Consider the following 56,496-nt stretch of genomic DNA (forward strand, 5'->3'; position numbering starts at 1 on the left):
CTCCGCCACTGCGACCTTCAGGTGGCCGTACATCTTGCCCTCGAACTCGGTGACCAGCGCCGGGATCGGGGTTCCGGTCACTGCCGAGAGGATCTCCAGCAGGTTCGTGACCCCGGGCTTGTTGGCCCGGTCGTGGGCCACGACGGTGTCGGCGTCGGTGACGGCGGACTTGATGCGCTTGGCCACCAGCTTCGGCTCGTCCAGGATGTTGATCAGGCCGTTGGGGCTGGAGGCGGACTTGGACATCTTGGAGGTCGGGGCCTGCAGGTCGTAGATGCGGGCGCCTTCCTTCTTGATGAAGGCCTCCGGCACCACGAAGGTCTCGCCAAAGCGGTGGTTGAAGCGGGTGGCCAGGTCGCGGGCCAGCTCCACGTGCTGGCGCTGGTCATCGCCCACCGGGACGCCCTGGGGCTGGTACAGGAGGATGTCCGCGGCCATGAGCACCGGGTAGGTGAACAGCCCCACCGACGCGACGTCGGCACCGCCCTTGGAGCTCTTGTCCTTGAACTGCGTCATCCGGCTGGCCTCGCCGAAGCCGGTGATGCAGTTCAGCACCCAGGCAAGCTGCGCGTGCTCGGGCACCTGCGACTGGACGAAGAGCGTTGACTTCTCCAGGTCGATGCCGCCGGCGATGTACTGGGCGGCGGTGACCCGGGTGCGGTTGCGCAAGTCGGCCGGATCCTGCGGCACTGTGATGGCGTGCATGTCCGGGATGAAGAAGAACGCCTCGTAGTCGTCCTGGGCCTTGACCCAGTTGACCAGGGCGCCCAGGTAGTTGCCCAGGTGCAGGGAATCGGCCGAGGGCTGCATGCCCGACAGGACGCGCGGACGGGTGGTGGTGGCCAGTGTTTCGCTCATGCGTGGGGTGGGTCCTTTAAAACTGGTAGTCGACGACCAGCGGAGCGTGGTCGGAGAAGCGCAAATCGTAGGCCGAGGCGCGATCCACATGGGACTTGATGGCCTTCGCCGTGAGGTCTGCGGTGGCCATGTGGTAGTCGATGCGCCACCCGGCATCGTTGTCGAAGGCCTGCCCGCGGAAGGACCACCAGGTGTAAGGGCCCTGTGCGTCGGGGCCGGCCAGTTCGCGGGCCACGTCCTTGTAGCCGATCTCGGCGCCAAAGAATCCGTCGAAGTAGGCGATCTCCTCGTCCATGACACCGGCGCGCTTATTGTGGTTCGGCTTCCAGTTCTTGATGTCCTTCTCGGTGTGCACGACGTTCAAGTCGCCCACCACCAGCACGTGGTCTTTCTCGCTCTTCAGCTCGACCAGGCGCACATTCATGCGCTCGAGGAAGCGGTACTTGTCCACCTGCTTCTGCGTGTTCAGCTCACCGGAGTGCACATAGGCGGAGACAACGCACAGCGTGCTGCCGTCCTCCATGGTGAAGTCCGCTTCCACCCAGCGCCCGGACTCGGCGAAGTACTCCTCGCCGATGTGCCCGCGCACGGCGGTCGGCTCGGCACGCGAAAGCACCGCGACCCCGGCGCGACCCTTGTCCTTGGCCTCGGCGTGCAGAATGTGCCAGCCCTCGCCGACCAGCTCGCGCACGATCGCATCCGGCGCGCGCACCTCCTGCAGGCAGAGGATGTCAGTGTCGCGGGCGTCGATCCAGTCGGCCATGTTGCGCTTGTAGGCAGCACGGATGCCGTTGACGTTCACCGAGGCAACGCGCACCGCACGCTCGGACTTGGCCAGGATCTCTTCTGAGGTAGGTATCACGCCATCCACCTTATCGATATTTGTTCGAGGGGTTGTCCCCGGCACTGCCGGGGTGTCGCCGTGCCGGCGAGGGCTCCGAATATTTAGTCGATGACCTCGCCGGTCATGGGCTCTCCGCGGCCAGAGGGCTTCATCATGTCACGGGCGTTGGAAGCGGTGATCTCAATGGTTTCCAGGGCGCGGTCAACCATGCCCTTGGCATCCTCGCCGCCCTGCGCCCGGTACTCGTTCACCACGCCGACCTGCACCTGAATGATCTTGAAGGAGTGGTCAAGCTTCAGGTCGCGATTCCGCGTTGCCTCGTCCATGACGACGGGGCTGGTGCTTGGACCTCCCTGGCCGCGGGTGGCGGCTGCCGCTGTGGCGGCCTTCAGCTGGGTACTCATCTTCGCCGCACCCCGCTTGAGTCCAAGGACCAGGAACGCCGACAGCAGGAGCCAACCCAAGGAAATCACCACAACGAGCCAGCCGATGACATCGTTCTGGTTCGCTGCGAAGACGACTGCCACCAAGAAGATGGTGACCATGACGGCGAAGGAGAGGGTCGAGGCGTTGATGGTTATTTTTTTGCCCTGCGCGCGGGCCGAGCTACTACCGAGGGGTTCCATGGTTATATTCTCTCAAACACGCAGCGGCAGGACCGAATCCGGGCACGAATTACGCTTGTCAGCTTAATTGCCGAAATCCTGCACTCAAGCCACATACGAGAGAATGGGGACTTGGCGCGGCCAAGGTCGCACGCGCAGATTCGTGGGGAAAAATCGTGGCACTGTCGTTTGGATTTTGGGGCCCGGTAGGCGCAGGCACGCGCATCCTAACCATTCCAAGGGCACTCTTTCTCCCCCGGCCAGGAAATCCCGGCGTTTTCTCACGTTGGCCAGTGCACTGGCCATGGGCACAGTCACCCTGACGGCCCCCAGCTCGTTGGCGGCAGATCCTTGTGCGCCCGGGGCCATCATGATTGTTTGCGAATACTTCCAGCCAGAAGCGGATCCGGACGAATGGGACATCGTGGGCCGGGCGATGCCATCATCCAGGGTTTTGCGACCGGCATCAGCGACTCTGTCGGATCCCGGGTTGATTTCAAGATCGGCACCAACGCCGACGCCTACACCATCGACATCTACCGCACCGGGCGGAACCCGGGGCTCGGTGCCCGCAAGGTCGCCTCGGTGAGCCCCAGTGCGTCGCTGCCGCAGAACCAGCCGGACTGCTGCAACGATATGACCACCGAATTGGTGGACTGCGGAAACTGGGGGGTGTCTGCCAGCTGGAACGTGCCGGTCGATGCGGTATCGGGCGTCTACGTGGCCAAGCTCGACTGGGCCGAGCGCGATAACCAGAGCCACATCACCTTCATTGTTCGCGACGATTCCAGCCAATCCGACGTAGCCTTCCAGACCTCGAATCCTAACGGACACGCCCACAATACGTACGGCGGATCCAGCTTCGACCGGGGCGCAGCCAACGGGCGCGCCCACAAGGTCAGCTACAACCGCCCATTCAACACCGGCGGCGGGATCGAGGCGCGCGACTTCTACTTCGGGAGCGAACACCCGCAGGTGCGGTTCCTCGAGCGCAACGGCTACGTCGTGAGCTACTTCAGCGGAGTCGACACCAAACGCCGCGGAAACCTGTCGACCAACCACACGGCGTTCCTCTCGGTGGGCACGACGATTACTGGCCCTTCAAGCAGTGGGACAACATCGAAGGTGCGCGTGATACCGGGATGAACCTGCAGTTCCTCTCGGGCAACGAAGCCTACAGGCGAACTCGGTACGAGGCCTCGATCACTGACGGCCCTGCCTACCGGACATTGGTCAGCTACAAGGAAACCTGGGCCAACGCCGAGATCGACCCCGACCCGCAGTGGACCGTGACCACCCGGGATCCGCGCATTACCTCGGCGAGCGCCGGTGCAGGACAGCCCGAGAACGCGTTGACCGGTTCCCTGTGATTCGTGAACAACGGCGAATCGCCGTTCACTGTCGATGCAAGCGAGGGATAGACCCGGCTCTGGCGCAACACTCCCCTTACCGGCCCGGCACCCGGGACCAGCCAGGACCTGGCACCGCATACCGTGGGCTATGAATCCAACGAGTCCCCCGACAACGGGTCAGGCCCGCCGGCCATATGTTCCTGTCCAGAGCAGCCCATTAATGGCAATCCTTGCCCCCATGAGCACGGTGATGACGGCGAGCGCCCAAGCAAGCCATTACTTAACCCGTCGTTTGGCGAACTAAACCCCGGGATGGCGGCTCTCAGTTTCGATCCGATCAGACTTAGTTTCAACCCTGCCGGTCCGGTGGCCCTGACGTCAGGGCCAAGAGCCCCGTCCGTAAATTGCTTGCGGACCGCGTGCACTAAGAATTTCCGGCTTGGAGTCGGCACTCCCGTCGTCGGTATCGGGGCGGGCAATGTCGTGGACTTAGGCACAACGATAGTTGGGACAGGCACTTGAACGGCTTGATTCTTGAGCACGGCCAGGGCACAGTGGTCTCTCAAGAAGGCACCCAAGGTCTTGGACCCGCAGGCCTTGTAACTGAGTTGGGGGTACTCGCTCTGAAGGCGGAGACTCAAGGCACCCGTATTGACTTGATTCGAGACCACGAGATCCGGGTTACTCTTGATGATCACCAGAATCGCACGGCGTAAAACTTTTGTGTCTGCAATCTTCGCCAGCTCTGAAGCCGGCTTTTCTGGGGCTTTATTGGGTGTGGGTCTGGGCTTCACTTTCTCGGGCGTTTTCTTGACGACGACCTTCGGAAGCACCTTGGCCCGCGAAGCGATCGGATGTGCAGACGCATACACTGGCTACATCTGGGATTTCACAGACACCTGTGACATTGGAACCTGGTGATATTCATCGGCAACCGTTTTCAGGAGGGCATTGACCACCCCGGATTCCGGGTCATCGGTCGACACCACCACCACGTACTTGTTCAGCGCATGGAGCCTGCGGACCAACGGAATGAACCCGCCATCACCGGTCGCGATGACAAACACTTCGATCCAGGGCGACTCGTGAGCCAACGACAAACGTCAACACACAATTCGATGTCGGCGGCATTTTTGACGTTCTTGTCAAACGAAAAGATCTGGACCGGATCCACCCCGAATTTCAGGATCTCGCGCTGGAACCCGGCCATCACAGGGCTTCCCCAATGCTCATAGGCGCGCACCACGGCGGTCTGCGAAGCCACGTCCGATTTCCGCACGATGTTTTCAATTCCGGTAACCAGCTCACCGAGCCGCAGCCCGGTCGCTTCCGCTGCCTTGCCTCCCACAAGGTTTTCCATGTCAAGGAAAACGGCGACATTGCGCCTGACAGATTTGGCATCCCCCATGCCCATGCTTCCAATCCCCCATTCGTTCGCACGATGGATATCTTCCCCAAGGCCCACTGCGCGCGATTCGTCGTTTCATCATCTTGGCAGAGAATCCGCAAAAAACCACCGGCCGTCCCCACGACGTTGGATTTGAAAATAGGTGCTGCCACATTCCGGGGCGACGCGGGCCCCACCAAGCATCATCTCCGCACTGAGAGGTGCCTGAGGGGGGCCAAGACGCCACACCAGAAGTCGTAGCCGAGATTGAATGCACTGCCATCAGGAGAAGACCGCCCGCCCCGTTCTGATTCAGGACAATGCTCGAGATTCAGTAGTCCGTCGCCCCCGTGAATTGCAAGTGCTGACGAAGCTCAGCGCGGGGCACACTACCAATGAAATCGGGCGCAGTCTCCACAGCAACGACCGTGAAAACGTTCGCCTACTCGTCATGGGCAGGCTTGGGCGTCACACCCTGATGGTGTACGCGACATTTGAGGACGCTTATCGAGCTACTCCTCCGCCGCCGGCCGGAGGGTTTCCACCACGTCGGGGATCACCAGCTGACCAAGCAAAAAGGATGCTTCTGCGGATCGAGATAGACACGGTAAGTCTTCGAGCCAGTTCCCATGGACGTTGCACCCATGGACAGAACTTCAGTTTCGGCCAGGTCAAGGTCCTTGACCCTGACGTCAATGTGGGCCTGCTGCGGATGAAGATGCCCAGGCCACTCCGGTGCGACGTATGGATCCACACGTTGGAAGGCTATTGCCGGGCGATTCGGGGCATCGCCAATGCCTACCCAATCGTCGTCGTTTTCCACGCGAACCATGCCCAGCAGCTCCTCGTAAAAACTGGCCAAGCTATCGGGGTCTTCGCAGTCAATAACCAATGCTTGCCATGAGCCAACCATGTCCGCACCCTTCCAGGTTCTGGTTTGTGTGGGTTTTCCTGCCCCACCAGTATGCGCCGCAGGTTCATTCGCGGCCAGAGTCAGTTCAGTCGAAAATAGTTGTTCGCGAATGCCTGGTCCATACTCATGGGCTCGAGTCTTGAGCCCGATCAGCCGGCGGAGTGCGTTCCTTGCCGAGCAAGGCTTGAAGTATTTGACTAGCGATTGCCACGGATGGGGGCAAGGGAACGAAGGCCGAAGTAATACCGTGGCCGCCCCTTGGCCACCGATTGCAGAAGCTCGTACACTCGACGCTCCCCCACGCGCAGCGGTACCGATGGCTACGGCCGACCCGGTTAGCAGATCACCCAGGATTCGCCCGTTCATGCCCTGCTGCCGATTCTCGATGCTCACTGTCTCATCTCGCCGGCGCGAATCATTTCAAGCGCAGAAGACTAAACACTAGCGAGCTCAAAACTTCGAACTGCTTCCCATCCAAACCGATCACCCTGTGGTAAATCAATGTTCCCAACACAAAAAAATGAACAGAGAATAAATCTTGAAGCCATGTCAAGATGCTCGCGAAAGGCACGCACCCCATTTCGCGAGCACTTTTCATGAGTCAACACGAAGGCTTTACAAGTTCAAACAACTCTCCTAGACTCCAAATCAGATGCCAGCGGTTGGGGAACCGCCTGGGGGGATTACAAAACGTAATTGGCATCTAATGGGGTCTAATTTATCTTGGGGACCACTTCATTCCGCCAAAATTTCTCATCAAGAATGATTCGCTGGGGGCGAAAGAATTTCGCACCTTCTTGACGTAGAAAATGGAGTTTCATCATGAACACCTTGTTCGCAAACATCTACATTGGCCTGTCCACCGTCGCCGGCAGGCTGCGCCGCGAGGAAAAGGGGGCCACCGCCGTTGAGTACGGCATCATGGTCGGGCTGATCGCGGTTGTGATCATTGCGGCGGTGGGGTTCCTCGGCGAGGACATCAGAGGGCTGTTCCAACAGGTAGTCACCGCCATCCCCGGGGGTAACGCTTAGGAACTGCGGTAGCAGACGTGGTTCACCGGGTTGCTGGTCATGTAAAGGCGCCCGGCGAACCACTCCATCCTATTTCCATCGCGAACCACTCCACATAACGAACCTCGGGAGACGACTATGCGGCACATCTACAGACGGGAGGAGGGTGCTTCAGCCGTAGAATTCGCCTTGGTCCTCCCATTACTCCTTGCCTTGCTGCTGGGGATTATTGAGTTTGGGTTTCTGTTCAATCAACAGGTCTCCGCAACTCAGGTTGCCCGAGAAGTAGCACGCGCAGTCGCTGTCCATACTGAAACAACACCGCTGAATTTGAACGCGCTCCTGCCACAAATGGCTCCGTTGCTAGATCCGGCGAACGTAACGATCCTGCCGGCAACGCCGGTATGCACAGCCAGTACGACCGACTCGCGGGTCACCATCACTGTCCAGGTAACGAATTCGTCCTTGTTGGGCATTGGGCCCGACACGATAACGGGGAAGGCGTCAATGCGATGCGGTGGATAACCAGGACTCCCACATCCAACCAACGGGACAGCGAGCGCGGTGCAAGTGCAATTATCGTCGCAATCGTGATGGTCGCACTACTAGGATTCGCTGCTATCTCAATCGATGTGGGGCGCATCTACTGGGAACGAGTCCAGCTGCAAAACGGCGCTGATTCCGCAGCGATTTCGGTTGCTCTGGATTGCTCGAAAGGCGCATGTACTGCCGGGGAAGCGACGGCTCCCGGGTTCGCCAATGACAACGCCAACGATGCTCACACGAAGATTGAATCGATCACTTATCCGAAACCCGGAACCGTGCGCGTCACAACAGGTGCCTTGTCAGCGTCGGGGAACGAGGGCTTGGGCATGACGTTCGCAAACATTTTTGGCCTCTCCGAAGTTTCTGTTCCGGCCACTGCGGAGGCTTCCTGGGGGCCACCCAAGACCACTGCCTCCTTCCCATGGACGGCCCCGTTGTGTGCGTTCAAGAGTCTCCTCAGCCAAGAGCAGCTGGATGACCTTGCGGAATTTGGGCACTTTGACGGCGCGCCGAGCAACGAGCGGATCACGCTTCGATCGGATAAGAACGCACCGGAGATTCCCGAGTGTGTCGGCCAGCCGGGTTATGTGAACGGTGGTTTCGCATGGATCGATTACGACGCCGCCAATTGTCAAGCAACGATCGACCTGTCCAGCGGCGACCCTGTAGCCGGCAGTGACCCAGGAAACAACATCCCTCAGACCTGCAAGGACGCGCTGGATAATGCGATGGACCATCCAATCCTGTTTCCTATTTTCGACACGTCCAGCGGCACGGGGAATACCGGAACGTACGACATCTACGGGCACGGCGCATTCCAAATTACCGGGTACCAATTTTCCGGCTACACAAAAATCGACCCATTGGCGCCACCTTGCGACGGCGGAAACGCACGTTGCCTACAGGGCTTTTTCACTCTCTATTCGGAGATGGGAGACGGCGGAGAAATCTCAACCGGTCCTTCACTCGGGGGGACCGTTGTCCGCCTAACGAAGTAACTGAATACATTCAAAGAAGCATTAGCCTTGGGGGCACACAATGAAAACTCGGCTGCTTGGGGGCATAGCAGCACTGGTACTGGCAATCGTCGGTACGGTTCTACTCCTCACCTACGTGCAAGGCGCGGACGCCCGCGCACAATCCTCGCTCGATCCCGTAAAGGTCCTCATCGCCACACGCGACGTGCCTGCCGGCACCCCGGTCGCCGAACTGGCCACAGCATTCAAGGAGCAGAGCCTGCCGGCGGTCGCCGTGCCGAAGGATGCGCTGGACACGCTCGCGGACCAGGACGGCAAGGTCTTGGCGCAGGCGGTTACCGCTGGTGAACAGCTCCTCGCGGCCAAACTCGTCACAGAGGATTCGCTCCTCACCCCCGGGACCGTCGAGGTCCCCAAAGGAAAACAGGAGATCACCGTCCTTCTGGAGCCCGAGCGCGTGGCCGGCGGCAACCTCCGCGCCGGGGACACCGTGGGTGTCTTCGGCAGCTTCACCGTCAAGGAAAAGAACGACAAGGACGCCGATGAAGTCGAGATCACCAAGCTCCTCGACGAGCAGGTCCTGGTCACCGCCATCCAGATCGCGGCAGGCGAGGCGGAAAGCACCGCCGAGGGAGCTGCGGCACTGCCGGTAGGTTCGGCCTATGTCACCTTCGGCGTCGACTCCGCCCAAGCGGCCAAGATCATCCACACCCGCGAGTTCGGCCTGGTCTGGCTGACCAAGCAGAACGAGGACACCGCCAAGGGCGACACCCGCGTCTGGGAAATCAACCAGGTGCTGAAATGAGCCGCTTTCTGCTCCTGACCGACTCCGCCGAGTTCGAACGCCGCGTCCTGGCCGCCGTCAAGGGTGCCATGCCCGGCGCCGTCCAGCGCATCCCAGCCGGGGCCGCCAACCTCTCGCCGCACGATCTGCTCGCTCGCAGCATCGGCGAGACGACCGACGTCGTCCTCCTGGGCCCGGACACTGACCGTGAGGCCGCCCTCCGACTGGCCACCGCGCTGGACCTGCTGAACCCCGACATCTCCGTGGTGCTCACCGCCGGCGCGGATCCGCAGCTGGTCATGCTTGCCATGCGTGCCGGTGTCCGGGATATCACGGAACCCGATGCCGATCCCGCCACCCTGCGCGTGCTCCTGGAGCGCGCCTGCCTGTCCACGGACGGGCGGCGGCGCCAGTCCGGCGAAGGCGGTTCCAATGAACGACGCCGGGGTCGCGTCGTTGCGGTCATGTCGCCCAAGGGCGGCGTGGGCAAGACCACGGTGGCGACCAACCTTGCCGTCGGGCTGGCGAAGACCGCCCCGATGGGGGTAGTGATCGTGGACCTGGACCTGCAGTTCGGCGACGTCGCCGGCGCCCTTAACGTGGATCCCGAGCACACCATCACAGACGCCGTCTTCGGCGCAGCCGTCCAGGACTCAATGGTCCTCAAGGCCTTCCTGACGGTCGACGACACAGGTGTCTACGCGCTATGCGGGCCCAAGAGCCCGGCCGACGCGGACCTCATCACCCCGGAACAGGTCGCCGTGCTGATCAACCAGCTCGCGGCCGAGTTTCGGTACGTGGTCCTGGACACGGCACCCGGCCTCGGCGAACACCTGCTCGCGGCGCTCGAACAGGCCACCGACGCCGTGTGGGTGTGCGGCATGGACGTGCCCAGCATCCGCGGGCTGAACACGGGGTTCGGCGTCCTGCGCGAGCTCCAGCTCATCCCACAGGGGCGCCACGTGGTGCTGAACTTCGCGGACCGTCGCAGCGGCCTCACTGTCCAGGACGTCGAGGCCTCCATCGGGGTCCCGGTCGACGCCGTGGTCCCCCGGTCCCGCGCCGTCCCGCTCAGCACCAACAAGGGGACGCCGTTGCTGACCGACCACTCGCACGATGCCGCGGCACGCGGACTGATGAAGCTTGCGCGCCGCTTCGACGCCGACCAATCAGCCAGCAACCGCAAGATCCACCGCAGGGAAGTGGTCCGATGAACCTCGCCAGCCGCCTCACAGCAGCCCGCCGCGGCGCGCCGGAGCCCGCCACGAAGCCTGACGGCCGAATCCCTGTCGACGCCGGGGCGCTGCCGCCGATCTCGGCTTCCGTCCCCGCGGAGCCCGGTCCAGTCGATGCCCACCCGGGGAACTCGCCGCACGGTGGCGAGGAACCCGGCGTCGTGCCGGCGCCCGAATCCGACCTCCCTGCGTTTGCCGACGCGCCTGCCGCACCGGCGCGACGAGGGACCGTGGACGCCCTGTCCGGCCTCAAGGCACGTTCCGCCGAGGCCCTGTTCGAGCGCCTCGGCTCGCGCATCACCGACCCGTCGCTCACCGAAGAACAGCTGCGCAAGCTGGCCCGCGACGAACTCAGCCAGGTGATCGACGCCGAGCAAGTGCCGCTCTCCCCCGAGGAACGACGGCGGCTGATCCGGGACATCGGCGACGAGGTCCTCGGGTTGGGTCCACTGCAGCGCATGCTGGACGACCCCGAGGTCAGTGAAATCATGGTGAACCGCCGCGATCAGATCTACGTGGAACGCAACGGCAAGCTCGAGGCGACCGACGCCACGTTCAGTTCTGAGGACCAGTTGCGCCGCGTCATCGAGCGTATTGTGTCCAAGGTTGGACGGCGCATCGACGAGTCCTCGCCGTTGGTGGACGCCCGGCTCGAGGACGGAAGCCGAGTCAACGCGATCATCCCGCCGCTGGCTGTCAACGGACCGTCGATCACGATCCGCAAGTTCTCCAAGGATCCGCTGACAGTACGGAACTTGATCGAGTTCGGTACCTTGACCCCGGACATGGCCCACCTGCTGGAGGCCTGCGTCAAGGCACGGCTGAACATCATCGTCTCCGGCGGCACCGGTACTGGCAAGACCACGCTGCTCAACGTCCTGTCCGGCTTCATTCCATTGGACGAGCGCATCGTCACCATCGAGGACGCCGTGGAATTGCAACTCCAGCAGGACCACGTCGTCCGGCTGGAGAGTCGTCCGGCGAACATCGAGGGCAAGGGCGCCGTCACCATCCGCGACCTGGTCAAGAACTCCCTCCGCATGCGGCCGGACCGCATCGTGGTGGGCGAGGTCCGCGGCGGCGAAGCGCTCGACATGCTGCAGGCCATGAACACCGGCCACGACGGCTCCATCTCCACCGTCCACGCCAACACCCCGCGCGACGCCGTCGCCCGCCTCGAGACGCTGGTCCTGATGGCCGGCATGGATCTGCCGCTACGCGCCATCCGCGAGCAGGTGGCCTCCGCCGTGCACCTGATCGTGCACCTCACAAGGCTCCGCGACGGCACTCGCCGCGTGACGCACCTGACCGAGGTTCAGGGCATGGAGGGTGAGGTTGTCACGCTCCAGGATGCGTTCCTCTTCGACTATTCGGCCGGCATGGACGCCCAAGGACGCTTCCTCGGCAAACCGGTTCCGACCGGCGTGCGGCCCCGCTTCCTAGACCACTTCCACGAGGTCGGCGTCAAACTTCCGCCGGGGATCTTCGGCGCGTCGGGCGGCGCCGGAGCGGGAACCGGTGCCCAAGCGGGCGCCAGCAAGGGCCGGTGGTGACCATGGAGGGGATCCTGCTCGCAGCCGGTCTACTCGCTGGGCTCACCGCCATGTTGTTGCTGTTGTTGGTGGTGCTGAGGCCCGTCAGCGCCGAGGTGCCCATCGAACGACGCCGGATGGGCGAGGCGGCCCTTCAGTCGCCGTCCCTGCTCAGCCGCTTCAGCGGTGCGACGGTCAGGGCCGTGGAGCGCAACGCGACCGCAAGGGCGGGCGGGCCCTTTGGACGGGGCGCGCTGCAGGCCGCGGGCGTCAAACAGGATCCGGCGGAATTCCTGGTCCTCGTAGGGTCCGCGGCCCTGGCCGCCGGCGTGCTCGGCCTGCTCCTGGGCGGAGCCGGTCTCGCCGTGCTCCTGGCGTTCCTGACCCCGGCCGGCGCCTGGGCTTTCCTGCAAATACGCGCAGAACGACGTAGGACCAAATTCGAAGACCAACTGCCGGACATGATCATGACCATCTCCGGCAGCCTGCGTGCGGGACACTCGGTGTTGCGCGCCCTCGACGGCGCAGCACAGGAGTTCGATTCGCCGATGGCCGAGGAATTGGGCCGAATCGTCAATGAGTCACGGGTGGGGCGCGACGCCGAACAGACGATGTTGGAGACCGCGGTGCGCATGAGGTCTGAGGACTTCTCCTGGGTGGCCGGGGCGATCCAGATCAACCGCGAGGTCGGCGGAGACCTGGCCGTGGTGTTGGACCAGGTCGGCGAGACGATCCGCGAGCGTTCCCAAATCAAGGGACAGGTGAGGGCCCTGTCCGCTGAGGGCAAGTTCTCGGCGTACATCCTGGTGGGACTGCCGTTCGGGATCAGCGGCCTGTTGTTCCTTATGAATCCGGGCTACATCGGGACACTATTCAGCCATCCACTGGGCATCGGCATGCTCGTGGTGGGTGGCATCATGATGGCGATCGGCTCCTTCTGGATGAGCCGCATGGTCAAGATCAAGTTCTAGGGGGAAGACCATGGGAATAACAGCCATCGGATGGATATCCATAGCGCTGGTGGTGCTGCCGCTCTCGTTCATCGTGTGGGGATTCGTCTCGGTGGACCGCAACCAACTGGTGCTGGTGCGGCAAAACCTTTCGAGGTCCGCAGTGGCAACCGGCGAAGAAATCAAAAGCAGCGGCGACAACGAATTCGCGGCACTGGCCCGGCGTCTGACACCCGGCAGCTACGCGGCGAAACTGGACCGCATGCTGGCCATGGCCGGCCGGACGGCATCGTGGCCGTTGGATCGCGTGTTGATGATGAAGCCGTTGTTGGCGCTGGGCGGTGCCCTGATGGGTGTCCTCCTGTTTTCGTCCAACCCGGGAACGGGCATATTCGTTCTCGGCGTGGCCCTGACGGCATTCGGTTATTTCCTGCCGGACCTCCTGGTCTACAACAACGGCATCAAGCGCCAGCAGGCGATCCAGTTGGAGCTGCCCAACACGCTGGACCAACTGCTGATCTCTGTTGAGGCGGGGCTGGGTCTGGAATCCGCCATGGCACGTGTGGCCGCGGGAGGACAGGGTCCTCTGGCGGAGGAAATGGGACGCACACTCCAGGAGATGCAGGTGGGTCGTTCGCGCAGGGAAGCCTACGCCGCGATGGCCGACCGCTCCTCCGTTGCGGACCTCAAGTCCTTCGTCCGGGCGGTAGCCCAGGCAGACAAGTACGGGATTGGCATCGCAAGGGTGTTGCGGACGCAGGCGGGCCAAATGCGCATCAAGCGCCGGCAGCGGGCCGAGGAAACGGCGATGAAGTTGCCGGTCAAGATCCTGTTTCCGCTTTTGGTTTTCATTTTCCCGACGCTGTTCATCGTGATCCTGGGGCCGGCGGCCATCAACATCATGAAGAGCGGGATCTTTGGCTGATCCAGGCCACCCCGTTTTTTGGTAAATCCTCCACCGGAATCCAGGAGGAGGGATTGGGTCTCGACCTTGACGGACCAATGCACACAATGGCGGCGGAAGGGCGCGCACCAACGGCTGGCCTCGGAGTTCAAACCCAGGCAATCATGGATCGTTTCCCCGTTCACTCTTGCTGCTGTATCGGTTCCAGGTCCTCCCCGGCAATCGGTTTTCCTCACTCTGGTGCGTTGTGGGCGCGTTTGGCGAGGTTCTCTGTTCGCAGCTACCGTCGGTGCAACTCGAGTGAAAGTTCGAGCATCGCCTCGGCGCTCCTGGACAGCCGAACCCCTTCGCTCCAAACCATGGATATCGGTACGTGGCGCACGGCCGGATGGATCTGGCGAACCACCAACGGTCGCCCCTCGTAGGAAACGTCTACGGCCGGACGCTGGACCAGGATCGCATACCCCATGCCACGGGCGACCATCGAACGGGTCACCTCGAAGTCGGTGGTGCGGAAGCGGATCCAAGGTGTCAGCTCAGCCGCGGAAAACATCATCTCGGTGTTCTCGCGACTCGGGTTCACGTCAAGCAAGATCATGGGCTCGTCGACAAGTTCGGCGAGCGCTACCGTATCCAGTGCCGCGAGCGGGTGGTCCGCCGGCAGCACGACAACGGGCACGGCTTCTCGTAACCGTTTGCGGGTCAGCCCCGGGGGAACAGTGAGATCGTAGGCAATGGCCAGGTCCAGTTCGCCTGAAAGCAGTTTCTCGTGGATTTCCTGCTGGGTTCCCGCGAAAAAATCCAGCTCCACGTCCGGGTGTCGGTTTCCATACTCCGCCATGAGCTCGGTCAACAGCGTGGGAGCCAAAGACGAATAGCATCCGATGACAACCTTGCCCCGCAAGGTTTTGCCAGCGTCGGCTGCCATGACCTGCAGGTCCGTGGCGGCATGCAGCAGCCCCCGGGCCTGGGACAGAACGTACTGGCCCGACGGGGTCAGGCTGACGCCGTGGGCTTTCCGCCTGATCGTCAACTGCGCATTGAATGCGCGTTCCAGCTCGTTCAGTGCTCCGGTGATCGCCGACGGTGAGAGCATCAATGCCGCCGCGGCCCCGGCAATGGACCCCTGCTCCCCCACGGCGACAAAGCATTCCAACTGCCTCAATGTGTACCGGGCCACAATACCTCGCTAAAAACGTGGATATACCGTTAGAACTCGTACTTTACCCGATGTTATGCAGTGGCTCACACTGGAGGAAACCAGCCGACCTTTCATACAGGAGTCCACCGCCATGAGTGCATCGAACACCCCGACCGCCACTTGCCCCTTCAGTGGCGCAACCAGTGCCTCATCGGCCGTCGAGGAATCTGCAGGGGGAACCGCGGCGGGCGCATCGCCTGCAGCAGCCATGACCGGAGTTGAAGCACCCGTGGCGGATTGGGTGACCATCCCGGATCTGCACGCCGACCCGTTTCCGATCTACCAGCGCATGCGCTCGGAGTCACCCGTCCACTGGGTCCCCGCGGTCAACCGCTACATGGTGACGTCCTACGCCGCGTGCCATGAAATCGAACAGGACGAGGAACGCTTCTCCGCCGATGAAAACAACTCGCTGATGAAGCGCGCCATGGGCCATTCCATGCTGCGCAAGGACAACCCGAAGCACCAGGTGGACCGGGACTCCTACGGCTCCACGCTGCGTCCCGGCACCATCAAGAAGCACTGGAACGAGATCTTTGCTGTCAACCACGAGAAGTACCTGAGCGAGCTGGTCGCAAAGGGTCCGGGCGCGGACTTCGTCTGGGACTACGCGGCTCCCTACACCGCGGAGAACCTGCGGTTGATCTGCGGATTCCACAACGCATCGCAACAAGACATGCAGCGCTGGAGCCAGACCATGATCGACGGAACCGGAAACTACGCCGATGACCCGGAGATCTGGGACAAAAGCGCCGCATCCTCCGCAGAGGTCGATGCCGCCATTGACGAGATGCTCCCCTACCTGGCCAAGAATCCCGACCACTCGCTGCTCTCCGGGCTGGCGTCCATGCCCATCCCGCTCGAGGCCATCCGCGCCAACCTGAAAATGACCATCGGCGGAGGACTGAACGAACCACGCGACGTCCTGGCCACCACCATCTGGGCCCTGCTGAACCACCCCGAGCAACTGGAAGCCGTGAAGAACGACGCCAAGCTGCATGCGGTGGCCTTCGAGGAATCCGTGCGCTGGGTCGCCCCGATTGGCATGTACCCCCGCGAAACCACCCAGGACGTCGTGCTCGAAGGCGTGCATCTGCCCAAGGGTTCCCGGCTCGGCGTGGTTCTTGGAGCCGCCAACCGCGATCCGGAGGTCTTCGAGGATCCCGAGTCCTTCAACATCTTCCGCCCCAAGAAGCCGCACCTTGGCTTTGGCGGAGGCGTGCACTTCTGTGCCGGGACCTGGATCGCCCGTGCCCAGGTCGCCCAGATCGCCATGCCTGCACTGCTGGAGCGCATCCCCGACCTGCGTCTGGACCCCACCGCTCCCAGCATCGACGCCGGTTGGGTCTTCCGCGGCATGACCAAGATGCCGGTCACCTGGGGTTAGGCCCGCCGGCCTGCCCACACTCCACCGACCCCACATTTCTCGACCACCCAAAGGAACCATCCCCCATGCCCACGATCACCTTCGCCCAGGCAACCGGCGAGTCCACCGAAGTCACCGTCGAGGAAGGCACCTCGCTCATGCGCGCCGCCGTCACCAACGGCATCGAAGGCATCGTCGGGGAATGCGGCGGCCAGGCCATGTGCGCCACCTGCCATGTCTACGTCCGCCCCGAATTCGCTTCCGAGCTGCCCTCCGTCAGCGACGACGAAGACGAAATGCTCGACTGCACCACCGCCGAGCGCACCGATGCCTCGCGCCTGGGATGCCAGGTCAAGATGTCCGGTTCACTGGCCAGCATCGTCGTCGACGTTCCCTCGGACCAGGTGTAAGCGCCATGGAAGACAACAACACCGAACACACCGTCGTCATCGGCGCCGGGCAGGCAGGCATCCAGGTCGCCGATTCCCTGCGCGCCGAGGGCTTCGACGGGGCAATCACCATCCTCAACGACGAGGTGGCATTTCCCTACCAACGCCCGCCGCTGTCCAAGGACTATCTGGGTGTCGATTCGCCCGCCGCTCCCCTGCCGTTGCGCGGGCCGGACTTCTTCACCGCCAAGGAGATCACGCTGCACGCCTCCGCCGCCACAGCGGTGGACACCGAGGCGCGGAACATTTCCTTGGCTGACGGCACCACACTTCGCTATACGCATGTGGTCTTTGCCACCGGCGCCGCCAACCGGCCCTTGCCGTGCCCGGGCGCAACCCTCCCGGGTGTCCATGCCCTGCGAACTCTCGACGACGCGCAAGACCTGCAGCGTGCACTGTCCGACGCGCGCAGGGTGGTGGTGATTGGGGCCGGCTTCATCGGTCTGGAATTCGCGGCGGCTGCACGGGCCCGCGGGCTTGAAGTCACGGTGCTCGAATTCGCGCCGCGCCCCATGGGACGAGCGCTCTCGGCGACCGCCTCGGAGTGGTTTGCCGCCCGGCACAGGGCCGACGGCATCGAGCTGCGACTGAACGAGGGAGTGTCCTCCATCCACCGGGACGGAAACGGATTGCTCGTCGAATCCACTGGCGGCGGACGCTACCCGGCGGACCTGGTGCTCTACGGGGTGGGCGTGCTACCGCGCACCGAACTTGCCGAGACGGCCGGGCTGGCCACCGACAACGGGATCCTGGTGGACTCTGCGCTGCGCACCAACGCGGATGGCGTGTTGGCCGTCGGCGACTGCGCTTCCTTCCCCAACGCCCACACCGGTTCCCGCACCCGACTCGAATCGGTCCAAAACGCCACCGACCACGGTCGCCATGCCGCCCGCAGCATTATGGGGCACCACACCCACTACGCCGAGACGCCGTGGTTCTGGAGCACCCAGGGCAGCATCCGCCTGCAGATCGCCGGCATCTCGGATCCCGGAGACGAGCCGGTGGTACTTGGGGACCCGTCCGGTGGCAAGTTTTCCATTGCGCTGCTGCGCGATGGTGTGCTGGCGGCAGTGGAATCGGTCAACAGCCCTGCCGACCACATTGCCGCTCGCAGGCTCGTGGGCCGGGGCATCACGCTGGACGCCGAGACCCTTGCCGATCCGGGATTCAGCCTCAAGGCCCTGGCCAAGACATGCATCCCGATACCGGCATGAGCCGCCATGCCTCAGACCCGGCCCCAGGCCCCGTCCATCGCGGCAATGCAATGTTCCAGCAGGGCCTCGGCCCGGGGTCCGGGCGTGGAGTTGCGTGGCCAGATGGCCACGACCGCACTCGGGCTATTCGGCGGCTCGAGGTCCCTGATGGCCACCGGCAAACCGTCCAGCGTGTGCGGCGGATTATTGGGCCGTGCATACAGCAGCCCGTAGCCCAGGCCGCGTCCCACCATGGCATTGACCAGCACCACCTGCGGCAGTGAATAGGCGACGTTGGGATGGAGCCCAGCCTCGGCAAAGAGCCTGCGGGTGTTTTCGGTGCTTGGACTGGATTCGTAGTTGATCAGCGGTTCGTCCTCCAGCTCCGTCAGCGTGATCGAGTCCTTGGCGGCCAGCGGGTGCTCCGGGTGCAACACCACTTCGAGCCGCGTCTCATAGATGACGCGCTTGGCGAATCCGGTGGGCAGCAACAGGTCATAGACCAGAGCCAGATCCAGCTCACCGTTCTCCAGGGCCGGGAGCAGGTCATCGTGGGTGCCGACGCGCACCGTCACGTCGATGCCCGGATGCAGGGTGCGAAAGCCTTCGAGCATCGAGGGCACCACGTGGCTGGCAAAGGACGCGAAGCACCCAATGGACACCGGACCGCGCAGGGCTCCATCGGAGCGGGGAAAGGATTCGGCCAGTTCCTCTGAATCTGCAACGATACGCGCAGCCTTGGCCGCAAAGTACTGGCCGGCCGGGGTCATGCGCACCCCATGGGACTTGCGCCGGACGCAGAGTTGTTCCCCGGCGATCTTCTCGACTGCGGTGATCGCCTGGGAAAGCGCCGATTCCGAGATGTTCAGTTCGGTCGCAGCCGACCCCAGGGTTGAATGCCGAGGAAGTTCGGCCAGCAGTTCAAGCTGGCGCAGGGAGAAGCGGGCCATTCTTCAGTCCAATCAATAATGTTATACAACTAATTGAAGTTTACTCAATCTATGTGGCCTGCAACACTGGTTCGTGACCTGGCATACAAAATCCGGATTGCCACAGGCAGTCCCGGGGCACCAATGACCGAGTCGAGCCAGTCCGAGCAGTCCGCTCAAAGAGGAGCACCATGAGCATTGCCCATAGCCAGACGCCGGCCCAGCGCGCCAACCAGCGCCGGGTGGCCTTTGCCACGATCATCGGCACCACCATCGAGTGGTACGACTTCTTCATCTATGCCACGGCTGCGGGCCTGATCTTCGCCGAGCTGTTCTTCAAGCCGGCCGGTGCACAGATCGGCCTGTTGCTCTCCTTCGCCTCGGTGGGCATCTCCTTCCTCTTCCGTCCGCTCGGCGCCTTCCTGGCCGGCCACTTCGGGGACAAGATCGGCCGCCGCGCCATGCTGGTGATCACCCTGATCCTCATGGGTGCTGCAACAACCCTGATCGGCGTGCTGCCGACCTACGCCACGGCCGGGGTCATGGCTCCGATCATGCTGCTGCTGTTGCGCATCCTGCAGGGCATCTCCGCCGGCGGCGAGTGGGGAGGCGCGGTCCTTATGGCCGTCGAGCACGCACCCAAGGACCGCCGCGGCCGCGCCGGGGCCTTCCCGCAGCTCGGTGTCCCGCTGGGCATGCTCCTGGCCTCCGGCGTCATGGCACTGATGACCGGCGTCATCTCCCCCGGTGAGCAGTTCCTGCAGTGGGGCTGGCGTGTGCCGTTCCTCTTGAGCATTGTGCTGATCGTCGTTGGCTTTCTGGTGCGCCGCGCGGTGGACGAATCCCCGATCTTCGAGGAAATCGCCGCCAAGAAGCAGCAGACCAAGGTCCCGATCGTGGAGCTCTTCCGCAAGCACTGGCTCCTCGTCATCCTGGCCGCCCTGGTGTTCGCCGGCAACAACGCGGCCGGCTACATGACCACCGGCGGGTTCCTGCAGGCCTACACCACCAATCCCGAGGGACCGATCGGCTTCGAGCGCACCGACGTCCTGGTTGCCGTCGCCTTCGCCGCGGCCATGTGGTTCATCTTCACGCTGTTTTCGGGCTACCTGGCGGACAAGATCGGGCGCAAGCGCACGTACCAGATCGGCTTCACCTGCCAGGCACTGGTGGTCTTCCCGCTGTTCTGGATGGTGAACACCGCTTCGCTGCCCATGCTGTACCTGGCCTTCGCGCTCTTCGCGGTCGGTTTGGGCCTGGGTTACGGCCCGCAGGCGGCCCTGTACTCCGAGCTGTTCCCGGCATCGGTGCGATTCTCCGGCGTGTCCATTTCCTACGCCCTGGGCGCCATCATCGGCGGCGCATTCGCCCCGATGATTGCCACGGCCCTGGTCCAGGCAACCGGCACGACCACGTCGGTGTCGATCTATCTCTTGTTCATGACCCTGATTTCACTCACGGCGGTGTCCTTGCTGCGTGACCGCAAGGGAATCGACCTCTCGATCAACAACCAGGCCGAGCAGGAAATCGGTGCCACGGTCTTCGACAAGCGCCGCCCGGCACTCGAGTCTCCGGCCGTTCCGGTCAAGTAGAGGACCGAAGACAAGGATCCCCGCGCTCCGCGGGTCCCACCGCCAGACACGAATGGTCGGTGTCCCCCCTCCCTATCTGGGAGTCGGACACCGACCATTTTTCGTTTGGATCTATGCAGTGAAGCTCGGAACGCGACTGCCTCGTAAATGGCCAGCAGGTTCAGCTCCATGCCGGGGAGCGGCATCGCGGCGTTCCAAGCACGGCCTTCCAAGCGAGGTGGAGATGGCTTCGTCACCGACCTCGAGTCCGAAGTATTGGCCAGAGCCTGATCCGCCCGGTTTCCGGCCGGCCCGGCCTGACTAATCAAGAGCAAGCGATGGACCTGCATATCGCTTCAGGCACGGCCGTTGGGTTCAATCCACGGTGCAAGCACCGCAATGCAAAACGACAGCCGGTCACAACGGTATCTAGCGGGTAGGGCTCATCCGCTTGCTTATCCGGCATGCTTGGAGCGCCGCAGCCGGCCGATCCCGAAAAGCCGTGACGAATCCGTTTTACAGGCCGCAAGAAGACCGCACCCCAACAAACGCATTGCCCCCGGAGCCGATCAATCGGATCCGGGGGCAATGCGAAGTATTCAGTGAGGGCCGCCAAGCCGAGCAATCTCTCGAAGACGTCAGTATCCGCCTACTTGTAGGGGCGGAACTCGCCAACCATCGGGCAGTCAAACGGGTCGCGCGCCGAGAGGCCGACCTTGTTCAGGTACGTGATGACCTGGGCGTAGGACTGGGAGACCGAGGTGACCGTGTAGGGGACCTTGAGCTCGTGGCAGTATTCACGCACGATCGCAGCCACGCCCGCGAGGTTGGCGCGGGGCATTGACGGGAACAGGTGGTGCTCGACCTGGTAGTTCAAGCCGCCGAAGACGTGTGAAAGGACGCGGTTGCCAAAGGTCGTACGGGCCATGACGTTGCGGCTGGTCAATACCTGGCGTGAGAAGAAGTCGATGCGCGACTCCTTGGGAATCAGCGGCATGCCCTTGTGGTTCGGAGCGAACGAGGCACCCATGTACACACCAAAGACGGCAAGCTGAACGCCAATGAAGGCCGAGGCGATGCCCACCGGGAGGAAGATGTAAATGGCCGCCACATAAAGGGACAACCGGATGATGATGGAGATGATCTCGCGCCTGCGATCCTTGACTCGCTCGCTCGTGAACAAATAGATCATGGAACGCATATGCAGGTTGAAACCCTCAAGGGTCAGCAGCGGGAAGAACAGGTAGCCCTGGCGCTCGGTGATCCATTTCAGGAACCCCTTCTGCTTCTGGGCGTCCTCCGTCTGGAACGAAATGGTGTCCCACTCGATATCCGGATCCTTGCCGACCGTGTTGGGCATGGCATGGTGCTTGTTGTGCTTGTTCATCCACCACTGGTAGCTGATGCCCACCACGAAGTTGGCCAGAAAGCGGCCGATCCTGTCATTGGCCGGGCCCGAGGTCAGGATCTGGCGGTGCGAGGCCTCATGGGCAAGAAATGCGAACTGGGTCAGGATGACACCAACGGCAGCGGCAATGAGCAGCTGGTACCAACTGTCCCCTAGCAGAACAAAACCGGTGACGGCTCCGCCAAGCATGGCCACAAGGACGCTGATGAGCCCCAGGTAGTGGCCTTTGCGGCGGCCCAGCAGGCCAGCGTCACGAACGCGGATTTTGAGGTGGCGGTAATTGTTGGCTCCGGCCGAACCACGCGATACACGTTGTTCCGGGGCCGAGGGGGTCAAAGTGGAACTCATACTACTCAAGGGTCACTCCCGGTAAACGGTTAGGGCGGCGGTTTCAGTCGCAAGAACTGAAAATCTCGGTTCCTATCTACAAGAGCTTACGTGCTACGCATGTGAAATGCCTGATCGTTGCGCATTGACACCAATTAGCTGAATTCATTTTCGGGCATGGACTGTGCATGATCATGCGGCAATCCGCCCCTGGCCCCGTCGTTCCGGGACTTTTCCCAGGCTCGATCAAATCCCTACATATAGCCGAAAGGGCATATGTGGGCTATGTCATGCCCCCAATAAGCAGGATTCGACCGAGCCGAACCACGGGTCCTTGGACCCGCGGTTGTGCTCGGTCGGAGTTGTTGCCGGGCCTATTTCCGGTTGGCCCGTAGCACCTCGAGCCGCTGCCGGTACTCGGTTTCATCGATTTCACCACGTGCATAGCGCTCGCGCAGCACGCCTTCGGCGCCCATGGGGTCGCCCTGGACACGGTGGCGCCAGTACATGCGGCGGCTGAAGAAGATAAAGAATCCAATGAGCAAGATCCAGAAGAGCGGGAACAGGAAGAACCATACGGGGCCATGTCCCGGTCCCCAGACGTGGGCTGGCATGGATGCAAGTGCCGGAAGAATCGCGGTTGTCATGATGGGTTGCTCCTCAAAGAGTGAATAGCGGGATTCCGAGGCTCTATGCCTCATGTATCCACTTTCACCCTTGGGAATCCTTCGCCGCATCGGCCAGGTGGAGACACCTAGGGGTCCGGGGCGTACTCCGGCCGGTGCAGGCGCGGGTGGAGCCGGGATTAGTCGGGATTCCGTCGGGAGGTCTGCGGAGCGGGCTGTGCACCGGGGGTGATGAGTCCGCTTTCATAGGCGATGACCACGAGCCCGGTCCGGTCGCGCACTCCCATTTTCCCGATGATGCGTGAGACATGGGTCTTGGCGGTCAGCGGGGTGATGAAAAGCTCCTCGGCGATTTCGGAGTTGCTCTTGCCCGTGCCGATGAGCATCAGGACCTCGCGTTCGCGTTCGGTCAGCACGTCGAACGCCGCCGGTTGCCGCGACGTCGGCACGGGCTTGGTGGCGGCAACTTGTGCCAGCAGCTTTCGGGTCACCGAGGGCGAGAGCAGCGAGTCCCCCGCCGCGACGATGCGCACGGCCGCGATGAGCTCCTCGGGTTCGGTGTCCTTGACAAGGAACCCGGAGGCGCCGGCCCGAATGGAATCGAGGATGTAGTCGTCTAGTTCGAACGTCGTGAGCATGATGATCCGGGTGTGTGCAAGCGACGGGTCCGAGGCGATGGCCGCAGCGGCAGTGATGCCATCGCCCTGGGGCATGCGGATATCCATCAGCACGATGTCGGGTTCCAGGGCGCGCCTGTGCAAGTGCCTGCACGCCGTTGGAAGCCTGACCAAGCACCTGCATGTCGTCCTCGGCCCCCAAGAGCGCGGAAAATCCCGCCCTGATCAGCGATTGGTCATCAACGACGAGAATGCCGATCATGTGGCTCCCTGGTGTCGGTTCGGGGGGTGTCGGGGTTTCAGTCATGCGGCTTCCCGGGTGCCGGCAGCCAGGCATCGATGCGCGTTCCGACCCTGCCCGCTCCGCCGGCTCCTCCGGTGGTGATGGTGAGCTTTCCGCCCTGGGCGCCCAGGCGTTCGCGCATCCCGCCAATCCCGTTGCCCTCGTCCCCGGTGCCCATGCCGATCCCGTTGTCCGTCACGGCGACCGCGGCATGCACGTCATCAAGTTCGACGGCCACGGTCACGCGGCTGGCCTTCGCGTGCCGCACGATGTTGGTCAGGGATTCCTGCACCACCCGGTAGAGAATGTTCTCCACGCGCTCATCGATCCATTCCGGGGGCGGCAGCACCGGCGGGGTAAAGGAGATGGTCAGGTTCGCTCCGCGGACCCTCGCGATGAGTTCGTCGAGTTGCTCCAGCCGTTGGCTGGGAACCCGCGGCGCGTCTTGTCGCAGGACGGCAAGGACGTCGCGGACCTCGGAGAGCGCGTCCTTGGAGCCGGTCTTGATGTTTTCCAGTGCTGCGAGCATCCCGGAGGTGTCGCCGTCCTTCTTGGCCAAGTGCAGCGCCACGGAAGCCTGTACGTTGATCATGGACAGCGAATGCGCCACAACGTCGTGGATGTCCCGTGCCAGCACCAGGCGTTCCTCGTCGCGCTGGTGCCTGGCCCGCTCGTTGGCTGCCCGACGGAACTCGTCGCGGCGGGCTTTGGCACTGCGCCCCAGCTCCCCTGCCAACAGGACGACTATCAACCACACGAGCACGAAGAGGACCGGGGTGCTTTCCCCCTGTTGCAGGGCAAGCAGCAGGAACACGATTCCGGCGGCCGCGGCACTCCCCCAGGCCCACCAGCGGGCTCCGGCGAGGACGGCAAGGACCAACCCAATGGCAAACGACACAGGGAACGGACCCCAGGGGAAGCCTGCCACGACGTAGCCCACGGTCACCACCCCGATGCCGGCAACCATGGGACCGGGCGCTCGGCGGCGCAACAACAGCAGGGCCGGGCCCGCCAGCAGGAGCAGTACCGCGCCCCACGGCAGGGACTCGTCAAACCGCCGTGCGGCGAAGTGGGTTCCGATCAATTGCACGACCGCCACGGCCACCGGCAGGATGCCCAGTGGAGGACGGCGTCGGTTGATCATGAGACGAGACTACTCGTTCTCACTCTCCGCAATCATCCGGCCGTGGCCGTAGGCACGCATACTCCGCCGGGAGTACGAACCGCCGCCTAACCCGCGGGGTTGTCCTAGTGAGTGCCCGCCAGGATCACGTCAAACCCCTGGCAGGTCAGGATCCAAGGCCGGACGTCCGCATTCAGGGAGCAGTCCTTCGTCTCAATATTCGTTTCTGTCGGGAAGCCGCTGTTGGGTGCCTCCACATACATGTTGGGCGAGTCCGGAACCCAGACGGACACAATGTCTTGGTCGCCAATGCTGCGGTCAAGGAGTACCCGCTGTCCATTCGGGGCGGTGACCGAATCCATCGCGCCCATCCCGGCGCCGAGCATGGCAAAGAAGAGCACCAAAATCCAAAACAGTAGCAGCACGGTACCGGCAGCCAAAAGCACGAGCTGCACGAGAACGAACAAGGCATTGCTCCGGATTCGTGAAACCGGCGGTGCGATCAATAGAACCAACGCGGTTCCCAACGCCAAGCCGCCGAGCAGACACGCAAGGACTGCGAACTCTCCGTCATGCCAGCCCGCGTATAAGACCAGCCGGTTGCCTGCCCCATCATGGAATGGCCGATCGAACAGCCAACCCATCACCGCGAAGCAGGCCATCGCGAACACCGTCAGACCGATGACCCACCGGATACGCACCGAGATGGTGGGCCGCGAAGCGGATGAGGTGTCAGGGGTCATGGCGACCATCGTATGCAGGCAAGCCAACGATTGCCTGGCAAATGACAAACGGCCCGGGCGTTCCGTCCTTCACTTGAAGGACGGAACGCCCGGACCGTCGTTGCTTGGTGGCGAACCGGTTAGATTCCGGCAGCGCGCTCCGCGGATTCGACCACATTGGCCAGCAGCATGGCGCGGGTCATCGGCCCCACGCCGCCCGGGTTCGGGGAGATCCAGGAGGCAACCTCATGGGCTGCAGGTTCCACGTCGCCGGTGACAACGGCCTTGCCGTTCTCGTCATTGACGCGCGAGACGCCCACGTCCAGCACGATCGCGCCGGGCTTGAGGTCCTTGGCCTTGATCATGTGTGGCTGGCCGGCTGCTGCGATGACCACGTCGGCCTCCGCCAGGTGCTGGGCCAGGTCCTTGGTACCGGTGTGGGCCAGCGTGACCGTCGCATTGACGTCGCGGCGTGTCAGCAGCAGCCCGATTGGACGTCCGATGGTCACTCCGCGACCGACGACCAACACGTTCTTGCCGTTCAGGTCGATGTCGTGGCGGGCCAGCAGCTCAACGCAGCCCTTGGGGGTGCACGGCAGCGGCGAGGTCATCGGGCGGTTGACGTTGGCGACCAAGCGGCCCAGGTTCATCGGGTGCAGGCCGTCGGCATCCTTGGCCGGGTCCATGGCCTCGAGGATGACGTCCTGGTCGATCTGCTTGGGCAGCGGCAGCTGGACGATGTAGCCGGTGCATTCCGGGTTCTCGTTCAGCTCGCGGACCTTGGCCAGCAGCTCGTCCTGGGTGGTCTCCTCGGGCAGGTCCACGCGGATCGACTTGATGCCGACTTCGGCGCAGTCCTTGTGCTTGCCGCCGACGTACCAGGTCGAGCCCGGGTCGGATCCGACCAGGATGGTGCCCAGGCCCGGGGTGACGCCGCGCTCGGCGAGTTTGGCCACGCGTTCGGTCAGTTCGGCCTTGAGGGCCTTTGCCGTTGCCTTGCCGTCAAGAATCTGTGCAGTCATGTGTTTGTGGTGCTCCGTTTCAAGAGTTAGTTCCCGTGCGCGCATGGTGCGGGCGGTGTTCGGTGGCCGGCGGCCGTTTACCAGTCTTCGAGACCCTCATAGAGCGGGAAGGCCTTTGCCAGGGTGTTCACGCGCTTGGCCAGCGCGTCCTTGTCAGCCTTCTGTCCGTCACGCAGTGCCTCGCCGATGATGTCGGCGACTTCGGCGAAGGCAGCGGCGTCGAAACCGCGGGTGGCCAGCGCCGGGGTGCCGATGCGCAGGCCCGACGTGGTCATCGGCGGGCGCGGGTCGAACGGCACCGAGTTGCGGTTCACGGTGATGCCGATTTCATGCAGCAGGTCCTCGGCTTGCTTGCCGTCCAGCTCCGAATTGCGCAGGTCCACCAGGACCAGGTGCACGTCGGTGCCGCCGGTGAGCACCGAGACGCCCGCCGCGGTGACATCCTCGGCGGTGAGGCGCTCGGCCAGCAGCTTGGCACCTTCCAGGGTGAGCTCCTGGCGTGCCTTGAATTCCTCGCCGGCTGCGATCTTGAAGGCAACCGCCTTGCCGGCGATGGCGTGCATCAGCGGCCCGCCCTGGTGGCCCGGGAAGACGTTGGAGTTGATCTTCTTGGCCAGTGCCTCGTCGTTGGTCAGGATCAACCCCGAGCGCGGACCTGCAAGGGTCTTGTGCACGGTGGAGGTCACCACGTCGGCAAAGGGCACCGGGTTGGGGTGCAGTCCTGCCGCGACCAGGCCGGCAAAGTGGGCCATGTCGACCCAGAGCTTGGCGCCGACCTCGTCGGCGATGGCACGGAAGGCGGCGAAATCGAGCTGGCGCGGGTAGGCGGACCAGCCGGCGATGATGACCTGCGGCTTCTCGGCGATCGCCTGGGCACGAAGCTTGTCCATGTCCACGCGGAAGGTTTCCGGGTCGACCTCGTAGGCGGCAACCTTGTAGAGCTTGCCGGAGAAGTTCAGCTTCATGCCGTGGGTCAGGTGTCCGCCGTGGGCCAGGGAAAGGCCAAGGATCTTGTCCCCGGGTTCGATCATGGCCGAGAGGGCAGCGGCGTTGGCGCTGGCGCCGGAGTGCGGCTGGACGTTGGCGAACTTGGAGCCGAAGAGGGATTTCACGCGCTCGATGGCCAGGTTCTCGGCCACGTCCACGTGCTCGCAGCCGCCGTAGTAGCGGCGGCCCGGGTAGCCCTCGGCGTACTTGTTGGTCAGCACCGAGCCCTGGGCCTCGAGCACCGCGCGCGGCGCAAAGTTCTCGGAGGCGATCATTTCCAGGGTGTCGCGCTGGCGGCCAAGCTCAAGCTTCAGGACCTCGGCGATTTCCGGGTCGAGCTCGGCGAGGGATTGGTTGGTCACGGGATTCTTGCTCATGATGTTGAACTCCAGTGGGTGAGGGTTGTTCTTCGGGCAGGGTCACATTGCGAATCATTCAACCCCCGGACCCAGGCGCGCGGTCCGTGGTTAGCTCATGTGCCGCTCCCCGGTGGTTCACCCCACCCAACGCCAGTTGCGACACCCTTCGATATTAGTCGGAATAGGCCCGCGGGTCAGACTGTTACACCGGGTGACACTTGAATCTTCAATTACCACGTCCTCAAGGAGGGCCAGCCGACATGCAGTCCATGGGTGAGCAGTTGCGTACGGTCGTCATTGGTGCAGGCCAGGCGGGACTTTCCGCGGCGCACCACCTGCGGCGCAAGGGCTTGGTCCCCTTTCAGGACTTCGTGGTGCTGGATGCCAACGAGGGCCCCGGCGGCGCGTGGCGCCATCGCTGGGACTCGCTGACCTTTGACCGCGCCCACGGATTGCACTCCCTTCCCGGCATGGAATTGGACACACCCGCCCCATCCGAACCAGCCTCCGCGGTGGTCACCCGCTACTACGGGGACTATGAATCGGCGTTCGCACTGCCGGTGATCCGGCCCTTCAAGGCCAAGACCGTCACCGGCTCGCTGACCGAAGGCTTCACCATCATCTCCACCGACGGCCGCCAGGTCCACGCCGCTACGCTCATCAACGCCACCGGAACCTGGGACAAGCCGTACTGGCCCTACTACCCCGGAGCACGGGAGTTCGCCGGACGCCAGTTGCACACCCACGACTTCGTGGCGCCGGAGCAATTCCTGGGCAAGCGGGTGCTGGTGGTCGGCGGCGGGACCAGCGCCGAGCAATTCCTGCTGCAGTTCGCCTCCTTGGGCATCGACACCCTGTGGTCCACCCGACAGGCACCGCAGTGGCGGGAAGCACCCCAGAACAAGTCCTGGGGCATCGAGGTGGAGATGAATGTCAACAGCCGCACCCGGGCGGGCCTGACTCCGAGATCCGTGGTCTCGGTAACGGGACTTCCGCTCACTGATTTCTACCGCGAGGGCATCGACTCCGGTGTGCTGGTCTCCCGCGGCGGGATTGATTCAATTTCTGCCCATGCCGTTACCTTCACCGACGGAACCACCGAGGACGTCGACGTCATCCTGTGGGCCACCGGGTTCCGGGCCTCGCTTGACCACCTGGCTCCGCTGGGCCTGCGCGAACCCGGCGGCGGCATCGTCATGGGCGAGGAATCGGTCACCGTCGACAAGGTCCCCGGCCTCTTCCTGGTGGGCTACGGCGCCTCAGCCTCCACCATCGGGGCAACGCGCGCCGGCCGGGCCGCGGCGGTTGCCGCGCAACGGCTGCTGGATGCACGCGTCGCGGCGGTCGGTGCCGACTAGGAATGCTTCATTTAACTGCGGGATTCAGCCGCGGCGAGGGCTGCCTGTAGCGTAATCCCCGTGAGCACCAACGATTTCATTGTGTCCCTGTCATGCCCCGACCGCCCGGGCATCGTCCATGCCGTCTCGGGAGCGTTGCTGAGCGCCGGTTGCAACATCACCGAGTCGCAGCAGTTCGAGAGCCCGGAGACCCACAACTTCTTCATGCGCATCGCCGTGGCCACCGGCCAGGATCTCGAGACCGTGCGCGGATCACTGGGCCCGGTCAAGGAACGGTTCGGGATGGAGCTGAAGGTAACCGCCGCGGGTTCCCGGGTACGCACCATGATCATGGTGTCCAAGGAAGGCCACGCCCTCAACGACCTGCTCTACTCCCAGCGTGCAGGGACCTTGCCGGTGGATATCCCGGTCATTGTCTCCAATCACCTGGATCTGAAGCCCATGGCCGATTTCCATGGCATCGAATTCATCCACATACCCGTCACCGCTGCAACCAAGGCCGAGGCCGAGGCCCGGTTGCTGGCTCTGGTTGACGAGCACGACATCGAGCTGGTGGTGCTGGCCCGCTACATGCAGATCCTGTCGGATGACTTGTGCCGCGCACTGAACGGCCGTGCCATCAACATCCACCACTCGTTCCTGCCATCTTTCAAGGGGGCCAAGCCCTACCACCAGGCGCACGCGCGCGGCGTGAAGATCATTGGCGCCACCGCCCACTACGTGACGGCTGACCTGGACGAGGGACCGATCATCGAGCAAGAGGTCATCCGCGTGGACCATGCACGCACCGCCGAGCAGTTCGTGGCGATGGGCCGGGATGTGGAGGGCCGCACCTTGACCCGGGCAGTGGCCTGGCATGCCGAGCGCCGCGTCATGCTCGACGGCTACCGCACCGTCGTCTTCTCCTAGTCTGGCGGGCCGGCACCAGTACCTGGTGCCGGCTTTTCTTCCCAGCCCCTTTCGGCGCTGGCCCCAGGTAGCTGCTAAGGAAGTGCTAGTGCTCAGCGGCCCACTGGTCATGTTCGTCCAGATGCTGGCGTTCGCTGGCCTCTGGTTGGGTCCCCGAATCGGCCAGCTGTTGCATGCGCCCCATCAGGTCCACGGCAACCGTCCAGGTTTCCAAGGTGGAGGGTGGATTGACGCCAGCGGCCCTGGCGATCTTGTTGCGCCATTTGTTGCTAAAGCCCAAAACCTGGTCACCGCCGATATCCCGGTCCCAGAGCCAGCGGGCCAGTTGCCTGGCCTTAAGCATCCTGTTGGCCTCGGCGTGGGCGCCATGGCGGAAGGGATCGACCGCGGTGCTCGCCGCGGCCGGGGCGGAATCGACCGATGTCTCTTCGGCCACCACGGGCTCGAGAACTTCGGGCTCGAGAACGTCGGGCTCGATGTCCGGCAGGCCCACCGCCACGATTTCCGGACTGGTGTCGATGGAGTGAACCGCTGACCTGATGATCCCGTTCAGTCGTTCCAGGATCTCTGCCGGGATATTCTCCGACTGCTCCTCAAGTGTGTGCCGGAGGGCCGCGACCATTTGCTCGTATACCTCAACCTTGTGCTGCGGCCACATCGTCCCAGCTGCTCCCGTTCTTTTGCATCCGAACACCGTCTCAGGTTCCGCAGCCCCAAGGCGCGGAGCCGAAGGACAACACTATCCGGTTGCCCAATGCCGTGGCCACCGCATGCCGTCCCCACGCTAACCAGCCAAGCCCCGTTGGCAAGAATGCCGGCCCACGGCCTCGTCCATGTCATTGCCCGGACTTCCGCATCCGCAGGGTGCCACCATCAGCCGAACCGATGGATGACCACGGGACACCTCCCTGGCCCGGGCCTCGCAAATTCCCGAAAACGGCTTCGCGCCTTGTTGTGTCGCACAGCCAAAATGGGCGCAGGGCACAGGCTACAGTGGGTGTCATGGCCCACATCATCACCATTGACTCGATCACACCAACCGTCGACCCCACCGCTTTTGTGGCACCGACGGCCACGCTTTCCGGGGACGTCTCCATGGCCGCAAACACCAGCGCCTTTTACGGCGTCTCGGCCCGCGGGGACTCGGACACCATTACCGTCAAGGAAGGCACCAATCTCCAGGACAACGTGGTCCTGCACGCGGATACCGGTTTTCCCTGCACCATCGGCGAGCGCGTCTCGGTGGGCCATTCGGCCGTGGTCCACGGCGCCACCGTGGGCAACGACTGCCTCATCGGCATGAGCGCGACCATCATGAACGGTGCCGTCATCGGGGAGAACTCCCTGGTGGCCGCAGGCGCGCTGGTGCTCGAGGGAACGCAGGTTCCCCCGCGCTCGCTGGTTGCCGGGGTCCCGGCCAAGGTCCGCCGCGAACTGAGCGACGAGGAGGTGGAAAACCTGAAGGAAAACGCCGCCCACTACCTGGTGCTGGCGGCAAAGCACCGTGAGGCCAACGCCTCACGCTAGGTCCACACCCGCCCACGAAATAGGGAGCACACAAGCGATGGTCAGTTATATCCAGGCACCACCCACCGCACACCCAGGAGCCCCCTCGCCCCTCAAGGCCACGGGCCGCACACTGAACTGGGGCGTCGTTTCCACCGGACGCATCGTCGGAAGGGTCATTGCCGACCTGCAATCACTCGAGGACGCCAACGTAATGGCGGTGTCCTCCCGCAGCGAGAAACGCGCCCGCGCCTTCGCCGACGAACATGACATCGAATGGGCCTACGGCTCCCACGACGCCATGTTTGCCGAGCCGGAAATCGACGCCGTGTACATCGGCACCCCGCACGGGCAGCACTTTGAGATCGCCATGTCCGCGCTGAAATCCGGTAAACACGTGGTCTGCGAAAAGTCCCTGACCGTCAATGCGGACGAGGCCCGCGCCCTGGTCGCCGAGGCCCATGAGCGCGATCTTTTCCTCATGGAAGCCGTCTGGTCCCGCTTCACCCCGGCGTTTGGCCGTGCCCTGGACATCCTGGAATCCGGCGAGCTCGGGGAACCTTCCTGGGTCCAGGCGGACCTTGGTTTCCTGGCCCCCTACGACCCGACGTGGCGGCTCTACGATCCGGCTGCCGGCGGCGGCGCCCTGCTGGACATGGGCGTGTATCCCCTCACCTGGGCCATCGGCGCCTTCGGTTTCCCGACCTCGGTGCAGGCCAGCTGCGACCTCAACGAGGACGGCGTGGACATCCAGACCGCCATCACACTGGGCTACTCCGGCGTGCGCCATGCCCAGCTCATGGTGTCGCTGACCAGTTCCCCCACCAAGGAAGCGCGGATCGCCTGCACCAATGGCTGGCTGGGGACCAACGCTCCGCTGCACAACCCCACGAAGCTCTTCATCCACCCGGCCGACGGCCCGGCACGGACCGAGGTCTTCGAGCCCGTGGGCGAGAACTTCACGTTTGAATTCCGCGAGGCGACCAGGTGCATCCAGCAGGGGCTCAACGAATCCCCCACCATGCCCTGGGAACACTCGATCAACACCATGGCCATCTTCGACGGGATCCGCCACCAATTGGGAATCCGCTACCCGAACGATCTCGTCGCGAGGTAGACCGGTCAGTAGGGCCATAACAAGGGTTTCGTGGTGCCGGAGGATCCTCCGGCACCACGTAACCCTTTCTTCATGCTCGAAAGATCCAGGTGGGCGAAGCGATCGCCTGCAGGCTGTCCGCCCCCTCCGGATCCCACGCAGCCATCGGTTCCGATCAGTTTCGCCCGGTACTCGGGCAGGCGGCATGCTGCGGCGAACCGTCTCCTACGCTGGTTCCCAGACGGCCAGGACCTGGCGCAGCCGCGGATCGTTATCCGGACGCATATCCACCAGTGCTGCCTGCCGGATGCTGACTTGGTCCCCGGGAAACAGTCGTGTGGCGGCATGGGTGACGTGCGGGCGGTAATTCGAGCGGCTGTGCTGGGCGCCGGGCAGGTGGACCTGCGGTCCCAGCGCTTCCAGCGCGTCAATATGGAGCCGATGCAGCGCCGGCTCCGGTTCCACCAGGGAGACCGGCACGGACGCGTTGCGGCCGAACTGGGCATCCGGGCCGATGCGCACGCCAAAGCCCAGCAGCGCCGGCAGCACACCGTCGAACCTGGAGCGTACGACGTCGGCGGTTTCCCGGGTGTCGAAGCGCACCAAGGTGATGTGCAGCGGCCAGCCGGACCGGGGGAAGACCAGACCGGCCTGCACGGGTACGACAAAGGCAACGAGGACATATGCGCCCATGGTTCAGGATAGGCACACGGTCCCGGATTCCGCAGGGCCTCGAGTTGCCGGTGACGATGCCGAAAGGATCCCTAGGCCCGACGATTACCGTCCGGCCTAGGGATCCTTGTGTGACTACGGGATACCGGTTACTTGGCTGCAAGCTGCGATTCTGCGTCAAAGGCGGCGTTCTTGGCGCTGCTGCGGCGCCAGTAAGCCGCGATGAAGGCTCCGGAGAGGTTGTGCCAGACCGAGAACACGGCGCCTGGCAACGCGGCTTCGGGGGTGAAGTAGGTCTTGGCCAGACCCGAGGCCAGACCCGAGTTCTGCATGCCGACCTCGATGGCCATCGTGCGGCGGCTGGCAATGGGTTGCTTGAAGAGCTTTGCGGTTCCATAGCCCAAGGCAATGCCACCGGCGTTGTGCAGGATGACTGCCAGCAGGATCAACAGGCCGGCACTGAAGATGGCGGCTGCACTGCCGGCAACCACGATGAGCACCACACCGGTGATGGCGAGAACCGAGACCCAGGGAAGGGCAGGGAGCAGCTTGGCGACCAAGCGCGGCAGGATCACACGCAGCACCAGGCCCAGGACCACCGGGATGAGTACGATCTGCACGATCGACTTGGCCATTGATCCGGCGTCCACCGGCAGGTACTGGCCGGCCAGCCACAGCGTCAGCAACGGTGTGAAGATGGGGGCCAGCAGGGTGGAGATCGAGGTCATGGTCACCGAAAGCGCAACATCACCCTTGGCGAGGTACGTCACCACGTTGGAGGCGGTGCCGCCCGGCGCGCAGCCGACGAGGATCACGCCGGCGGCCAGTGCCGGAGGCAACTGAAGAAGCATCGCAATTCCCAGGCCCAGCAGCGGCATGATCACGTACTGGGCCACAACACCCAGGAACACCGGCAGCGGCTTGCGCACGACCATCGCAAAGTCGGGCAGCGTCAGGGTCAGGCCCATGCCGAACATGATGACCATCAGCAAGGGGTTGATGGCCTTCGAGAACCCACTGAAGGTTTCCGGGGTCAGCAGGGCAATCGCCCCGCCGGCCAGGACGAGCAGCGGAAAAAGCGTCACGGCAATCTTGGCACTGCGCTCTTCGGCGTCCAGTCCGGGCTTGGGTTGTACGTTTCGATCAGTTGACATGAAAAAATGGTCACAAATTGATCAAGCAATGTCCAATCGGATCACCAGTTCGTCCAACATCAACCATTCATCGCGGATAAACCACCGCTTATCGCATCTTCCGGGGTCCATGTGACTGGGCTCGGTCATGCAAGGGGGCACAACCACTAGCGGCAGGAGCGGACCGGCTGCCAGATGCCGGCCCGCTCCTTCCTCTCCGGCACTGCGGGAACTCCCATACCCGCCGTCCCGTTGGTTCCGGTTCCGGCGATCAAGCACGGTACCCGGTCATGCGGTGTTCCTTCGCGGCCCCCTCAGACCAGGTGCGGGAACACCGCAAGCTTTTTCTCAGGCGGCGGCGCGCTGCAGCGAGGCATCCCGCGCCGCGGCCAGCCCCAGCTGAAGGTCCGCGATGAGGTCCTCCACCTGCTCGATGCCCACCGAAAGCCGGACCAGGTTCCGCGGCACCGCCAGCGGGGTGCCGATCACCGAGGCGTGGGTCATTTCCGCGGAGTAGCAAACCAGCGACTCGACCCCGCCCAGGGACACGGAGAGCGCAAAGAGCTTGGTCGATTCGGCAAACGCCCGAGCGGCCGGCTCCCCTCCGGCAAGTTGCATCGAGACGATCCCGCCAAAGCCGTTGGACTGTGCCATGGCCAGTTCGTGGCCGGGATGGGTTTCCAGGCCCGGATAGAGCACCGTCGAAATTTCCTCCCGACCCTGGAGCCAGTCGGCAATGGCGGCGGCGTTGGAACAGTGGCGCTCCATGCGCAGCCCCAGGGTCTTCAGCCCGCGGGCCGCCAGGAAGCAGTCCTGTGGCCCTGCCACCGCTCCCCCGGCAAATTGCTGGAAGCCCACGGCCTCGGCGAGCGCCTGGCCGCGGAATGCCCGGTCGGCCACGACCACTGCGCCGCCGAGCACATCCGAGTGCCCGCCGATGTACTTGGTGGTCGAATGCACCACGACGTCGGCCCCCAGGGTGAGCGGGCGCTGCAGGAACGGGGTGGCGAAAGTGTTGTCCACGACCAGCAGTGCCCCTGCAGCGTGCGCGATTCTGGCCCAACCCGCGACATCCGCGATGCCCAGCAACGGATTGGACGGGGTCTCCACCCAGAGCAGCGCGGTCGTCCCCGGTTGCACCGCGGCCTGGACCGCCGCGAGGTCGGTGATGTCCACGGGGGTGTTGGTGATCCCCCACTTGCCGTGCAGGCGGTTGATCAGCCGGTTGGTGCCGCCGTAGCCGTCGGAACCAAGGACGATGTGGTCCCCGGGCTCGAGCACCGCGCGCAGCAGCGCATCCTCGGCGGCGATGCCGGAGGCGAACGCAAATCCTGCGTGGCCCGTTTCCAGGACGGTGAGCTGGGTTTCAAATCCGCTGCGGGTCGGGTTGGAGCCGCGGGAGTATTCGTGCCCGTTGCGCAGCACGTTGATCCCGTCCTGGACAAAGGTGCTGGTCTGGTAGATCGGCGGGATGACCGCGCCCGTCAACGGGTCCGGTTCCTGGCCGGCGTGGATGGCCTGGGTGTTGAAGCCGTGGTTGGTGGTGGTGCCCATGGTGACTCGTCCCTTTCTCTAGGCGTTGATGGTTTCGCGCGGCGTTGCGGCCGGCGTGGTGGATGCGGCACCCAGGGGATCGAGGGCTCCGAGCAGGTCCGCCACCAGGTCGGCGGCATCCTCGAGCCCGACGGAGATGCGCAGCGTGCCGGCTTTGATCCCGGCGGTCGCCAATTGGGAGGCGTTGAGCCGGCAATGGGTCATGGCCGCCGGGTGAACCACCAGGGAGCGGGTGTCACCGATGTTCGCGGCCAGGGCGAAAAGGCGAAGCGAATCGACCAGCCGCGGCACTGCAGCGGGATCCTTGAGGTCGAAGGAGAACACGCAGCCGGTGCCCCGGGGGAAATCGCGGGCAGCCAGCGCGTGGTCGGGATGGGTGTGTTCCGATGGGTGGTGGACCGTGGCCACTGCCGGGTGCGCGGCCAGCGCCCGGGTCAGGGCCAGCACGTTGTCCTGGGCCTTGGCCACGCGCAGGGAAAGCGTCTCGATGCCGGTGAGGATCGCGGCGGCGGAGGCAGCAGGGAGTGTGGGTCCCAGATCGTGCAGGAACTTCGAGCGCAGCAGCATCAGGTAGGCCTTGGACCCGTAGCGGTCCAAGAGCGAGTCCCCGTAGTAGCGCGCCCGCGGCGCGGCAATCTGCGGCCAGCGCGTCGCATCCGAGAAATCGAAGGTGCCCGCGTCAATGACCAATCCCCCAAGAACCGATCCGTGACCCGCCAGCGCCTTGGTGGCTGAGTGCACCACCACGTCCGCCCCGAAATCGATGGGGCGGTAGGCGGCCGGGGTGGCCAGGGTGTTGTCCACGACCACCGGCACGCCCGCGGCGTGGGCCACCTCGGTGATGGCGCGCAGGTCCACCAGGGTGATCAGCGGGTTGGAGACGGACTCCAGCAGGAAGCCCCGGGTCTTTTCCGTGATGGCCGCGGCCCAGGCCGCGGGGTCGGCAGGGTCCACAAAGCTCACGCTCACGCCGAAGTCGGCGAAGGTGTCCGTGAGCAGGTCCACGGTGCCGCCGTAGAGCTTGTTGGAGGCCACCAGGTGGCCCGGGCCCTGCAGCAGCGCCAGCAGGGAGATCGCGACGGCAGACTGCCCGGTGGCGGTGGCAATGGCGCCGATCCCGCCCTCGAGGGCGGCTGCACGTTCCTCCAGCACCGCGACTGTCGGGTTGCCGGTGCGCGAATACGTGTAGCCCGGTTCCCTGAGCGCGAAGAGCTTGGCGGCAGTGGCGTAGTCGGGGAACTGGTAGGCGGCGGAGTTGTAGATCGGCACGGTCATGGGGCGGTGCGGGGCGGACGGGGCGTACCCGGAGTGGATTTCGGTGGTGGCGTTGCGCCAGGTGCTGGAGGCCATGATCGTGCCTTTCGGGCCGAAGGTAAGTCGAAGCGTGGTCGGTGAGGGAGGCACGGGGGCGGCACCCGTGATGGATGCCGCCCCCGCGCGGCGGTGCTAGACGGTGGCACCCAGGGTGGCGCGGGCGGCGACCGCGGCTTCCACCAGGTTGGCCAGCGAGGCCTCGGTTTCCGCATAGCCGCGGGTCTTCAGGCCGCAGTCGGGATTGATCCACAGCGCCTTGGCATCCAGGGAGGCCAGCGCGATGTCGATGAGCTCGGCGACCTCGGCGGTGGAGGGCACGCGCGGGGAGTGGATGTCGTACACGCCCGGGCCGATGCCGCGGGAGTAGCCGAACTCGGTCAAATCCGCTGTGACCTCCATGCGGGAGCGGGCTGCCTCGATCGAGGTGACGTCCGCATCCAGGGCGTCGATGGCCTCGATGATCTCGCCGAACTCCGAGTAGCACAGGTGCGTGTGGATCTGGGTGGCGTCGGTGGCCCCGGAGGTCGCCAGGCGGAAGGAGTCAACGCTCCAGCCCAGGTACTTGGCCTGGTCGGTGGCGCGCAGCGGCAACAGTTCGCGCAGCGCCGGCTCGTCGACCTGGATGATGCCGATGCCGGCGGCCTGCAGGTCCGCGATCTCATCGCGCAGCGCCAGAGCCACCTGGTTGGCGGAGGTGGCCAGCGGCTGGTCGTCGCGGATGAAGCTCCAGGCCAGGATGGTCACCGGACCGGTGAGCATGCCCTTGAGCGGCTTGTTGGTCAGCGAGGCGGCGTAGGAAATCCACGGGACGGTAAAGGCCGCCGGACGGGAGACATCCCCCCAGAGGATCGAGGGGCGGGTGGCGCGCGATCCGTAGGACTGCACCCAGCCGTTCTCGGTCTCGGTGAAGCCATCGAAGTTCTCGGCGAAGTACTGGACCATGTCGTTGCGCTCGGCCTCGCCGTGCACCAGCACGTCCAGGCCCAGGCGTTCCTGCAGCTGCACGACGCGCTCGATCTCGGCCTTGAGGAAGCCGTCGTAGGCGGCGTCGTCGATGGTGCCGGCCTTGTGCGCGGCGCGGGCGGTGCGGACCTCGGAAGTCTGCGGGAACGAGCCGATGGTGGTGGTCGGCAGGGGCGGCAGCTCCAAGGCTCTTTCCTGGGCGGCCTTGCGGGTCTCGGCGTCGGAACGGGAGAAGTCGGCTGTGGTGAGGTTGGCCAGGCGCTCGCGCACCGAGGCCACGGTGGTCCCGGCGAATCCGGCGCGGTGCGCGATGGCCGATTCGGCGGCGGAGAGCTGGGCGGCGATCGCGGATTCGCCCTCGGCCAGGCCCTTGGCCAGGGTGATGACCTCGGCGACCTTCTGGTTGGCGAAGGCAAGCCAAGTGGGCAGGTGGGCCGGCAGGTTCGCTTCCTGGGTCACATCGTGCGGGACATGTTGCAGCGAGGTGGCGGTGCCCACGGCCAGGGTGCCGCCGGCCGTTTCGACCTCGGCGCGCAGCGCGGCGAGCGTGCCCAGCGAGGCCGCCAGGTCGTTGCGCCAGATGTTGCGCGAGTCCACGATGCCCGCGACCAGGGTGGAGCCGGCCAGATCGCCCAGGAATTGGGCGGTGGGCAGGGCGCCGCGGACCAGGTCGGCGTGTACTGCATCGACACCGGCGCGGGCCAACAAGCCCTGCGTGGCGCCCGGGCGGGTGATGTCCCCGGCGGTGCCGTAGCCCAGGGTCACGAACAGTGCGGGACGCTCGGTGGCGGTGGCCAGCTTGGAGTAGACGGTCTCGGCGAGCGCGCCGGGGACGGCCAGGGCGGCGCCGCGGTCGGTGACCAGGGCCGGCTCGTCCAGCTGCGCCCACGGTGCGCCGGCGGCGGCCAGGGCGGCAAGGATCTCGCCGTAGGCGTTGACCACTTCGTCAATGCGCGAGAGCGGGTCGAAGCCGGCGGGAGCGCCGTCCTCTGCCTTGGCCAGCAGCAGGTAGCTGATCGGGCCGACCAGGGTGGGGCGGATGGTGTTGCCATTGGCCGCATGTGCCGCGAAGGACTCGAGAAGGACGGCGGCGTTGGCCTTGATCGGGGTGGCTTCGCCGATTTCCGGGACCAGGTAGTGGTAGTTGGTGTCGAACCACTTGGTCATTTCCAAAGGCGCACGGGATTCGTCGCCGCGGGCCAGCACGAAGGAGCCTGCGGTGTCGATGGCGCCGTGCTCGCCTGCCAGGTCCGCGAAGCGGGTGGGCAGGGCCGAGAGGGCGACGGTGGCGTCGAGCACCTGGTCGTAGTAGGCGAAGTCGCCGGGCAGCGAGGCGTCATCGGGCTTGAGCCCGAGACCGGTGAGCTTGGCCAGGTTGGCGTTCTGCAGTTGGCGGGCCGCGGCGTGCAGCGTCGCCTCGTCGGTGCGTGAGGCCCAGTGCGCTTCGAGGGCCTTCTTGAGCTCGCGGTTGGGTCCGATGCGCGGGTAGCCGATGATGGATGCTGCCGGGAAGGATGGCTTCGTCATGATGGTTCTCCTGTTGTTCTGGCGTGGTGGAAAGTGGTGGAAAGGTGGGTGGGTCTAGACGGCGGCGCGGGTGGCCCAGGTGTTGCTGGCCTGCGCGCGGGTCCGCGGCAATTCGAGCTGCTCGATGACATCGAGGGAGCCGCGATGGTCGTTGAAGGTGTAGAGGTGCACGCCCGGTGCCCCGTCGTCGAAGGCCCGGCGGGCCAGGGTGACGGCGGCGTCCACGCCGATGCGGTGGCGCTCGGAATCCGAGCCGGCGGTTTCCAGCGCGTGTGCCAGGATCGGGTCCGGGGCAATCCCGGCCATCGAGGCCAGCCGGTTCAGGCGCCTGACCGAGTTCAGCGGGATGACGCCGGGGATGATCGGGATGGTGACCCCGGCGCGGCGGGCCGATTCCACGAGGTTGGTGTACTCATTGGCACGGAAGTAGACCTGGGTGATGGCGTAGTTGGCCCCGGAGCGCTCCTTGGCCAGCAATACCTCCACGTCGTGTTCGAAGGACGGGGATTCGGGGTGCCGGATCGGGTAGGCGGCGACACCCACCCCCAGTCTTCCCCCGGCCAAGGCGGCCGAGTGGTCGGCCTCGACCTCGCGGATCAGCTCGATCAGGTAGCGGGCGAAGGGGAATTCGCCGCGCCAGTCCTCGGGGTCCGTCGGCAGGTCCCCGCGCAGCGCCAGCACCCCGCGGACCCCGAGGGAAACGAAGTGGCGGATCAGGTTCTGCAGGGATTCGCGGCTCTCCCCCACACAGGTCAGGTGGGCCAGCGGGCGCAGGCGGGTGTTCTGGATCAAGTGCTCGATCAGCTCAAGCGACGCGTTCCGCCGTGCCGGGGACCCCGAATAGGTCACCGACACGTAGTCGGGATCCGTCGTCTCCAGGGCCCGGATGCTGTTGAAGATTGCCTCGGCGGCGTCGCGGTTCGCCGGAGGGTACAACTCATAGGACAGTGACGGCGGTGCGGCTGTCGTTCCAATACTCATGCATGTCTCCTCGTCGATTCGAGGGAGGCATCAGGGATCGCCACAAAAGCCCCAGGGAACCGTAACGGATCTCCTGCGGCGATGATGAGTGAACGCTGAAGCGGCTCCATCGCTTCTGGCAGTAGCACCCTCGCCGATCGGAGTCCCCGCGAGGGGAATCCATCGGACGATGGTTGCTGCGGCGTCAACGAGCCAGATCTCTCAGCCGCTCTTGATGGTTGATGTATTCATCTTGGAACAGGTTCGAGGGCACGTGCAAGGAGCGTGCCGGCACAGCCGTCACGAAGGGCAAAATCACTTCATGTGTCCACACGGCGTCATTTTCGCTGGTCCGCCGCGGTCACATTGTTACGGCCGTCCGTTCGCGTTTTTCGTTTCATCCTCGGGGATTTCCGGCACCGGCATGACGTCGCGGGACTTCCGTGAAGCCAATGTGACGCGAAGGAGTGGCGTGCTCGCGACCGGTTTCCGGTGCCGGGATCCGAGGGTGGGGGAATGGTTTTCACCCGTGGTGCCACGGTCTTGACGGACTGCCGGGGCGGAGTTGCGACCCCACCGCGATGACCCTGTTCCCTTTTTCGTGAAGCCGCTCCCCCTGCGCAGGGGGTTACTCGCCGGACGAGGCAGTACTTTTGTGCCCCTCGCGGATCGGGGCATTGTTCCCCGGGTTGCCCTGGCGGCGGTTCCAGTTCAGGCCGGAGAGCGACACCGCCAGGACAGAGGTAAGCACCAGGGCGGCGGCGGGAGCGGCGACCGTCCACGGCGCCCTTTCAACGTAGTTGATTCCCTCGGCCAGGATGAGCCCCCACTCGGGGGTTGGCTGCCGGGGCCCCAGCCCCAGGAATCCCAGTGAGGCCAGGGCCAGCGCGATCCCGGGAATCCGCAGCATGGCGTGCCTGAACACCGGACCAAGGATCGCCGGCAGGACATACCTGAACAGGATCCGGGCCGGGCCAACGCCCAGCACCGGAAGGATCTTCACGAACGGCCGGGCCCGCGCTTCCTGTCCCAGGGCCGCCGCGTGCGCCGCCAGCGGTGCCCAGCCCACCAATGCGACCGCGATCGCGGCGCCGAGCAGCGACGGACCGGTGACCACCGCGACCATCAGGCCCACCAGGATCGGCGGGGCGGCGTTGGCGACCTCCACCGGACCGGTTGCCGCATGCGGAAACAGCCCGATGACCAGCCCCAGGACCAGGCAAACCAGCACCACCAGCAGGGAAGTCCCCAAGGTCGACAGCGCACCATGCCCCACCCTGGCCAATAGGTCGCGTCCGCTGGCATCGGCTCCGAAGGGCAGGGCCAGGCTCGGGGCAGCCAGCCTCGCGTGCTCGGACGCGAACGGGTCGCGCAACAGTCCGGCTACGACCAAAAGCACCAGCGCCAAGGCCACGGCCAGCGGCAGGAGCATCTCCCGCCGGAGGGGTAAACGCATGGTCTCCGGCGCCGGAACCGTACCGGAGCGAAGTGCCCTGCCCAGCAACAGCAGGCGCACCGCAGCGCAGGCCGAACCCACGATGACGGCCAGCACCAACAGCGCCAGCACCCCGGCTTGCAGGGCCGGAATGTCCTGGGCGCTGGCGGCGCCCAGGATGGCCCGGCCCAAACCGGGGATCGCGAAGACCTTTTCCACAGCCACTGCCCCGCCGGTCAACCCGATCAGGACCAGGCCGACTTGGCTGGTCACCGATGGCATGGCCCGGCGCAGCACGGCCGCGGTGAGCTGGCCGCGGCGCGCCCCGGAGAGCCGCCAGGTCGCCACCCACTTCTCCGCGAAGGCGGCGCTGATGGCTTCGGAGGCCAGGCGCCCGATCAGCCCGCCGGCGGGCAACCCGAGGGAAAGCGCCGGCAGCACCGCGTGGTGCAGCCCCTGCCAGCCGTAGGGCGGGAACCACCCCAGCAAGACGGCTCCGACAATCAGCAGCATGGCGGCCAACAGGAATTCCGGCAGCGCCGTGATTCCCGCCGCAACGGCCCCGGATCCGCTGCCCGGCTTTCCGGCCAGACCGCGCGCCACCGCAGGGACGCACAGCAGCACGGCCAGAACTGCCGCCACCGCACATCCCATCAGGGTCAACGAGACGCCCAGGGCGGAGACAGTCCCGGGACCCACCGGGGTGTTGGTGATCCACGAGGTTCCCAGGTCGCCGTGGGCCACCCCGCCGGCCCAGGCCAGGAAGATCGCCACCGGGCCGCGGTCCAGGCCGAGCTCGTCGCGGATCATCGCCAGGGTTTCCGGTGTCGCTTCCCGATCCGCATAGCGGGCACGCAGGATCGTGTATTCGGGCTTGCTGCCCGATAGCCACGGCAGCAGGCCGATCACGACCGTCACCGCGGCAAGGGCCAGCAGGCGGGAAAGTGCGTTGATTGCCGGGGCCGTGCGTGCCATCAGTCGGCGATTCCCGTGCGGTTGGTGATCAGCGCACGTTCGCGGGGGTCGCGCTCAACATCGCGGACCCTGGCCGATTCGCCCTGGATGACGCGTTCGTGCAAAAGCGGCACTGCCGCGTCCTTGGAAAGGATCAGCGCCTCGGCGGCGGCAATGGCGGCCCGGCGTTCCCCACCGGGTGCCACGGCCGCGGCCTTGGCCAGGGCCGCGTCGACCTCGGCATCGCAGAACTGCGAGATGTTGAACGATCCCTCGCAGGAGAAATCGCTGTACATGTAGGCCACTGGGTCCCCGGAATCCAGCACCGTGGCGCGGGAGAGGATGAAGGCGTCGAACTTCCCGTCCAGGGCGTCGGCCTCGATGTGCTGGTATTCGCGCACATCCTGCTCCACGACAAAACCGGCGGCCTCGAGCTGCTGTTCCAGCGCGACGGCAACCTCGGGTAGTTCCGCCCGGTCGGTGAAGGTGCCCAGCGTGATCTTGGTTCCCTTCACAACGGAGGGCGCTGCACGGTTCCCCAGCACCTCGGTGTAGTTTTCGTTCGCGCGTTCGGCTGCCGCCCAGGGCAGTGCGGGGCCCAGCAACCCCTCGGCGATGTCGGCACGGCCCTCGTAGACCCGTTCGACCACGGTGGCCCGCTCGATGGCTTCCCGCGCCGCGGCCCGCACGGCCGGATCGGCAAAGGGGCCGGTGTCGTTGTTCAGGTAGAGGGTGTTGGTCCTGGGCATGGGAACTTCGTGGACCAGCGCGGGATCGATCTGGGCGACCTGTCCCACGGGGATGGTTTCCACGATGTCGGCGTTTCCGGTGCGCAGGGCCGCTGCGCGGGCGGTGCCGTCCGGGACGAATTGGACGTCCACCCCGGCGGCGGCGGCAGGTTCGCCCCAATAGCCATCAAAGCGGTCCAGGGTTGCGGAGCTGGTTCCGTCGAAGGAGGAAAGCACATACGGACCGGTGCCGGCCCCGGTCGGGACGACGACTCCGCCGGACTTGTAGGCAGAGGCCGCCAGGATGGACAGCTGCGGGCTGGAAAGCCGTTGCGGCAGCAGCGGGTCGGCAACCTCGGTGGTGACCACGACGGTGTTGGCGCCCTCGGCCTTGATGCCCAGCTCGACGCCGTCGAGGATGCGGGGCTTGGGGCTGGCATTCGCCGCGGTTTCCAGCGAAGCGGCGACCTGTTTGGCGGTTAGTGCGGTTCCGTCGTGGAATTCCACGCCCTGGCGCAGTTCGAAGGTCCAGGTCCTCTCACCCGTTTGCTCCCATGCGGTGGCCAGTGCGGGCTGGGCCTCTCCCACCTCGTCGAGGACCACCAGGGTCTCTGCCGCCTGCCAGCGGGAGAGCTTGAAGGCGTCATCGCTCAGCGGGGTCAGTCCCGAACGCGGCGGTTGCATCATGGCCACTTTGATGCGGGTGTCGTCTGCGGCGGCGCCCGCGTCGCCCGCGGCGAAGCATCCGCTCAGGGCCAGTGCCAGGGTAGAGGCCAGCACTGCTGTCGCGGCTGCTTTTGGGCGTGGAAGAACCATCTCGGTCTTACCTGTCTTTCGTGGTTGGGTGGTGACTGGATTTCGGGAAAGAGGGCGGTCAATGCCCGGGCACAAAGCGGCGGATGGCCACTGCGGAGGTTGCGGCCAGCAAGGCCAGTGCCGCCCAAGGGGCGGCCGCTGCCAGCGACGGCAGGTAGGCATGTTCATAGAGCGGACCCAATAGGGCATTTCCAGCCAGCACGGCCAGCCCCCCGCACGTGGCGAGCAGGCCGTAGTACGCCCCGGCGGGATGTCCGTTGGCAAAGCCGGCGACCAGGCCCAGGGCCGTAGGCGTCACGCACATGTGGCCCAGCGCCAGGGCAGTGACCATCAGTGCGGCGGGGGCGAGGGACGCGCCCTCCGGCGCCTCCCGTGTTGCCAGCACCGCCAAGAGCAAAAATCCCACGGCCTGCACGGAAAATCCGAGCGAGAGGGCCGTTTTGTCCCCGACGCGGCGCATGAACCCGGCAATGGGCCATTGCAGGGCCACGGTCAGAAGCGAAACGTAGACAAAGACCCCGGCTAGTGCCCCGACTCCGGCGCCGCTGCGTTCAAGTTCCACCGGCAACCCGAGGTAGAGCTGGTTGTAGGCGAGCAGGTTCACCGCGTAGAACGAGGCAAACAGCACAAACCGGCGTTCACGCAGGCACGCCCAGGTGCCTGCCCCCTCCCGATTCCCGACCCGTGAAATCGCTGTTTGGCCCCCGGCGTCGGTTCCCGGAATCCACCGCAGGAAGACCAATGCCATGACGGCAAAGATCGCCGCGCCGGCCAGCAGCGCGGCATCGATGCCGACACCGAGCAGCAAGGCACCGAGCACCGGGCCTGCCACTGCGCCGATTTCACCGAAAATGACCAGCAGCGCAAAAAGCGTCGGCTTGGCGCGGGTGCCGGCGTTCCCCGTCTCCATGGACCGGGCCGTGCCCACCAGGCTTTCGAGCGCCGGCGAGAACAGGGCTCCACCGACTCCAGTGATGATGGCACCGGCCAGGAACGAGGGAAAGTCCGCGGCCCAGGCCAGCACCAGATAGCCGGCAACCCGCACCAGGGTGCCGGAAACCATCAGCCGCCGCGCTCCCCACCTATCGGCCAGCACCCCTCCGATCAGGAACATCCCCTGCTGGGCGAAGGTCCTGGCCCCCAGCACCACCCCGATTGCCAGGGCACCCATGCCGAAGTCCCCGCGCATGCTCACGGCCAGGAAGGGGACAACGGAAAAGAATCCCACATTGAAAATCAGCTGGCTGGCCAGAAGCAGCCCGGGAGCGGGGCCTGTGCCCTGTACCCGGTCGGGCTCGCCGGCAAGGACGCGGGTGCCGCTCATGCGGCGCCCGTTCGGGTGCCCAATTGCGGGATGGCTGCCAGCAGCTCCCGGGTTGCCGGGTGCCGGGCAGTGTGGAACATATCGAGGGTGTCGCCCTCCTCCACGATGCGCCCGGATTCCAGCACCACGGTGCGGGAACATAGCCGGGACACGGCGGAGAGGTCGTGGGACACGAACAGCAGTCCCATTCCGTCCTGCCGGACCAATTTCTCCAGCAGCCCCAGCACCGCATCGCGAAGCGGCAAATCCAGCCCGCTGACGGGTTCGTCGGCCAACAGGATCGACGGCCCGGGAACCAGGGCCCGGGCGATGGCGACCCGCTGGTTCTGCCCGCCGGAGAGTTCGGCCGGCTTGCGTCCCAGCAGTCCGGGATCGAGTTCGACGCGTTCCAGGGCGCGATGGATCATTTGCCGGTGTTCCCCCTGGATGCGAAGTTGCCTCAGCGGCTCGAGCATCAGTTGTTGGACGCTCATGCGCGGGTCCAGGCTGCCGGCGGGGTTCTGCGGGACGTACTGCACGAACCGCCGGTACCACCGCAGAGAGGAAACCGGACCGGGAACCAGCGGGTTGTCATTGAACTGGACGGATCCGGAGTCCACCTTTTCCAGGGCGAGCAGGCACCGCACAAGCGTTGACTTTCCGGAGCCCGAGCTGCCCACCAAGCCTACGGCTTGGCCTGCTTCGATGCCGAGGTTGATCCCGCGCAGCGCCCGGTGGCCCTGACGGCTCCTCGGCCACCGGCCAGGATAGCCGTGGACCAGATCCAGGGCGCGCAATCGGGCCGTCATGCGGCCGCCACCTCGAGCGGAGGAGCGAAGGATGAGCGGGCCGAATCGACCATGGCAGCGGTGTAGGGATGCCGTGGCCGGGCGATCAACTCCGGCATGTGGGCCTCCTCGATTTTCCGGCCGTCCTGCAGCACGACCGCGCGGCCGCATATTTGCTCGGCAGCGGCCAGGTCGTGGGTGATCAGCAGCAGGCCACCCGCGGTGGAAGGGACCCCCGCCAGGATCTCGAGCACCCTGGCCTGGTTGACGACGTCAAGAGCCGTGGTCGGCTCATCGGCCACCAGGATGTCGGCCCGGCAGGCAAGCGCCAAGGCGATGCATACTCGTTGCAGCTGTCCGCCCGACAATTCCCCGCTGAAGCTGCGCAGCATGCGGTCCGCGTCGGCCAGTCCCACCGAGGCCAGCAGCTCACGGGAAATTTCACGCGCCTCGCGTCCCGAGAGCCCCGCGTTGCGCAGTGGCATGGCCAGCTGGCGGCCCAAGCGCACCAGCGGGTTGAGTGCTGCGGCCGGGTTCTGGTGGATCGCGGCGAATTCCCGCCCTGCGAGCCTTCGGCCCCGGAGCGGAATTTCCTTGCCGTTGACGCGCAGCATCCCCGTGGCCTCCATCCCGGCCGGGAGCTGCCCCAGCAAGGCCGCCGCCGTGAGGGACTTGCCGGATCCGGAGGACCCCAGCAATGCCAGTTTCTCCCCGGGTTCGATGCTGAAGTCCAGCCCCGCGACCAGGGGTTTCCCGTGCAGGGAGATGGTGAGGCCTTGGACGAGCAGGGCAGTCATAAAGTGCGGGCTTTCGTGTGGCGGTTCGGATGGCAAACGCTATTGCAACTAACAATCATTCTCGTTAAGAGCTCGATCGAATATTACCCCATGCAGGACACGGCTTCCGAAACGACCGCTCACGGAACTCCCTAGCGGGGGGATTTTCGTCCGTGAGCCTGGCGTCGCAGGTTCGTTGCGCCCACGAACACGAAATTGCTTCGCGAACGGAGACAAGACGGTGTCAGCACGGCCCTGACCCGTTCAAGAAGATGGGGGGCAGTGGCGGATGGCGCCGTGCGGCCACGTTCCGCGGATTCCGGTGCCGCGTCGCAGGGTTCCTGCGCCCCGGATTCCACTAGATGAGTCAGTCCTAATTGACGCTTGGAACGAGACAGGGTCCGGGAACTTGTTCCCGGACCCTGTTAATCGCTGGCGGAGAGTGCTAAGTCTCGTATGTGAACCCAAAACTCAACACTCTCCTGACCACACTCTACGTCCTACTCACCGATCGTGTCCTGCCGGATTTGGGATACGACCGCTCGAGCAAACCCGGCCGCAAGGCCATCTTGAGCGATGCCGAGCTGCTGTGCCTGGTCGTGGCCCAGCACCTGCTGCACGGGCACTCCTCCGAATCGCGATGGGTCCGCTACGCCCGCACCCACCTGCGGGAACTGTTCCCCGGCATCCCGCAGCAATCCGGCTACAACAAGCGCGTGCGCGCCGCCGGAACCCTGATCAGTGCGGTGATCACCGCCCTGGCCAAAGACACCGAATCCTGGCACGAGATCCTCCGCCTGCTGGATTCGACCCCCGTCCCGTGCGGCACCAGCCGCGAAACAGTCAAGCGCTCGGACCTGGCCGGGCACGCCGGCTACGGATACTGCGCCTCGCATTCGCGCTACTTCTGGGGCTTTCGCCTGTACCTAGTCAGCACCCCCGAGGGCATGCCGGTGATCTGGGGACTGGCCAACCCCAAGCTCGGGGAACGCGAGGTCACCGAGGCCCTGCTGCGCCACGACCACCATCTGGTCCGCGACGGGCAGGTCATCCTTGCCGACAAGGGTTTCGCCGGAAGGGACTTTGAGCGGTTCATCGCCGAGGACCTCGGCGCCAACCTGGTGCGGCCGGACCGCAAGGACGAAAAGCCCAGGTTCGGGAAGTTCGGCGGCATCCGCCAGTGGATCGAGTCCGTCTTCGACAGCCTCAAGGGCCAGCTCGGGCTCGAACACCACGGCGCCAGAACCCTCGAAGGTCTCTACGCACGCGTCGCGTCAAAGCTCCTGGCCCTCGCGGCAGGAATCTGGCACAACTGGAAAACCAACGCACCCCGCAAACGCTCCCTCACCGCCTACGACCACTGAAATGATTAGGACTTAATCATCTAGGCTGGTGCGCACCATGGACTACAGGAATACCACCCACCAGACCGGCGGCCGGGAACGGGCGATTGGCGAAGATTCGCGGCCCGGGGAAGACGAATTCCGCGTCGACATCGAGCGCATCCGCTTCTCCCCTTATTTCTCGCGGCTCTCGGCGGTCACCCAGGTGATCCCGCAGGCCGGCGCCGGCACCGTGGTGCACAACCGGCTCACCCACTCGCTGAAGGTCTCCGCGGTGGCACGCTCCATTGCCATCGGGTTGCGCAATGCCGACGAGCCCACGCGCACGCTGGTGGCCGATCTCGGCGGCTGCGATCCCGTCGTGGTGCAGGCGGCCGCTGCCGCCCACGACCTGGGCCACCCGCCCTTTGGGCATCTGGGCGAACAGGAACTGGACCGGGCGGCCCGTCAGATCCTCGGGTTGCCCGACGGGTTTGAGGGCAACGCCCAAAGTTTCCGCATCCTCACCGCGCTGGACAGCTGCGACGCGAGCCCGCGCGGGCTGAACCTGACCCGTGCTGTGCGTGCGGCGGTGCTGAAGTACCCCTGGACCCGCAACGAATGGCGTTCCCTGCCGGCTCGGTCCCCGGAACTTCTGCCGCGCGGCGTGGGCCTCGGCGATGGAAACGCCGCCTTGAAATACTCGGCCTACGACATCGAGGCCGCCGAGATGCGTGACGTTCTTTCCGTTTTCCCGCAGATCGCCGAGCACCAACAGACCCTGGAATGCTCGGTCATGGACATCGCCGATGACATCGCCTACGCGGTGCACGACCTGGATGACTTTTATCGTGCAGGGGTGCTGCAGTATTCCCCGGTGTCCGCCGAGCTGCGGCACTGGCTTGATTCCGGCGCCGAGTTGGCCAGGCTCGATGTGTGCGAACTGGACCAGCGCCTGCCCGGCCACGGGCTCGAGCGCACTTGGCGGCGGGTTGCCGCCAAAGACCCGTGGATAGCCAATGCCGACGCCTTCCGCGCCTCGGTGCAGCGCGTTGGCCATGACCTGGTCGAAGGGCTGCTGTCCCTGCCCTATGACGGCGGACTTGACGCCGACCGCGCAGTCACCGCCTTCACCCGGCGCTGGATCGACAGGCTCCAGGCCTCGATCGCGGTGGAGAAGGACCCCGTGATTCGCAGCGGGCACGTCCGCTTGGCTGACGAGGCCTGGCACGACGTGGTGGTGCTCAAGTTCGTGCACGAGCGCTTTGTTCTGGAACGCTCCGACCTGGCGCTATACCAGCGCGGACAGACCCGCATCATCAGGTCGCTGGCCGAGGGCCTGGCCGCGTGGCTGGATGATCCACAGGATGCAGCCCGCGCACCGCGCAGGCTGCTGGACTCCGTCGAGGCGGCAACCGGCGAATACCGCCAGCTCTATTCCGAGACCTCCGGACCGCTTCCGGATTCCTCACGCAGGGAGATCGAGCGGCTGGGACGGGCCCGGGCCATCGTCGACTACATTGCCTCGTTCACCGACGCGCAGGCCGCCTCCGTCAATGCCCTGCTCACCGGCACCTCGGAGAGCATCTGGGAAGTCGGACGCGGGTTGTAGATGCGTGACAGCCGTTCAATCGCGGAAGGCGGGAGAAAAATGGTGGATGTTTTCTCCCGCCTTCGACACTGATGAAAGAAGTTCCATGGACTGCGTGATGCCGTTGCGGATCTTGGAAGCCGTGAGGCTGCTGCACCGCATGGGCTATGGCGGGCTGAGATTCAATCCCGGGCTCAGCGCCTCGGGCATGTTCTGGCGCATCGCGCTGTTTTCCCAGGATTCACTGGATGTAAGCGGGGATGCCACTGAGCCAATCGGGGATGAACAGTGCCTGCGCTATTCAAATGGCGAAGGATACGAATTCAATGCACGTCAGTTCCCCGAAGACGTCGGCCATGTCACGGTCGCCGAGGAAATCCTCGCCGCATTGCCCAAACTGCAGCGAAGCGATCCGCGGAATGCCAATGATCGGGCGTACACGGAATGGTTTGCACGTCTCCTTCCGTTGGTGAAGAGCACATCCGGCCTGCCGATTGCCTACTGGGACTCCTATGGAGAGGACAAGGGTTGGAAGCTGGCATGGCCCGTTGACCGGTATGTGGAGTCACCGCCCGACAACCAGGCAATTCCCACACCGAAAAAAGACGAGCACTATGTCCTTGGGCTATGCGACGAGATCTTGGGCGAAGGACATGTCAGCCAGATGACGTTCGGATGGTTGCGTGGCGATCCTTCGCTGGCCACCGGCAAGCGCTCGAAGCTCCCGGTCGACGGCTTTTGGCGTACGCACGGGATCGTCGTGGAATTCCACGAGCGCCAACACAGCGAACCTGTTCCGTTCTTCGATGACAAGATCACGGCAACGGGAATGACCCGCGGCGAACAGCGCAAACTCTATGACCGTCGCAAAGCTGAACTTATCCCCCAAAACGGGTCGATATTGATAGTGATCGAGCAGAGTGATTTCCCACTGCAGAAAAACAAGATCGCCCGCGACCATGACCGGGACCTGCGCATCGTCAGGCGCCGTCTCTCCGCATTCCTACGCTGAATGCACGAATGCCGCGTAACCACTTTGCAGTGGTTACGCGGCATTCTTTTCCCAGTGAGACTACTTCTTGAGCAGTTCCAGTGCGGTGTTCAACGTCGTGGACGGACGCATGATGGCTGCGACCTTCTCCTCGACCGGGCGGTAGTAGCCACCCAGATCGACAGGGGCACCCTGCACGGCGGCGAGCTCGGCCACGATGGCTTCCTCGTTGCCGCCCAGTGCCTCGGAGACGGCCTTGAAGGCAGCTGCCAGCTCGGTGTCCTTGGTCTGTGCCGCCAGTTCCTCTGCCCAGTACTTGGCCAGGTAGAAGTGGCTGCCGCGGTTGTCCAGCTCGCCGGCCTTGCGCTTGGGCGACTTGTTCTCCAGCAGGAAGGTGCCGGTTGCGGCATCCAGGGTGTCTGCCAGGATCTGCGCGCGAGCGTTGTCCGAGGTGTTGGCCAGGTGCTCGAAGGAGACGGCCAGGGCCAGGAACTCGCCCAGGGAATCCCAGCGCAGGTGGTTTTCGTTCACCAGCTGCTGCACGTGCTTCGGGGCCGAGCCGCCGGCACCGGTCTCGAACAGTCCGCCACCGGCGATCAGCGGCACGATGGAAAGCATCTTGGCGCTGGTGCCCAGTTCGAGGATCGGGAACAGGTCGGTGAGGTAGTCGCGCAGCACGTTGCCGGAAACCGAGATGGTGTCCTCGCCGCGGCGGATGCGATCGATGCTGTACTTGGTGGCATCGACCGGCGAGAGGATCTCGATGGTCAGGCCCTCGGTGTCGTGGTCCTTCAGGTACTCGTTGACCTTGGAGATCAGCACGGCGTCGTGCGCGCGGGTCTCGTCCAGCCAGAACACGGCAGGGGTGGCCGAGGCGCGGGCGCGGTTGACGGCCAGCTTGACCCAGTCGCGCACCGGCACGTCCTTGGTCTGGCAGGCGCGCCAGATGTCACCCGGGAAGACCTGGTGTTCGATGAGCACGCCGCCGGTGGCGTCCAGGATCTGGACGTGGCCGGCTGCCTTGATCTCGAAGGTCTTGTCGTGGGAGCCGTATTCCTCGGCAGCCTGGGCCATCAGGCCGACGTTCGGGACGGTGCCCATGGTGGTCGGATCGTAGGCACCGTTGGCGCGGCAGTCGTCGATGACGACCTGGTAGATGCCCGAGTAGGAGGAGTCCGGCAGAACTGCCAGGGTGTCGCGTTCCTTGCCCTCTGCATCCCACATGTGCCCCGAGGTGCGGATCATGGCGGGCATGGAGGCATCGACGATGACGTCCGAGGGTACGTGCAGGTTGGTGATGCCCTTGTCGGAGTCCACCATGGCTACTGCGGGGCCCTCTTCCAGGCCCTTGGCGATCAGTGCCTCGACGCCGGCGCGCACCTCGTCGGAGAGCTCGTCGAGCCCGCCGAGGATGGCGGCAAGGCCGTTGTTCGGGTTCAGGCCTGCTGCTTCAAGCTGCTCGCCGTAGGTCTCGAACAGCTCGGAGAAGTAGGCCTTGACGACATGGCCGAAGATGATCGGGTCCGAGACCTTCATCATGGTGGCCTTCAGGTGTGCGGAGAACAGCACGTCTTCGGCCTTGGCACGGGCAACCGCGTCCTTGAGGAACTTGTTCAGCGACGCGGCGTGCATGACGGTGCCGTCGATGATTTCGTCCTTCAGCACCGGCAGGGCCTTCTTCAGGACTTTGACATTGCCGTCTTCGCCGACGAAGCGGATCGAGAGGTTCTGGGGGTTGTCGATGACAACGGACTTCTCGTTGGCACGGAAGTCATCCTCGGTCATGGTGGCGACGTTGGTCTTGGAGTCAGCGGACCAGGCACCCATGGTGTGCGGGTTCTTGCGGGCGTAGTTCTTCACGCTCAACGGTGCGCGGCGGTCGGAGTTGCCCTCGCGCAGCACCGGGTTCACGGCGGAACCCTTGATCTTGTCGTAGCTTGCGCGAATTTCGGTTTCCTCGTCCGAGGACGGGTTGTCCGGGTAGTCCGGAAGCGCATAGCCGGCGGCCTGCAGTTCGGCAATGGCTGCCTTGAGCTGCGGGATGGAGGCCGAAATGTTCGGCAGCTTGATGATGTTTGCATCCGGGCTCTTGGCCAGGGCGCCGAGCTCGGCCAATGCGTCGGGAATCTGCTGCTCTGCAGTGAGGTGGTCGCCAAAGGCGGAAATGATGCGGCCGGCCAACGAGATGTCGCGCGTCTCGATCTCTACACCCGCGGTCGAGGCGTATGCTTCGACAATCGGCAGGAACGAGTGGGTTGCCAGCATCGGAGCTTCGTCGGTGTGGGTATAAATAATCTTGGCCATAGGTGCGGCGTCTCCCTGAACGGTCTTCTCGGATATGAATGGTCCGACTTGATCTCAACAGCCCTAACTTACCCGATTTACTGCGCCCGGACACTTTTTGTGGCGAGACTCCCCTTCTCCCCCGGACCCTTTTCACCCCGAAAAGCCGGGCCAATCGAGACCGCGGCGGCACACCCGCGTTAAGTTAACCCCTCATAACTGAACCGCGGATACCCCTCCCTCAGGTGCCTGGGAACAGCTTCCCCAGCTCACGGACGGTTTCATCGAAGAGCGCCAGCGGATCGGAGTCCACCCCGTCGAATTCCTGGCGGGCGAATGATTGCCAGGCTACCCGCCAAGCGGCCGTCACCACCTCGGCAACCAGGAGCGCCTGGATCGGCCGCAGCGGGCCCCGTTGCGCCAACGACGCACTAAGCCCCTCGACAAGGTTTCGCTCCTGGCGCGTGGCAACCCGCATCATCTCCGGTTCCTGGACCATCAGTCGGGAAATCCTGCGGAAGTCGCTCTCTGCCACCTCCAGGGCGAAGAGCTCGCGGCACACGGCCAACAGGTCACCCAGGATCCCGGCGGCATTGCCATGCCGGCTTTCGCAGGCCACCAGGGCGTCGATCAGGCCCTGCTGGCCGGGCATGAGGGCATGTTCCTTGGACGAGTAGTAGCGAAAGACGGTGCGCTCGGAAATGCCCACGCGTGCGGCGATGTCGCCGATCGTGGTGGCATCCATCCCCTTCTCTTCCACGAGGTCCAGCGTGGCACCCTGGATCTCGCGCAGCATTTGGGCGCGATGCTCTTCACGGATACCCATGGCTCAGCTCTTTTCTTGAATCGGAGGCGCTCCCGGATAGGCGCGGGGCTCACCACACTATATTTCATGTCACACTATGACAGAATTTGCTTACCAAAGCTGTCAGACCATGACATGATTTTCTTCGTTCAAATCTTACAGAAGAGGTAGCTTCCGATGGCTCTGTCCACAGAAGACACGATTTCCCCGCCGGCAGCTCCTGCGCGGCAGGCTCCGCCCACCCTGCCCACCAAACAACTCGTCGGCATCATCGGCTCCCTCGCGCTCGCCGCGTTCCTGATGATCCTGAACGAAACGGTGCTCAGCGTCGCCCTCCCGGCGATCATGGTGGACCTTTCCGTGTCGGCAGCCGCCGGCCAGTGGCTGACCACCGGTTTCCTGCTGACAATGTCCGTGGTCATCCCGACCACAGGCTATCTGTTGCAGCGCTTCAGCTCCCGGAGCCTATTCATTTTCGCGCTGTCCAGCTTCCTGGTCGGCACCTTGCTCGCGGTCTTCGCGCCAAGCTTCGCGGTGCTGTTGGTCGCCCGCATCATCCAGGCCATCGGCACCGCCATTGTGCTTCCGTTGCTGATGACCACCACCCTGATGCTGGTGCCCGTGCACAAGCGCGGCGCCATCATGGGCCTGAACTCGATCGTCATCTCTGTCGGTCCCGCCATTGGACCGACGGTTTCCGGCGCAATCGTCAACGCCTTCACCTGGCACTACATCTTCATCCTGATGGCACCGCTGGCTGTGGTCATCCTGGTCCTGGGGATCATCTTCATCAAGCTCCCGTCCCACGCCCGCAAGATTCCGCTCGATGTCCTTTCGGTCGTGCTTTCCGCGCTTGCCTTCGGCTTCCTGGTCTACGGCATCTCCAGCCTTGAGCACGCCGCCGACAACCTGGTCGTCACCGTCGCTTCCTTCGCCATCGGACTGGTCGCCCTGGCTTTGTTCATCAAGCGCCAGGTTCGGCTGACCCGCGTCGGCAAGGAGCTGCTGAACCTCACTCCCTTCAAGACCCGCACCTTCACCTTCTCGGTGGTGATGATCATGATCGCGATGGGCACCCTGCTGGGCACCATCGTGATGGTCCCGATCATCCTTGAATCCGGTGCCGGCTTCACCACCCTGTCCATCGGCATGATGCTGCTCCCCGGCGGTCTGGCCCAGGCGGTCGTTGCACCGATCTTCGGGCGCATCTACGACCGTTTCGGTCCCCGCCCGGTCCTCATTCCGGGAGCCGCCATGCTGGCGCTGGGCCAGTGGATGTACGTCACCGTGGATTCCGAGACCGCGCTGTGGATGTTCATGGTCAACCACATCGTCTTCTCCATCGGCCTGGCCCTGCTGATGACCGGTCTGATGTCATCGGCCCTGGCCACTGTTGAGCCTCGCCTCTACGGCCATGGCTCGGCCATTTTCACCACCGGCCAGCAGCTCGGCGGTGCCATCGGCACCACCATTTTCGTGACAGTCATGTCGCTGCTCGCCGGTTCCAAGATGGAAGCAGGTTCGGATCTGGCCCACGCGCTGTTCTCCGGCGCGCACGTTGCCTTCATCGTCGGCGCCGTCCTGGCCACCGTTGGCCTGGTGATCTCCCCCTTCGTCAAGGTGGACAAGCA

At 64.5% G+C, this 56,496-nt stretch carries 49 protein-coding genes, 1 pseudogene and 2 riboswitches (2 of these 52 running past the window's edge); of the genes and pseudogenes, 21 read left to right on the forward strand and 29 right to left on the reverse strand.

What is annotated here, in order from left to right; all coding sequences use genetic code 11:
- The 3 genes from trpS to Q2T94_RS03020 all read right to left on the reverse strand — a co-directional run.
- Window positions 1–858, reverse strand: partial view of a tryptophan--tRNA ligase gene (trpS, locus tag Q2T94_RS03010; RefSeq protein ID WP_302262816.1) — the 5' portion only. 180 nt of this gene lie to the left of the window's left edge; 858 of the gene's 1,038 nt are visible here — the first part of the coding sequence; it begins with the start codon at window positions 856–858; its stop codon lies beyond the left edge, outside the window.
- A 16-nt stretch (window positions 859–874) separates the two neighbouring features.
- Window positions 875–1,621, reverse strand: a complete 747-nt coding sequence (locus tag Q2T94_RS03015) for an exodeoxyribonuclease III (RefSeq protein WP_436836820.1) — start codon at window positions 1,619–1,621, stop codon at window positions 875–877.
- 182 nt (window positions 1,622–1,803) lie between these two features.
- On the reverse strand, window positions 1,804–2,328 hold the full coding sequence (locus tag Q2T94_RS03020) for a hypothetical protein (protein ID WP_302262818.1): 525 nt from the start codon (window positions 2,326–2,328) through the stop codon (window positions 1,804–1,806).
- A 393-nt stretch (window positions 2,329–2,721) separates the two neighbouring features.
- Between Q2T94_RS03020 and Q2T94_RS03025 the strand changes: the two are divergent.
- A pseudogene (locus Q2T94_RS03025) lies at window positions 2,722–3,677 on the forward strand (N,N-dimethylformamidase beta subunit family domain-containing protein).
- 857 nt (window positions 3,678–4,534) lie between these two features.
- Here the strand turns inward: Q2T94_RS03025 and Q2T94_RS20505 are convergent.
- The 3 genes from Q2T94_RS20505 to Q2T94_RS03040 form a co-directional block, all read right to left on the reverse strand.
- Complete coding sequence (locus Q2T94_RS20505; RefSeq protein WP_367281515.1) at window positions 4,535–4,726, reverse strand: NYN domain-containing protein; 192 nt, start codon at window positions 4,724–4,726, stop codon at window positions 4,535–4,537.
- Window positions 4,663–5,073 carry an NYN domain-containing protein gene (locus tag Q2T94_RS03035; RefSeq protein WP_302262821.1) on the reverse strand — a complete coding sequence of 137 codons (411 nt, stop codon included), beginning with the start codon at window positions 5,071–5,073 and terminating at the stop codon, window positions 4,663–4,665. Before Q2T94_RS03035 ends, Q2T94_RS20505 begins: the two co-directional genes overlap by 64 nt.
- A 529-nt stretch (window positions 5,074–5,602) precedes the next feature.
- Window positions 5,603–5,959, reverse strand: coding sequence for a VOC family protein (locus Q2T94_RS03040; protein WP_302262822.1), 357 nt, complete (start codon window positions 5,957–5,959; stop codon window positions 5,603–5,605).
- Between the two features lie 822 nt (window positions 5,960–6,781).
- On the opposite strand from Q2T94_RS03040, the gene Q2T94_RS03045 reads away from it, so the two are divergent.
- The 8 genes from Q2T94_RS03045 to Q2T94_RS03080 all read left to right on the forward strand — a co-directional run bounded on the left by Q2T94_RS03045 (window position 6,782) and on the right by Q2T94_RS03080 (window position 13,919).
- Window positions 6,782–6,991, forward strand: a complete 210-nt coding sequence (locus Q2T94_RS03045; RefSeq protein WP_302262823.1) for a Flp family type IVb pilin — start codon at window positions 6,782–6,784, stop codon at window positions 6,989–6,991.
- A 117-nt stretch (window positions 6,992–7,108) separates the two neighbouring features.
- Window positions 7,109–7,495 carry a TadE/TadG family type IV pilus assembly protein gene (locus Q2T94_RS03050; protein WP_302262824.1) on the forward strand — a complete coding sequence of 129 codons (387 nt, stop codon included), beginning with the start codon at window positions 7,109–7,111 and terminating at the stop codon, window positions 7,493–7,495.
- A complete protein-coding gene (locus tag Q2T94_RS03055) occupies window positions 7,483–8,514 on the forward strand; it encodes a pilus assembly protein TadG-related protein (RefSeq protein WP_302262825.1) in 1,032 nt (343 codons plus the stop codon). The genes Q2T94_RS03050 and Q2T94_RS03055 overlap by 13 nt, the downstream gene beginning before the upstream one ends.
- A gap of 40 nt (window positions 8,515–8,554) precedes the next feature.
- Window positions 8,555–9,298 (forward strand): Flp pilus assembly protein CpaB, encoded by a 744-nt coding sequence (gene cpaB / locus Q2T94_RS03060; RefSeq protein ID WP_302262826.1) that lies wholly within the window; start codon window positions 8,555–8,557, stop codon window positions 9,296–9,298.
- The gene (locus Q2T94_RS03065) at window positions 9,295–10,491 is read left to right on the forward strand and encodes a CpaE/TadZ family protein (protein WP_302262827.1); all 1,197 of its coding nucleotides are present in this window, start codon (window positions 9,295–9,297) and stop codon (window positions 10,489–10,491) included. The genes cpaB and Q2T94_RS03065 overlap by 4 nt, the downstream gene beginning before the upstream one ends.
- Entirely contained in the window at window positions 10,488–12,065 is a 1,578-nt protein-coding gene (locus Q2T94_RS03070; protein WP_302262828.1) for a TadA family conjugal transfer-associated ATPase, read from the forward strand. The genes Q2T94_RS03065 and Q2T94_RS03070 overlap by 4 nt, the downstream gene beginning before the upstream one ends.
- A 2-nt stretch (window positions 12,066–12,067) precedes the next feature.
- Window positions 12,068–13,015 (forward strand): type II secretion system F family protein, encoded by a 948-nt coding sequence (locus tag Q2T94_RS03075; RefSeq protein ID WP_302262829.1) that lies wholly within the window; start codon window positions 12,068–12,070, stop codon window positions 13,013–13,015.
- Between the two features lie 10 nt (window positions 13,016–13,025).
- The gene (locus tag Q2T94_RS03080) at window positions 13,026–13,919 is read left to right on the forward strand and encodes a type II secretion system F family protein (protein WP_310289184.1); all 894 of its coding nucleotides are present in this window, start codon (window positions 13,026–13,028) and stop codon (window positions 13,917–13,919) included.
- Window positions 13,920–14,178: 259 nt separating this feature from the next.
- Here Q2T94_RS03080 and Q2T94_RS03085 read toward each other — a convergent pair whose 3' ends face one another.
- Window positions 14,179–15,054, reverse strand: a complete 876-nt coding sequence (locus Q2T94_RS03085) for a LysR family transcriptional regulator (RefSeq protein WP_302262830.1) — start codon at window positions 15,052–15,054, stop codon at window positions 14,179–14,181.
- 136 nt (window positions 15,055–15,190) lie between these two features.
- Between Q2T94_RS03085 and Q2T94_RS03090 the strand changes: the two genes are divergently transcribed.
- The 3 genes from Q2T94_RS03090 (at window position 15,191) to Q2T94_RS03100 (ending at window position 18,128) form a co-directional block, all read left to right on the forward strand.
- Window positions 15,191–16,486, forward strand: coding sequence for a cytochrome P450 (locus Q2T94_RS03090; RefSeq protein ID WP_302262831.1), 1,296 nt, complete (start codon window positions 15,191–15,193; stop codon window positions 16,484–16,486).
- A 65-nt stretch (window positions 16,487–16,551) separates the two neighbouring features.
- Window positions 16,552–16,875: a 2Fe-2S iron-sulfur cluster-binding protein gene (locus Q2T94_RS03095; RefSeq protein WP_302262832.1), complete on the forward strand. Its 324-nt coding sequence runs from the start codon at window positions 16,552–16,554 to the stop codon at window positions 16,873–16,875.
- A 5-nt stretch (window positions 16,876–16,880) separates the two neighbouring features.
- Window positions 16,881–18,128 carry an NAD(P)/FAD-dependent oxidoreductase gene (locus Q2T94_RS03100; RefSeq protein WP_302262833.1) on the forward strand — a complete coding sequence of 416 codons (1,248 nt, stop codon included), beginning with the start codon at window positions 16,881–16,883 and terminating at the stop codon, window positions 18,126–18,128.
- An 11-nt stretch (window positions 18,129–18,139) separates the two neighbouring features.
- Here the strand turns inward: Q2T94_RS03100 and Q2T94_RS03105 are convergent, their stop codons facing one another.
- Window positions 18,140–19,057, reverse strand: a complete 918-nt coding sequence (locus Q2T94_RS03105; RefSeq protein ID WP_302262834.1) for a LysR family transcriptional regulator — start codon at window positions 19,055–19,057, stop codon at window positions 18,140–18,142.
- A gap of 170 nt (window positions 19,058–19,227) precedes the next feature.
- Here Q2T94_RS03105 and Q2T94_RS03110 point away from each other — a divergent pair, with 170 nt between their 5' ends.
- Window positions 19,228–20,628: an MFS transporter gene (locus Q2T94_RS03110; RefSeq protein WP_302262835.1), complete on the forward strand. Its 1,401-nt coding sequence runs from the start codon at window positions 19,228–19,230 to the stop codon at window positions 20,626–20,628.
- Window positions 20,629–21,256: 628 nt separating this feature from the next.
- Here the strand turns inward: Q2T94_RS03110 and Q2T94_RS03115 are convergent.
- The 7 genes from Q2T94_RS03115 to glyA all read right to left on the reverse strand — a co-directional run bounded on the left by Q2T94_RS03115 (window position 21,257) and on the right by glyA (window position 28,099).
- Window positions 21,257–22,363: a fatty acid desaturase family protein gene (locus tag Q2T94_RS03115; RefSeq protein WP_377700316.1), complete on the reverse strand. Its 1,107-nt coding sequence runs from the start codon at window positions 22,361–22,363 to the stop codon at window positions 21,257–21,259.
- Window positions 22,364–22,716: 353 nt separating this feature from the next.
- Complete coding sequence (locus Q2T94_RS03120) at window positions 22,717–22,989, reverse strand: SHOCT domain-containing protein (RefSeq protein ID WP_302262837.1); 273 nt, start codon at window positions 22,987–22,989, stop codon at window positions 22,717–22,719.
- Between the two features lie 158 nt (window positions 22,990–23,147).
- On the reverse strand, window positions 23,148–23,681 hold the full coding sequence (locus Q2T94_RS03125) for a LuxR C-terminal-related transcriptional regulator (RefSeq protein WP_367281516.1): 534 nt from the start codon (window positions 23,679–23,681) through the stop codon (window positions 23,148–23,150).
- Between the two features lie 203 nt (window positions 23,682–23,884).
- Window positions 23,885–25,012: a sensor histidine kinase gene (locus Q2T94_RS03130; protein WP_302262838.1), complete on the reverse strand. Its 1,128-nt coding sequence runs from the start codon at window positions 25,010–25,012 to the stop codon at window positions 23,885–23,887.
- Between the two features lie 104 nt (window positions 25,013–25,116).
- A complete protein-coding gene (locus Q2T94_RS03135) occupies window positions 25,117–25,734 on the reverse strand; it encodes a hypothetical protein (protein ID WP_264268318.1) in 618 nt (205 codons plus the stop codon).
- 119 nt (window positions 25,735–25,853) lie between these two features.
- Window positions 25,854–26,735 (reverse strand): bifunctional methylenetetrahydrofolate dehydrogenase/methenyltetrahydrofolate cyclohydrolase, encoded by an 882-nt coding sequence (locus Q2T94_RS03140; protein WP_264268319.1) that lies wholly within the window; start codon window positions 26,733–26,735, stop codon window positions 25,854–25,856.
- A gap of 77 nt (window positions 26,736–26,812) precedes the next feature.
- Window positions 26,813–28,099 carry a serine hydroxymethyltransferase gene (gene glyA, locus Q2T94_RS03145; RefSeq protein ID WP_302262839.1) on the reverse strand — a complete coding sequence of 429 codons (1,287 nt, stop codon included), beginning with the start codon at window positions 28,097–28,099 and terminating at the stop codon, window positions 26,813–26,815.
- A gap of 62 nt (window positions 28,100–28,161) precedes the next feature.
- Window positions 28,162–28,249: riboswitch (ZMP/ZTP riboswitch) on the reverse strand.
- Window positions 28,250–28,341: 92 nt separating this feature from the next.
- Here glyA and Q2T94_RS03150 point away from each other — a divergent pair.
- Both Q2T94_RS03150 and purU read left to right on the forward strand, forming a co-directional pair.
- Window positions 28,342–29,439, forward strand: a complete 1,098-nt coding sequence (locus Q2T94_RS03150) for an NAD(P)-binding domain-containing protein (protein ID WP_302262840.1) — start codon at window positions 28,342–28,344, stop codon at window positions 29,437–29,439.
- Window positions 29,440–29,499: 60 nt separating this feature from the next.
- The gene (gene purU / locus Q2T94_RS03155; protein WP_264268323.1) at window positions 29,500–30,348 is read left to right on the forward strand and encodes a formyltetrahydrofolate deformylase; all 849 of its coding nucleotides are present in this window, start codon (window positions 29,500–29,502) and stop codon (window positions 30,346–30,348) included.
- Window positions 30,349–30,433: 85 nt separating this feature from the next.
- On the opposite strand, the gene Q2T94_RS03160 is transcribed toward purU, so the two are convergent.
- Window positions 30,434–30,970 carry a hypothetical protein gene (locus tag Q2T94_RS03160; RefSeq protein WP_302262841.1) on the reverse strand — a complete coding sequence of 179 codons (537 nt, stop codon included), beginning with the start codon at window positions 30,968–30,970 and terminating at the stop codon, window positions 30,434–30,436.
- Between the two features lie 380 nt (window positions 30,971–31,350).
- On the opposite strand from Q2T94_RS03160, the gene Q2T94_RS03165 reads away from it, so the two are divergent.
- A complete protein-coding gene (locus Q2T94_RS03165) occupies window positions 31,351–31,875 on the forward strand; it encodes a gamma carbonic anhydrase family protein (RefSeq protein ID WP_302262842.1) in 525 nt (174 codons plus the stop codon).
- Between the two features lie 37 nt (window positions 31,876–31,912).
- Window positions 31,913–32,971 carry a Gfo/Idh/MocA family protein gene (locus tag Q2T94_RS03170; RefSeq protein ID WP_302262843.1) on the forward strand — a complete coding sequence of 353 codons (1,059 nt, stop codon included), beginning with the start codon at window positions 31,913–31,915 and terminating at the stop codon, window positions 32,969–32,971.
- A 204-nt stretch (window positions 32,972–33,175) separates the two neighbouring features.
- Here Q2T94_RS03170 and Q2T94_RS03175 read toward each other — a convergent pair whose 3' ends face one another.
- The 11 genes from Q2T94_RS03175 to Q2T94_RS03225 form a co-directional block, all read right to left on the reverse strand.
- On the reverse strand, window positions 33,176–33,643 hold the full coding sequence (locus Q2T94_RS03175; RefSeq protein WP_302262844.1) for a 2'-5' RNA ligase family protein: 468 nt from the start codon (window positions 33,641–33,643) through the stop codon (window positions 33,176–33,178).
- 128 nt (window positions 33,644–33,771) lie between these two features.
- Complete coding sequence (locus Q2T94_RS03180) at window positions 33,772–34,776, reverse strand: bile acid:sodium symporter family protein (RefSeq protein ID WP_302262845.1); 1,005 nt, start codon at window positions 34,774–34,776, stop codon at window positions 33,772–33,774.
- A 327-nt stretch (window positions 34,777–35,103) separates the two neighbouring features.
- Window positions 35,104–36,309, reverse strand: a complete 1,206-nt coding sequence (locus Q2T94_RS03185) for a cystathionine gamma-synthase (protein ID WP_302262846.1) — start codon at window positions 36,307–36,309, stop codon at window positions 35,104–35,106.
- An 18-nt stretch (window positions 36,310–36,327) separates the two neighbouring features.
- Window positions 36,328–37,659: an O-acetylhomoserine aminocarboxypropyltransferase/cysteine synthase family protein gene (locus Q2T94_RS03190; protein ID WP_302262847.1), complete on the reverse strand. Its 1,332-nt coding sequence runs from the start codon at window positions 37,657–37,659 to the stop codon at window positions 36,328–36,330.
- 96 nt (window positions 37,660–37,755) lie between these two features.
- Window positions 37,756–40,113, reverse strand: a complete 2,358-nt coding sequence (gene metE, locus Q2T94_RS03195) for a 5-methyltetrahydropteroyltriglutamate--homocysteine S-methyltransferase (RefSeq protein ID WP_302262848.1) — start codon at window positions 40,111–40,113, stop codon at window positions 37,756–37,758.
- 54 nt (window positions 40,114–40,167) lie between these two features.
- Window positions 40,168–41,094: a methylenetetrahydrofolate reductase gene (locus Q2T94_RS03200; protein WP_302262849.1), complete on the reverse strand. Its 927-nt coding sequence runs from the start codon at window positions 41,092–41,094 to the stop codon at window positions 40,168–40,170.
- Between the two features lie 103 nt (window positions 41,095–41,197).
- Window positions 41,198–41,315, reverse strand: a riboswitch (SAM riboswitch).
- 386 nt (window positions 41,316–41,701) lie between these two features.
- Complete coding sequence (locus tag Q2T94_RS03205; RefSeq protein ID WP_302262850.1) at window positions 41,702–43,483, reverse strand: ABC transporter permease subunit; 1,782 nt, start codon at window positions 43,481–43,483, stop codon at window positions 41,702–41,704.
- Window positions 43,483–45,006 carry an ABC transporter substrate-binding protein gene (locus Q2T94_RS03210; protein WP_302262851.1) on the reverse strand — a complete coding sequence of 508 codons (1,524 nt, stop codon included), beginning with the start codon at window positions 45,004–45,006 and terminating at the stop codon, window positions 43,483–43,485. Before Q2T94_RS03210 ends, Q2T94_RS03205 begins: the two co-directional genes overlap by 1 nt.
- A 58-nt stretch (window positions 45,007–45,064) precedes the next feature.
- On the reverse strand, window positions 45,065–46,330 hold the full coding sequence (locus tag Q2T94_RS03215; RefSeq protein WP_302262852.1) for an MFS transporter: 1,266 nt from the start codon (window positions 46,328–46,330) through the stop codon (window positions 45,065–45,067).
- On the reverse strand, window positions 46,327–47,118 hold the full coding sequence (locus Q2T94_RS03220; protein ID WP_302262853.1) for an ABC transporter ATP-binding protein: 792 nt from the start codon (window positions 47,116–47,118) through the stop codon (window positions 46,327–46,329). The genes Q2T94_RS03215 and Q2T94_RS03220 overlap by 4 nt, the downstream gene beginning before the upstream one ends.
- A complete protein-coding gene (locus tag Q2T94_RS03225; RefSeq protein WP_302262854.1) occupies window positions 47,115–47,894 on the reverse strand; it encodes an ATP-binding cassette domain-containing protein in 780 nt (259 codons plus the stop codon). The genes Q2T94_RS03220 and Q2T94_RS03225 overlap by 4 nt, the downstream gene beginning before the upstream one ends.
- A gap of 437 nt (window positions 47,895–48,331) precedes the next feature.
- On the opposite strand from Q2T94_RS03225, the gene Q2T94_RS03230 reads away from it, so the two are divergent.
- Genes Q2T94_RS03230 through Q2T94_RS03240 form a run of 3 tightly spaced genes read left to right on the forward strand, consistent with a single transcriptional unit; the run spans window position 48,332 to window position 51,798 of the window.
- On the forward strand, window positions 48,332–49,237 hold the full coding sequence (locus Q2T94_RS03230) for an IS982 family transposase (RefSeq protein WP_302262855.1): 906 nt from the start codon (window positions 48,332–48,334) through the stop codon (window positions 49,235–49,237).
- A 37-nt stretch (window positions 49,238–49,274) separates the two neighbouring features.
- Window positions 49,275–50,807: a deoxyguanosinetriphosphate triphosphohydrolase family protein gene (locus tag Q2T94_RS03235; protein ID WP_302262856.1), complete on the forward strand. Its 1,533-nt coding sequence runs from the start codon at window positions 49,275–49,277 to the stop codon at window positions 50,805–50,807.
- Between the two features lie 46 nt (window positions 50,808–50,853).
- Window positions 50,854–51,798, forward strand: coding sequence for a hypothetical protein (locus tag Q2T94_RS03240; protein ID WP_302262857.1), 945 nt, complete (start codon window positions 50,854–50,856; stop codon window positions 51,796–51,798).
- A gap of 60 nt (window positions 51,799–51,858) precedes the next feature.
- On the opposite strand, the gene Q2T94_RS03245 is transcribed toward Q2T94_RS03240, so the two are convergent.
- A complete protein-coding gene (locus tag Q2T94_RS03245) occupies window positions 51,859–54,081 on the reverse strand; it encodes an NADP-dependent isocitrate dehydrogenase (protein WP_302262858.1) in 2,223 nt (740 codons plus the stop codon).
- A gap of 220 nt (window positions 54,082–54,301) precedes the next feature.
- A complete protein-coding gene (locus Q2T94_RS03250) occupies window positions 54,302–54,886 on the reverse strand; it encodes a TetR/AcrR family transcriptional regulator (RefSeq protein ID WP_264268342.1) in 585 nt (194 codons plus the stop codon).
- Window positions 54,887–55,042: 156 nt separating this feature from the next.
- Here Q2T94_RS03250 and Q2T94_RS03255 point away from each other — a divergent pair, with 156 nt between their 5' ends.
- Window positions 55,043–56,496: the 5' portion of an MDR family MFS transporter gene (locus Q2T94_RS03255; protein ID WP_302262859.1), read on the forward strand. The gene runs 7 nt beyond the window's last position; only the first 1,454 of its 1,461 coding nucleotides appear in the window; its start codon is at window positions 55,043–55,045; its stop codon lies beyond the right edge, outside the window.

Source organism: Paeniglutamicibacter sulfureus, from assembly GCF_030512175.1.
GTDB lineage: Bacteria > Actinomycetota > Actinomycetes > Actinomycetales > Micrococcaceae > Paeniglutamicibacter > Paeniglutamicibacter sulfureus.

Excerpts from the sequence above, each read along its gene's own strand:
- Q2T94_RS03150 (WP_302262840.1), top strand. The coding sequence starts at position 28,342 with ATGCAGTCCATGGGTGAGCAGTTGCGTACGGTCGTCATTGGTGCAGGC.
- Q2T94_RS03245 (WP_302262858.1), bottom strand. The coding sequence starts at position 54,081 with ATGGCCAAGATTATTTATACCCACACCGACGAAGCTCCGATGCTGGCA.
- Q2T94_RS03125 (WP_367281516.1), bottom strand. The coding sequence starts at position 23,681 with ATGCCCCAGGGCGATGGCATCACTGCCGCTGCGGCCATCGCCTCGGAC.
- Q2T94_RS03100 (WP_302262833.1), top strand. The coding sequence starts at position 16,881 with ATGGAAGACAACAACACCGAACACACCGTCGTCATCGGCGCCGGGCAG.
- Q2T94_RS03140 (WP_264268319.1), bottom strand. The coding sequence starts at position 26,735 with ATGACTGCACAGATTCTTGACGGCAAGGCAACGGCAAAGGCCCTCAAG.
- Q2T94_RS03210 (WP_302262851.1), bottom strand. The coding sequence starts at position 45,006 with ATGGTTCTTCCACGCCCAAAAGCAGCCGCGACAGCAGTGCTGGCCTCT.
- Q2T94_RS03055 (WP_302262825.1), top strand. The coding sequence starts at position 7,483 with ATGCGGTGGATAACCAGGACTCCCACATCCAACCAACGGGACAGCGAG.
- Q2T94_RS03130 (WP_302262838.1), bottom strand. The coding sequence starts at position 25,012 with ATGATCAACCGACGCCGTCCTCCACTGGGCATCCTGCCGGTGGCCGTG.
- metE (WP_302262848.1), bottom strand. The coding sequence starts at position 40,113 with ATGACGAAGCCATCCTTCCCGGCAGCATCCATCATCGGCTACCCGCGC.
- Q2T94_RS03160 (WP_302262841.1), bottom strand. The coding sequence starts at position 30,970 with ATGGTCGCGGCCCTCCGGCACACACTTGAGGAGCAGTCGGAGAATATC.
- Q2T94_RS03035 (WP_302262821.1), bottom strand. The coding sequence starts at position 5,073 with ATGGGCATGGGGGATGCCAAATCTGTCAGGCGCAATGTCGCCGTTTTC.
- Q2T94_RS03050 (WP_302262824.1), top strand. The coding sequence starts at position 7,109 with ATGCGGCACATCTACAGACGGGAGGAGGGTGCTTCAGCCGTAGAATTC.
- Q2T94_RS03205 (WP_302262850.1), bottom strand. The coding sequence starts at position 43,483 with ATGGCACGCACGGCCCCGGCAATCAACGCACTTTCCCGCCTGCTGGCC.
- Q2T94_RS03120 (WP_302262837.1), bottom strand. The coding sequence starts at position 22,989 with ATGACAACCGCGATTCTTCCGGCACTTGCATCCATGCCAGCCCACGTC.
- Q2T94_RS03175 (WP_302262844.1), bottom strand. The coding sequence starts at position 33,643 with ATGGGCGCATATGTCCTCGTTGCCTTTGTCGTACCCGTGCAGGCCGGT.
- Q2T94_RS03190 (WP_302262847.1), bottom strand. The coding sequence starts at position 37,659 with ATGGCCTCCAGCACCTGGCGCAACGCCACCACCGAAATCCACTCCGGG.
- cpaB (WP_302262826.1), top strand. The coding sequence starts at position 8,555 with ATGAAAACTCGGCTGCTTGGGGGCATAGCAGCACTGGTACTGGCAATC.
- Q2T94_RS03240 (WP_302262857.1), top strand. The coding sequence starts at position 50,854 with ATGTTTTCTCCCGCCTTCGACACTGATGAAAGAAGTTCCATGGACTGC.
- Q2T94_RS03165 (WP_302262842.1), top strand. The coding sequence starts at position 31,351 with ATGGCCCACATCATCACCATTGACTCGATCACACCAACCGTCGACCCC.
- Q2T94_RS03115 (WP_377700316.1), bottom strand. The coding sequence starts at position 22,363 with ATGAGTTCCACTTTGACCCCCTCGGCCCCGGAACAACGTGTATCGCGT.
- Q2T94_RS03070 (WP_302262828.1), top strand. The coding sequence starts at position 10,488 with ATGAACCTCGCCAGCCGCCTCACAGCAGCCCGCCGCGGCGCGCCGGAG.
- Q2T94_RS03040 (WP_302262822.1), bottom strand. The coding sequence starts at position 5,959 with ATGGTTGGCTCATGGCAAGCATTGGTTATTGACTGCGAAGACCCCGAT.
- Q2T94_RS03225 (WP_302262854.1), bottom strand. The coding sequence starts at position 47,894 with ATGACTGCCCTGCTCGTCCAAGGCCTCACCATCTCCCTGCACGGGAAA.
- Q2T94_RS03235 (WP_302262856.1), top strand. The coding sequence starts at position 49,275 with ATGGACTACAGGAATACCACCCACCAGACCGGCGGCCGGGAACGGGCG.
- Q2T94_RS03080 (WP_310289184.1), top strand. The coding sequence starts at position 13,026 with ATGGGAATAACAGCCATCGGATGGATATCCATAGCGCTGGTGGTGCTG.
- Q2T94_RS03180 (WP_302262845.1), bottom strand. The coding sequence starts at position 34,776 with ATGTCAACTGATCGAAACGTACAACCCAAGCCCGGACTGGACGCCGAA.
- Q2T94_RS03110 (WP_302262835.1), top strand. The coding sequence starts at position 19,228 with ATGAGCATTGCCCATAGCCAGACGCCGGCCCAGCGCGCCAACCAGCGC.
- Q2T94_RS03065 (WP_302262827.1), top strand. The coding sequence starts at position 9,295 with ATGAGCCGCTTTCTGCTCCTGACCGACTCCGCCGAGTTCGAACGCCGC.
- Q2T94_RS03185 (WP_302262846.1), bottom strand. The coding sequence starts at position 36,309 with ATGGGCACCACCACCAACCACGGCTTCAACACCCAGGCCATCCACGCC.
- Q2T94_RS03090 (WP_302262831.1), top strand. The coding sequence starts at position 15,191 with ATGAGTGCATCGAACACCCCGACCGCCACTTGCCCCTTCAGTGGCGCA.
- Q2T94_RS03200 (WP_302262849.1), bottom strand. The coding sequence starts at position 41,094 with ATGAGTATTGGAACGACAGCCGCACCGCCGTCACTGTCCTATGAGTTG.
- Q2T94_RS03135 (WP_264268318.1), bottom strand. The coding sequence starts at position 25,734 with ATGACCCCTGACACCTCATCCGCTTCGCGGCCCACCATCTCGGTGCGT.
- Q2T94_RS03215 (WP_302262852.1), bottom strand. The coding sequence starts at position 46,330 with ATGAGCGGCACCCGCGTCCTTGCCGGCGAGCCCGACCGGGTACAGGGC.
- Q2T94_RS03170 (WP_302262843.1), top strand. The coding sequence starts at position 31,913 with ATGGTCAGTTATATCCAGGCACCACCCACCGCACACCCAGGAGCCCCC.
- glyA (WP_302262839.1), bottom strand. The coding sequence starts at position 28,099 with ATGAGCAAGAATCCCGTGACCAACCAATCCCTCGCCGAGCTCGACCCG.
- Q2T94_RS03045 (WP_302262823.1), top strand. The coding sequence starts at position 6,782 with ATGAACACCTTGTTCGCAAACATCTACATTGGCCTGTCCACCGTCGCC.
- Q2T94_RS03250 (WP_264268342.1), bottom strand. The coding sequence starts at position 54,886 with ATGGGTATCCGTGAAGAGCATCGCGCCCAAATGCTGCGCGAGATCCAG.
- Q2T94_RS03220 (WP_302262853.1), bottom strand. The coding sequence starts at position 47,118 with ATGACGGCCCGATTGCGCGCCCTGGATCTGGTCCACGGCTATCCTGGC.
- Q2T94_RS03075 (WP_302262829.1), top strand. The coding sequence starts at position 12,068 with ATGGAGGGGATCCTGCTCGCAGCCGGTCTACTCGCTGGGCTCACCGCC.
- Q2T94_RS03015 (WP_436836820.1), bottom strand. The coding sequence starts at position 1,621 with ATGGCCGACTGGATCGACGCCCGCGACACTGACATCCTCTGCCTGCAG.
- Q2T94_RS03095 (WP_302262832.1), top strand. The coding sequence starts at position 16,552 with ATGCCCACGATCACCTTCGCCCAGGCAACCGGCGAGTCCACCGAAGTC.
- Q2T94_RS03105 (WP_302262834.1), bottom strand. The coding sequence starts at position 19,057 with ATGGCCCGCTTCTCCCTGCGCCAGCTTGAACTGCTGGCCGAACTTCCT.
- Q2T94_RS03020 (WP_302262818.1), bottom strand. The coding sequence starts at position 2,328 with ATGGAACCCCTCGGTAGTAGCTCGGCCCGCGCGCAGGGCAAAAAAATA.